Below are 54,602 nucleotides of genomic sequence, written 5' to 3' on the forward strand. Positions count from 1 at the left end.
TGGGATCGTCCAGGCCGTTGATCTGGATCGATTCCGCGACCTTGTTGCGATCGGCGCGGTCCATCAGTTCCAGCCGGTCGTTCAGGATGTCGTAGCAGCCCAGAAAATCGCGGCCCATGCCGATGGGCCAGCTTGCCGGGGCGACGTCAATCGCCAGGTTTTCCTGAATCTCGTCGATGATTTCAAAGGTATCGCGCGATTCGCGGTCCATCTTGTTGCAGAAGGTCAGGATCGGCAGATCGCGCAGCCGGCAGACCTCGAACAGCTTGCGGGTCTGGGATTCGACGCCCTTGGCACCGTCGATGACCATGATCGCCGCGTCCACGGCAGTCAGCGTGCGATAGGTGTCTTCGGAAAAATCGCTGTGACCGGGCGTGTCCACCAGATTAAAGCGATATTCCCGAAAATCGAATGACATGGCCGAGGCCGAGACCGAAATCCCCCGGTCCTGTTCCATCTTGATGAAGTCGGACCGCGTCCGCCGCGCCTCGCCCTTGGCACGCACCTGCCCCGCCATCTGGATCGCGCCGCCGAACAGCAGGAACTTTTCGGTCAGCGTGGTTTTCCCGGCATCCGGGTGCGCGATGATCGCGAAGGTCCGGCGGCGGGCGATTTCGGGCGGGAGTGCGGGTCGGTTGCTCATGGCGCGCATGTATAGGCGGGGGCGGCGCGACTCAATGGGTGTTTAGAGATCGTCACCATCGTTTCCCTGCAAGCAGACCGGATCGCGCTGGTGTTGAGCCCTTGCAAAAGCCAGCCGCCTTCGGGACGTCTGCGTGATCTGCACGGCATTGAATACCGGAACCTTGGCCGCGATTATCTGTCATCCCTGCGCGTCACATCCGTGACGGTAAGATTTACACATTATCGGTCAGAACCTGCCGCCAAGCGCCCGCAAATACTCTGCATGGTGGGGTAACAACGATGATGGCGGAAAAAGGCATTCGGTTGCCTGGCTCAGCGCCGGTTGGCACACCGAAGGTCTTTCGCTGGATCTGGAACAGGTCAGTTTTGCCGAGGGTAACCCCACCGCATGACACTGGCGCGCACGCCACGCGGGTCGCGACCAGCTACTACGCCGATAAAGGCACGGGCTAGACGAACTGTTCCCGGATCAGGCGTTCCTCCAGCCCGTGGCCGGGATCGAACAGCAGGCGGTGGCGCACGGCGTCCTCGGATCTGACCTCGACCCACAGGACCGAACTGACACCGCGCGAATCCGCGTCGGCCATGACCGGGCGCTTGTCGGGTTCCACGACATCGAAACGCACCGTCGCGCCCTTGGGCAGGATCGCGCCCCGCCAGCGGCGCGGGCGAAAGGCCGCGATGGGGGTCAGCGCCAGCACATCCGAGCCGATGGGCAGGATCGGGCCGTTGGCGGAATAGTTATAGGCGGTCGATCCGGCGGGGGTGGACAGGATCACGCCGTCGCAGACCAGATCCTCCATCCGCACGCGGCCGTCGATGCTGATGCGCAATCGCGCGGCCTGCGACCCGGCGCGCAGCATCGCCACCTCGTTGATGGCCAGACCGCGAAAGATTTCGCCCGTGCGGGCCTCGGCGGTCATCGCCAGCGGGTTGATGACGGTTTCCTCGGCCGCGGCGATGCGTTCGGGCAGGTTCACCGCGTCATATTCGTTCATCAGAAAGCCGATGGTGCCCCGGTTCATGCCATAGACCGGCAGGTCATTGCCCCGGTGCATGACGCTGAGCATCAGCCCGTCGCCACCAAGCGCCACGATGACCTCGGCCTGTTCGGGGGGCGTCTGGCCGTAGCGGCTTTCCAGCACGCGCAAGGCCGCGTCCGCGCTGTCCGTCCCGCTTGATATGAAGTGCATTTTCATGGGCGCCATCATGCCCCTGATGCGGACGGTGACAAGCTGTATTCTCGGCAGCCCGCTTTTACTCTGATTGCGTCGCATCCATTCTGGCCCGCACCGCACAAAGCCGCTATGACACGATCAAGCGCGATCCGCCGCCACAGAGAGGACAATATGACCGACAATGGATTCTTCACCGCATCGCTTGAGAGCCGCGACCCTGCGATTTTCGGTGCGATCCGCAATGAGCTTGGCCGTCAGCGCGACGAGATCGAGCTGATCGCCAGCGAGAACATCGTGTCTAAAGCCGTGCTTGAGGCGCAGGGCTCGGTGCTGACCAACAAATATGCCGAGGGCTATCCGGGCAAGCGTTACTACGGCGGCTGCCAGTTCGTCGACGTGGTCGAGGATCTGGCGATCGAGCGCGCCAAGGAACTCTTTGGCTGCCAGTTCGCCAACGTCCAGCCGAATTCCGGCAGCCAGATGAACCAGGCGGTGTTCCTGGCGCTGCTGCAGCCGGGCGACACCTTCATGGGGCTGGACCTGAATTCGGGCGGCCACCTGACCCATGGCTCGCCGGTCAACATGTCGGGGAAATGGTTCAACGTCGTCAGCTATGGCGTGCGCCAGCAGGACCAGCTGCTGGATATGGAGGACGTGCGCGCCAAGGCCCTGGCCAACAAGCCCAAGCTGATCGTCGCCGGCGGCACCGCCTACAGCCGGGTCTGGGACTGGGCCGCCTTCCGCGCCATCGCGGACGAGGTCGGCGCTTATCTGATGGTCGACATGGCCCATATCGCGGGGCTGGTGGCCGGTGGCCAGCACCCCTCGCCGCTGCCGCATGCCCATGTCGTGACCACCACGACCCACAAATCGCTGCGCGGTCCGCGTGGCGGCATGGTGCTGACCAATGACGCCGATATCGCCAAGAAAATCAACTCGGCGGTGTTCCTCGGCCTGCAGGGCGGTCCGCTGATGCATGTGATCGCGGCCAAGGCCGTGGCCTTTGGCGAGGCGCTGGAGCCGGGCTTCAAGGACTACGCCGCGCAGGTCGTGAAGAACGCGCAGGCCATGGCGGATGAGCTGATGAAGGGCGGCATCGACATCGTGTCGGGCGGCACCGACAACCACCTGTGTCTGGCCGACCTGCGCCCGAAAAGCGTGACCGGCAAGGCGACCGAGGCGGCCCTGGGTCGCGCGCATATCACCTGCAACAAGAACGGCGTGCCGTTCGACCCGGAAAACCCTTTGTGACCAGCGGCATCCGTCTTGGCGCCCCGGCGGGCACGACGCGCGGCTTTGGCGAGGAGGAATTCCGCCAGATCGCCCGCTGGATCACCGAGGTCGTCGACGGCCTTGCCGCCAATGGCGAGGACGGCAACGCCGCCGTCGAAGCCAAGGTCAAGGCCGAGGTCGAGGCGCTCTGCAAACGCTTCCCACTCTATCAGGACATGTGAAATGATGGGGGCGGCGCATCACCGCGCCGCCCCACCATCCGCGATCTGCCACCCGCGATCCGTCGCACAATGTCGCGATTCTTCCGACCTTCGCCGCAGGGGCGTTTCAGATCAGCCCGCGCCGGATCATGATCCAGACCGCGACGGCGCCGATAATCAGCAGACCCAGACAAACCGCCGCGGCAATATTCGTCGCGCTGCCCGTCCAGCGGCTGGCCGCGCCAAGCGGCCGCAGATAGCCCACCAGCGCGTGATGGGCCCGTTTCGCACGGGCGATATCGACTTTCCGCGCCAGTTTCGGCGCATCGACCCATTGATCGGCTTCGGCCAGCAGCCGCCCCTCGCGCCGCAATTTTCGCGGCAAGGCCCCGCCCCGCCTGCGCATCATCGTCGCCAGATCCGCCCGCTGCCCACGACGCAGCCCGCCGAAACGCGAAACCATCAATTCGGCGACCTCGTCGGCCATGGTGCGGATGTCGTGGATGGGCATGGGACCCCTTGGCGGTTCTTTCGGGGGCAGATTAGCGACTCTGGTCCCGGCTCGCCAGTGTTGCTAGGTTGATCCAAAAGGACGGGTGGCAAGATGCTGAACTATACGGTTTCGGGCGATGACAACGGGCTTCCGCCGGTGCTGGTCGTGCATGGCCTGTTCGGATCGGGCAAGAATCTGGGCGGCATCGCCCGCAGGCTGACGCCCGCGCGGCAGGTGATTCTGGTCGATATGCGCAATCACGGCGACAGCTTTCACGACCCCGACCAGTCCTATCCCGCCATGGCCGGAGATCTGGCCGAGGTGATCGGGCTGTTCGGCGGACAGGCCGATGTCGTGGGCCATTCGATGGGCGGCAAGACCGCGATGGTGCTGGCACTGACCCGGCCCGGGATGCTGCGCAGGCTGGCGGTTCTGGACATCTCGCCCGTGGCCTACGGCCACGGCCAGAACGGCCTGATCGACGCGATGCAGGGGCTGGACCTGAGCGGGTTGCGCCTGCGTTCGGACGCGGATCGGCGCCTGTCGGAAACGATCCGGGAACCCGGGGTCCGCGCCTTTTTGCTGCAATCGCTGGATCTGAAAAGCGACCCGCCGCAGTGGAAGCTGAATCTGGATATCCTGCGCAAGCATATGGAAAAGCTGACAGGCTGGCCCGAGGGCCTGACGCCCGGCGCCTTCACCGGCCCCGCGCTGTTTCTGGCCGGCGGCAATTCCGATTATTGCGCCCCCACCGCGTAGCCGCGATCTGACGACTATTTCCCGCAGGCCACTGTCGAATTCATCCCCGAAACGGGCCATTGGCTGCATGCGGAACAGCCCGCGCTGGTGGCCGATCGCATCGCGGAATTTCTGGCCTAGGTTTCTGGCCCGGAGTTTCTGGCCCAGAGTTTTTGACCTAGCCGGAACAGTCCAGTTCCACCCGCGCCTCGCCCGTATCGCCGGGTAATCGGCTGCGCAGGCTGTTCGGTATGACCCGGCACCCCGAGGCGATTTCCGCCGCCCGCACCATCAGTTCGGGCACCCGGTCGCGGTCCTTGCGGGTCAGATAACCCATGCGGATCACCTCGGCCTCGGTCGGGTTGGAAAAGACGACGAAACGGATGCCATCCAGCACCAGATCACGCCGTTCCGCCCCCATGAACCGGGGCGCCGGAGAGACGCAGGCAGACAGCAGGAGAATCAGAATTATCACAGGCATCTCACTGATTTATCACCGATTCGTTAATGTGATGTTAACCCGCGCATGCCAGTCTTGCGGAACCGGGACGCGATCCGCCCCGTTACTGACACGAATCTGAAATTTTGCCCTTCAGCCCAGGATGTGATGATGCGCCGCTTGTTGAACCTGACCCCCTTTCTGCTTTTGATGGCGGTTGCCGCCTGCGAAACCGTGCAGGGCGCGGGTCGCGATTTGCAGGGGGCCGGTCAGGCGATCACGCAGGAAAGCCGCGACGTTCAGTCCCGCATGTAGGCCGTGTGTCCGGCGGCTGGCCCGGCCTGCTGTGGCCGCATGACATCAACTCCGGTTCGGGATTTTCGCTCAAATCCGCATGATCTTTCGGAAATTTTATGCCGAGGTTAACCTTTGGCGCATCAACTCGCATCACCGTGACAAGACGGCGCGGCTCAACGCGCCTATGGTGCGAAAAAAGGACAGTGAAAGGACAAGTCATGCGTCGCATTTCCTATCTGGCCCCGCTGGTGGCGCTGGTCGGGCTAACAGCATGCGAAACGATTCAGGGTGCGGGCCGCGACATGCAGACCGCCGGGCAGATGATCACGCAGCAAGGCTATTCGAACTCGCCGCAATCCTATCAGGGAACGCCGCAGCAACCGGTCGTCAGCGACCCCTTTGCCACCGGTGGCGGTTTCTAGGGGCAAATGCCAGACATGGCGCATCGCAGGGTTGGCCCGGTTCAGGGGGAACGCCGCGATGCCGCCCCTGCTGGTGCATCGGATCGATGCACCAGTCGCTTTTCGTCGCTGCCTGAAAACACGGGATTGCACCCCTCGCGCAGCGATTCCGGCCCGACACGCTGAACAAGGCTTGTCCACAGCGCTACGGAAGGCCGCTGCCTGAACCCGGATAATTCATTTTTGAATCAGCCTTCTGAACGACAAATTCAAACCAGATTATAACCCGAATCCGGCATATGGGAAGGCTGGCATCATCCGCGTCCCGCATCGCCGGAAAAAATCGACCGATCACGGAAGTTTTTAGTCCCTCTGCTGGACAAAAGTCGCAGGGGGCACCGTATCTATATACAGGATGTCAGCCACGCGCCCTGACCGCTTTCCCGCCCGCGATACGGCGGGCAAGGCGGGCCAAAGAAGCGACCCGGATCGTGGTTTTCATCTGAAATTCATAATACGTCCGAAAATCGGGCGGAGCGGCGCCTTGCCGGAACAAGGGGCCACGGAAAGGACGATGTGCAGATGACAGATGACAGCCGACGCAAGGGGGCTGCCCCGGCGCCGCAGTCAGGTGGTATGGGTCTTGGCGGGGTCGCGGCCCTGCGGGCAGGTGTAACGATCAGGGTTTGGGGCGCAGATGCCGGATAACGACGACCGCAATCTGATCCAGAACCCGCACAGCCCACAGCAAAATCCCATGTCGGAACCCGGCAACGACGATGATCCCGCCGAGCAGGATCGGCACGCGCGCCGCCGGGATCATGACCCCGAACGCAAGGTCAAGCTGTCCGAGCATCTGGTCGCGATCGCACAGGACGAAAGCCGCGACAGAATTGCCGTCAACGACGCTGATCCCGGCCCTGAAAGGACGGGCGATCGCGGCGCTTCTGCTGCTGTTTTCCTTTCCGAACGTCCTGCCTTCGCCGCCCGGAACCTCGGGCGTGCTGGGCCTGCCGCTGGTCTATCTGTCGCTGCAGATGATGCTGGGGCGCCCGCCCTGGATGCCGGCCTTTATCGGCAACCGCTCGATGCCGAGGAGCAGTTTTTCGGCCATCGTCCACCGCAGCGCCCCCTATCTGGCGCGGGCCGAACGGCTGCTGCGGCCAAGGCTCGGCGCGCTGACCGGGGAAACCGGGGCGCGGGTCGTCGGCGCGATCTGCCTGATCCTGTCGATCGTGCTGTTCCTGCCGATTCCGCTTGGCAATATGCTGCCCGCACTGGCGATCTGCATCCTTGCGCTTGGCACGCTGGAACAGGATGGCGTCTGGATCATCTCAGGCACGGTGCTGGGGCTGTTGTCGCTGCTGATTGTCTGGGGGGTGATCTGGGCCATGATCAAGGCCATCGTCTTCCTGTTCGGCGGCGTCGCCGCCTAGGCGCGGCAAGGCGGCGCAGCGATCCAGCCAGATGCGGATCGCTGCCAGCGCCTCAGGTTCGTCCAGAAAGGGGATATGACCGCGATCTGGGATTTCGGCGCGGATCATGTCGGGACGGCGCGCCTGCATCGCATCGGCGGTCTGGCGCGTCAGCACATCCGAATTCGCCCCGCGCAGCAGGGCCAGCGGCAGGTCGGCACAGGCATCGAACAGCGGCCATGCCTCGGCGAGGGGCGCGGCCATCGCCTTGTCGAAACCGATGCGCAGGGCGGGGTCATAGGTCAGGCCCAGACCATCCGGCTGCTGGATATAGTGGCGGATGGTTTCGTCGGCCCAACGGCTTGCGGGAACATGGTGAAAACCGGGATTGGCGGCGGGGGTGCGGTCTGCCGCTTCCTGCAGTGTCGCGATGGTCGGGCGGATGCCGATATAGCGGCCGATGCGCTGCAGGCCCTGCCGTTCCAGAACCGGGCCGACATCGTTCAGGCAGATCCCCGACAGCCGGTCCCGCGCCGTGGCCGCCAGAGCCATCGCCAGCAGCCCGCCACGGGACGAGCCGATGATCGCGGCCCGCGCGATCCGCAGATGATCCAGCAGCGCCAGCGCATCCTGCGCCTCTTGCGCGACGGTATAGCTGGCCGGATCGGCCCAGTCCAGACCACCGCCCCCGGCTGTCCAGCCGGATCAGCCGGACGCCATGCAGGCGACGCGCCAGATAGTCGAAATCGCGCCCATCCCGCGTCAGCCCGGCCAGGGCCAGCACGACCTGCCCCTGCCCTTCGTCGCGATAGGCCAGCCTTGTGCCGTCGCCCGCGCGGAAACGCCCCTGTCTCATCCCTTATCCTTTGCCGAAGCAATTGCCGGGTGAATGCCGCCCTCCAGGCCGGGTCATTTCGGGCACCTCCTCGGGAATGACCAGATGCGCGGCGGTCGCGGCGCGGATCTGGTCCAGATCGACACCCGGCGCGCGTTCCTGCAAGACCAGCCCCGACGGCGTGGGCGCGATCACGGCAAGATCGGTGATGACCAGATCGACCCGGCGCAAGGCGGTCAGCGGCAGGGTGCATTGCGGCACGATCTTGGGCTCGCCCTTGGCGACATGTTGCATGGCGACGATGACGCGGCCCGCGCCGGTGACCAGATCCATGGCACCGCCCATGCCCGGCACCATCTTGCCCGGCACCTTCCAGTTCGCCAGATGGCCCGCCTCATCGACCTGCAACCCGCCCAGCACGGTCACATCCAGATGCCCGCCCCGGATCAGGCCGAAACTCATGGCGCTGTCGATGCTGGCGGCGCCCGGAACGGCGGTCACGAAACTGCCGCCGGCATCGGTCAGATGCGGATCCTCCATCCCTTCGGGCGGGCGCGCACCCAGACCGATCACGCCGTTTTCGGCCTGAAAGAACACGCCAGAGGTCGCCGGCACGAAACCCGCGACCAGACTGGGCAGTCCGATCCCCAGATTGACCAGCATTCCCGGCTGGATTTCGCGCGCGACGCGACGGGCAATCAGTTCCTTGGCATCCATGTCAGCAACCTTTCCCTAGCAGCGCACGAAGCAGGTGATCGACCAGAATGCCCAGCGTCTTGACCGAGATCGGGGGGATGACGCCGACGGGCACGATGGCTTCGGGTTCGGCGATCACGGTGGCGCCGGCCAGCGCCATCATCGGGTTGAAGTTATGGGCGGTCAGCAGATAGCACAGATTGCCGACATAATCGGCCTGCCGGGCGCCAAGCAGCGAAAAATCGGCCCGTAGCGGGGTTTCCAGCAGATAGGTCCGGCCCTGAACCTCGATTTTCTGCTTGCCGTCCTCGACCTCGGTGCCCAGCCCCGTGGGGGTCAGGACGCCGCCCAGACCGACGCCACCGGCGCGGATGCGTTCGATCAGCGTGCCCTGCGGCACCAGTTCGCAGTCGATTTCGCCCGCGATCATCCCGGCACGGGTTTCCGGGTTCAGCCCGATATGAGAGGCGATGACACGGCTGACAGCCCCGGCCGAAATCAGCTTGCCGATGCCCCGCCCCGGCATGGCCGTGTCATTGGCGATGACCGTCAGGTCGCGCGTCCCGCGCGCCACAATCGCGTCGATCAGCCGCTCGGGGCTGCTGACGCCCATGAAGCCGCCGATCATCAGGCTGGCGCCATCGGGGATCATGGCGGCGGCCGCTTCGGCTTTCAGCGTGGCTTTCATGCGGTTTCCTTTTCGGTGATCCCGGCAGCCAGACGGGCCGCGCGGGCAATGACCAGATCCTCGCGGGTCTTCACGATCATCACCGTGGTCCGCGAAAACTCGGACGAAATCAAGGTGGCACTTTCCGCGTTGCGGCCGTGGTCGATCTCGATCCCCATCCAGCCCAGTCTTTCGCAGACGCGGCGGCGGATGACGCGGGAGTTTTCACCAATTCCCCCGCAGAAAATCAGGCCATCAATGCCCCCCATCACGGCAGCCATCGCCCCCAGTTCGCGCTGGACGCGGAACACGAAATAGTCGATGGCGCGGTGGGCGGCGGCATTGTCGGCCTGTTCCAGCGACCGCATATCGCTGGCAAGCCCGCCCGACAGGCCCAGCAGACCCGATTCATTATACAGGACCTGACGGATCTGCGCGGTATCCAGCTTTTCCTGATCCAGCATATACAGCAGCACGCCGGGGTCGATCTGGCCGCAGCGCGTGCCCATCGGCAGCCCGTCCAGCGCCGAAAACCCCATCGAGGAGGCGACCGAACGCCCCCGGTGGATCGCGCACATCGACGCACCATTGCCCAGATGCGCCACCACCACCCGACCGGCCATCAGATGCGGCGCGATGCGTTCCAGCTCTCCGGTCACATAATCATAGGACAGCCCGTGGAAACCGTAGCGGCGCACGCCCTTTTCGTAATAGCGGAAGGGGATGGCAAAGGTATCGTTCACAAAGGGCTGGCCGCGATGAAAGGCCGTGTCGAAACAGGCGACCTGCGGCACCCCCGGAAAGGCCGCCATGGCCGCCCGGATGCCCGCGATGTTATGCGGCTGATGCAAGGGCGCGAATGACGACAGTTGCCCAAGCCGGTCCAGCACCTCATCGGTGACCAGAACCGGGTCGGTGAAATCCGGGCCGCCGTGGACGACGCGGTGGCCGACGGCGGCCAGTTCCAGCCCCGGATGGGCGGCCTTGATCGTGGCGATGATCGCGGCCAGCGCGCCTGCGTGGCTGGTCAGGTCACCCGGCGCGACGGCCAGCGGCTGGTCCTGCGCATCCTGCAGCGCCAGTTCGCCCTCTGGCCCGATGCGCTCGGCACGGCCGGTAATCAGCGGATCGTCCCCTTCGGTCGGAAACAGCGCGACCTTGAGCGAGGACGACCCCGCATTCAGCGTCAGAAAACCGCTGCTGTGGTCGATATCCTTCATACCCGTCCCTCCTGATGGGCGTGGTGCAGGGCCGCGACGGCGCAGGATGCCAGCCGCGACATCGGACTGTCGGAGCGCGAATTCAGGATGACCGGCACCCGCGCGCCCGGGACCAGCCCGGCGCCTTCGGCATGGCTGACAAAGGACAGTTGCTTGGCCAGCATATTGCCCGCGTCGATCCCCGGCACGACAAGGATATTCGCGTGACCCGCGACACCGCCCTTGATGCCCTTGGTCCGCGCAGCGCCGATATCGACGGCATTGTCCATGGCCAGCGGCCCATCGACCAGCCCGCCCGAAATCTGGCCACGATCCGCCATTTTCGACAGCAGGGCCGCGTCGATCGACGACTGGATCGCCGGGTTCACGGTTTCGACCGCCGACAGGATGCCCGCGCGCGGCTGCATCCCCAGGGCAAGGGCCAGATCAATGGCGTTTTGCGTGATATCGACCTTGGTGGGCAGGTCGGGCGCGATATTGATCGCGGCATCGGTGACCATGACGGGCTCGTCCCGGCCCGGCACATCCATCACGAAAACATGGGTAAAGCGCCGCCCGACGCGCAGCCCGTGCGCCTTGTCCAGCATGGGTTTCAGCAGGTCGTCTGTGTGCAGGTGCCCCTTCATCACCGCGCCCGCGCGGCCCTCATGGACCAGACGGCAGGCCATCGCGGCAGCCGCCTGATCGCCCACGATGTCAATGATTTCAAAGCCCGAAAGATCGGCGGCGACGCTTTCGCCCGCCGTCAGGATCGCGGCGCGGTCGCCGATCAGGATCGGGGTGATGACGCCTTCGCGGGCGGCCAGAACCGCGCCGCCAAGCGCGTTCGGATCATCGGGACAGACCACCGCCACGGGCAGCGGCGGCAGGGCGCCGGCGCGTTCGACCAGCGCCTGAAAATGGCGGTGGCGCTGCACGACCAGCCCCGGAATCTCGATATCGCTGCGGTCGATTTTCTGTGTCGGCGCAATGACTTCGGCGGTTCCGGTCAGGATCACCGCCTGATCGGCCGGTCGCGTCACGCGGGTTTCCAGTGTGACGATGCCATCATCGCGCTTGTCCAGCACGCGGACATGACACAGCAGTTCTTCGCCCGCATGGGCACGGTCCTGAAAGTCGATGACCTGCTTGCGATACAGCGTCCCCGGCCCCGGCAAGAGCGTCCCCAGAACCGCCGAGATCATCGAGGCGACGAACATCCCCGGCGCGACATTTTCCGGCACGCCATCGCCATCGACATCATTGCCCGGCAGGTGCATCGGGTTGGAATTCCCCGATGCGGCGGCAAAGACATACAGATCATCGGGCGTGATCAGACGGCTGAGTTCGGCGGTTTCCCCGGCTGAAGCTCGGTCAGGGTTCGGTTGACCAGACGCATCCTAGGCCTCGCTTTCCGGGGTTGCGGCCGCGCGCGTGGTGCGGGCGCGGGATGTGCCGGCGGCCATGGTGTTTTGCGGCTGCGGGGTGTCGTCCAGCGGGTCGTGGTCGATGTCGCCCGTGAAACGCGGCTGGCCCAGAACCTCGTGGAAACGCTGCAAAAGCTGCATCGTTTCTGGCGACATCTCATCGGCGTTACCGGGGATATAGCGCACGACGCGCAGCGCCAGTTCGCGGTCCGCCGCATCGGGCAGCAAAAGCGGCAGGGCTTCGATCGCGCGCTGCGGTTCATAGGCCACGATCAGGGTCTGTTCGTGAATAATCAGGGCGCGATGTTCGGCGCCAAGCGATTTGAACGGCTCGTCCTGCGTCAGCACCCTGGACGACCGTTCCAGCCGGTCGCGGCGCACCCCCTTGCGGTTTTCGGCCAGCAGAACCAGCATGCGGATCACCGCCTCGGCAAAGCCGCCGCGTTCGATATTGTGCAAGGCGGCGGCGACTTCGGGCAGGCTGCGCAGCTCATCAGTGCTTTTCAGGGTGCGATGCGCCTCGTGGGTGCGGCCGAATGCGCGCGCCAGTGGCGTGGCCCACAGCCCGTAAAAGGCCAGCTCATACATCATGTCGCGGGTGTCGCGGCACAGGTCGATGGCCTGCTCGACACTGTCCACCCATAGCTGTTCCGCCGCCAGGAACGGGTTGTCCGGTGACGCTTTGGCGCGCGTGTCGCGCAGCTTTTCGGCCACCTCGGCAACCTGCGCCATGACCGGGTTACGCGACGAGGCCAGCGCCCGCTCGACCCGTTTCGGATGCAGCGCGCGCGACAGTTCCGCCGTGGTTTCCGTGACCGCCGCCTGCACGAAGGGCCGCACCACCGCGTCATAGATCTGGGCCTGAACCTCGGAGGTGCGGGCAACGGCCGCAAAGGGGCGTTCGTCGTCATGGCCGTCATCCAGCGCGCGGATATCGTCCATGCCGTGTTCGGCGAAACTGACGGTAAAGATCTTTTTGCCGTCGCGTTCCTCGATATCCTCGATGCGCATTTCATAAAGGCCGGGGGCCAGCGCCTCGATGGTTTCCAGCGTCGAGGCGACCTCGGCATGTTCCTTGCGCGCGATCTGAGAGGACACGAAAATCCCCAGATGGCCGACCTGATCATGGACCATATAGACGATGCGCTGGCCGCGGATGCGGATTTCCTGCACATCGGCATAGGTTTCCACGATCCAGTTCAGCGCCTGCTGCGGCGGCGTGATATTGTCGCCGTGGCTGGCGAAAACGATGATCGGCGCGCGGATCGCCTTCAGATCGACCGGGCGGCCGGGTTCGATGCGCGCCTCGTTCTTGGCCAGACGGTTGCCGACGAAAAGCTGTTCGACGATCCAGCGGATTTCCGGCTCGGTCAGCATGAAAAAGCCGCCCCACCATTTTTCGAATTCCAGAAAGCTCTTGTCGCCCTTGTCGATGTCGCGGAACAGATCGGTGTATTTGCGGAAAAGCGTGCGGCCGGGGTTCAGCGCCTCGAAATTCATCACCAGATTGGCGCCGTCAAAGATGCCGCCGCCCAGATCGGACAGGAACATCGGAACCCATGTCCCGCCCAGCAGGCCCGCATTGTAGCGCATCGGGTTTTCGCCGACCTTGCCCGCCCGGGGCGCGACCGGGGCGCCGTTGACGACGATGGGGCCGGTCAGATCGGGGTTCATCGCGGCCAGCAGCAAGGTGGCCCAGCCCCCCTGACAATTGCCGGTGATGACCGGGTTCGGCGCCGCCGGATGGCGCCGCATCACCTCGCGGACAAAGGCGGCTTCGGCGCGGGTGACATAGGCCAGATATTGCCCCGGTTCGGGGCGCGCGCGAAAGGCGACGAAATAGACCGGATGGCCCGCCCGCAGCGCGACACCGACCTGACTGTCGGTCTTGAAGCCGCCGATACCGGGGCCATGGCCCGCGCGCGGGGTCGATGATGATGTAGGGCGCACTGGTGTCGTCGATCACCACGCCTTCGGGCGGCAGGATCCGCAGCAGCATGTAATTGCAGGGATAAAGCATATCCTTGCCATCCATGACCACCTCGTAGTCATAGATCAGCACGGGCGGGCAATCCGCCGCCTCATGTTCCAGAAAGATATCGCCGCGCTTGCGCAGGGTATCGGCGGTCAGGATGGCGCGTTCCGCCGCATCGCGCTGATATTCGACCAGCGCCGCGAAAACCCCGCCCTGCGCCGGTAGATCGCGCAGACGGCCCAGCAGGTCCGAACCCTGCCGCATCAGATCGCGGGTGCGGCTGGAATGGTTTTCCATGATGCGGTGTTCGTGTTTCGCCGCCGCTGTGGTCCTGATGTCCGCCGCGCCCGAAATGGCGCCGATTTCGCCCCGCGCGCGGGACATATGGGCTTGCAGGATGTCGATTGCATCCTCTTGCGGACGCAGGACGCTGCCCTGCTGGCGCGGGTCCAGAATTTCAAACAGGTTTGCCATGGTTTGATCCCTCGGGCAGTAATCGAAAAGCCGCCGTCGATGTCATGGACACCGCCGGTCAGGTTGCGCGCCGCGTCCGAGGCCAGAAAGGCGGCCATCGCCCCCACGTCCTCGATCGTGGCAAGCTGGTGGGTTGGCGCGCGCTGCGCCGCAGTATCCAGCAATTCATCGAAATGGTCGATCCCCGAAGCCGCGCGGGTAGCCAGAGGTCCCGGCGACAGGGCGTGAACGCGGATGCCCTTTTCGCCCAGTTCGGCGGCGGCATAGCGGGTCGCGCTTTCCAGCGCGGCCTTGACCGGGCCCATGATGTTGTAGTGCCGCACGACCCGTTCGGACCCGAAAAACGACACCGACAGGCAGCAACCGCCACGATCCATCAGCGGCTCTGCCTGCTGGATCATGCGCAGAAAGGAATGGACCGAGATATCCATCGCCAGCGCAAAGCCGTCGCTGCTGCTGTCGACGACGCGGCCATGCAGATCGGCCCGGGGGGCAAAGGCGATGGAATGCAGCAACCCGTCCATGCGCCCCCAACGCCCTGAAATTTTGTCGAAAACCGCCTTGATCTGCACGGGGTCCGCGACATCCATCGGCAACAGGATTTCGGCGCCCAGTTCTTCGCCCAGGGGGCGGACATGGGGTTCGGCCTTGCCGTTGGCCCATGTGATCGCCAGATCGGCACCCTGCGCGCGAAAGGCCCGCGCACAGCCCCAGGCGATCAGATCGCGGTTGGCGATACCTGCGACAAGGATCTTGTGACCAGCCAGAGAAAACACGACTCACCTCACCAACTCTTGCCCCCCGAATCTAGGCGTGGACATGAGACGTTAGGATGACGTTTCAGAAAACGACTGCTGAATTTTTCTGCGATGCAGCGACGAATGGCAAGGAGGCGCCGAACCGGGCAGAAGGCCGCAGCCCTAGCGTTTCAGGATCGAGACGATATCCAGCGTCACCCGTTCGCGCGCGCCCAGATCAAGGCTGTTCTGGATATGCTGCAAATGGTCGTGCATCAGCCGCGCCGCGCCATCGGCATCGCGGCTGCGGATCGCGTCGATGATGCGGGCGTGGTCGTGGTCGCGGCAATCGGTCATGTCCTGCGCACCATAAAGGCTGATGATCAGCGAGGTCCGGGTGATCAGTTCGCGCATCATCTTGTGCATGACCGAATTGCCCGCGACCTGCGCCAGCAGCCCGTGGAACTGGCCCGACAGGCAGATCGCCTCGCGGCGCTTGTTGTCGTGATGGGCCTGATGTTCGCGTTCGACATGATCGGCCAACCGGGCCAGATCATCGTCGCTGGCCCGCGTCACGGCCAGCCGGGTGATGATCGGCTCCAGCATCAGCCGTGCCTCGAACACCTCATGCGCCTGTTCGGCACTGGGGCTGGCGACATAGGCGCCGCGGTTGGTGTGCAGATCGACGATCTGCTGGCTGGCCAGCAGCAGCAGCACCCGCCGGATCCGCATGCGGCCGACGCCGAACGCCTCGCACAGGGCTGATTCGGACAGCTTGGTTCCGGGCGGCAGACGCTGTTCCACGACTGCCTCGAAAATGTGCTCGACGATCTCTTCTTCATCAATTTCGACGGTTTCGTCCTGGGCACTTGCTAGGGTCATCGACGGCTTTTTTCCCGAAAATACGCTGAACTCATCGAAAAATAGGGCTCTGCTGGTCTTACAACAAGAATTTTGCGCAGGCCAGATTGTCAACAAAATTGTTGACAATCTTGTTAACAGGTTCACGATCAGGATTGTCGAATGTTGCCATCAGGCATCCACAAACGAACAGATCTGCCCCGCCGGATTCGTCATTCACAGGGAGAACGACCAGATGCTACGCCGCAATTTCCTGAGAACCGTCGCCTTGGCGACGATCACCGGCCTTGCCGCCGCGCCGATGGCGATGGCCGAAAACGCGAAACTCAAGATCGGCTTTGTCGGCGTGACCTCGGGTCCGGCGGCGGCTCGGGCATTTCCAACCAGCGCTCGATGGAGGCGCGGGCCGCATGGCTGAACGAACTGGGCGGCGTCCAGATCGGCGACACCACCTATGACATCCAGATCGTCGCCTTTGACGACCAGAAAGACCCCAAGCGCGCCATCGCGGGCATGGAACGCATGGCGCAAGAGGGCGTGCATTACGTCGTCGGCCCGAATGTCGATGACGGCGCGGCGGCGGTGCGTCCGGTCGCCGAACAGCAGGGCATCATGTATTTCCCCTATTCCTTCCCCAAGGAACTGTTTTCCCCGCCCGCCTCCAACGCCATTCTGGGCATGGTCGCCAATTATCAATCCGGCCCCGCGATCTATGCCTACCTGAAGGAAAACAAGGGCGTGCAAAAGGTGGCCTTTGTCGCCGCCAATGAATCCGACCCGCTCAGCCAGCGCGATTCCGGGGTCGAGGCCGCCAAGGCTCTGGGCCTTGAGGTCGTCTCGGACAAGGTGACCTATCAGGTCGACACCACCGATTTTTCGCCCGTGCTGCTGCCGGTCCTGCAGTCCCGCCCCGACCTGCTGGTGCTGTCGGGCGTGTCGCCCGCCAATGCGCCGCAACTGATCCGTTCCGCCCGCGAACTGGGGTATGAGGGGCTGATTTCGACCGAAACCGGGCAGGATGCCAGCGTTCTGGCCGAAGGCGCGGGCGAATTGGCCAATGGCTTCATCTCGGTCGGCGGTGCATCGACCCCGGAACTGGCCAGCGACACGATGCGCGAATTCGTGGACCGCTACACCAAGATGTTCGGCGAATATAACGACGAGTCGAACACCAAGGTCTATGCGCTGGAATATATCATCGAGACGCTGAAGGCGAACCCGGCCGCCCTGACCGATGTCGAGGAATACAAGAAGACCATCGACACATTCGAGGCCCCGAACCCCTTCATGGTCGGCGATGCCAAGCTGCGTTACGTCGGCAGATCCTCTTTCGGGCAAAAGCGTCAGGTCTCGGTGCCGCTGGTCGTGACCGAATACAAGGATGGCGCGTTCGAGACGCTGTTCGTCGCCGAAGTCGACTGACACCCCGAAACGGGGCCGGCCTGACCGGCCCCGCACATCAAACCAGAGGGTGACATGGAACAAATCCTGGCAAACGGCCTGTATCTGGGCGCGCAATACGCCCTGATCGCATTGGGCCTGACACTGATCTTTTCGCTGATGAACGTGCTGAACTTTGCGCATGGGCAGATGTATGTCTTTAGCGGGTTCGTCTGTTACACGGTCGTCGTCCAGCTTGGGCTGCCGTTCATCGTCGGGCTGGTCGTCGCGGCGGTCGTGCTGGCCGTGATGGGCGGGCTGATCGAGAAATTTCTGTTCCGGCCCGTCATCAGACGGTCGAAACGCGATGAATCGACGATGCTGCTGGCGGCGGGGATCGCTTTCTTTCTGGATGCGCTGATCCTGCTGCTGTTCGGCGAAAAGCAGCGCGGCATCCCCAAGGTCGTCAATGGCGTCTTCAACTGGGATTTCCGGCTGATCATGCCCTATGACCGCATCCTGATCTGCGTTCTGGCGATTGCGATCATCGTGTCCTTCATCCTCTTCATGCAATATTCCAAGGCGGGCCGCGCGATGCGGGCCCTGGCGCAGGACCGCATGGCCGCGCAGCTGATGGGCGTCGATGTCGACCGCTATTCGATGATCGGCTTTGCCATGGGCGCGATGCTGGCGGGGTTGGTCGGCGCGCTCTTGGTGTCGATCACCGGCGTCAATCTGGGCATGGGCGGCCCGACCTCGATCAAGGCGTTTCTGATGATCATGATCGGCGGCGCCGGCGTGATTTCGGGTGCCATCATCGGCGGCTTTATTCTGGGCATGATGGAAAGCGTCGGCCTGTCGGTGCTGTCGTCCTATGGCGATGTCACCTATCTGCTGATCTTTGCCAGCCTGATGATCTTCCTTGCCATCCGGCCGCAGGGCCTGATGGGCAAACCCTGGGGCTGATCCATGAACACGAACACTGAAACCATGGCTGCCAAGGGCAGCGTGACGGCGCGCATCCTGGGCATGGCTGCCTTTCTGGCGCTGGTCTTTGTCGCGGTGCCGATGTTCATCGCCGCGACCGGCCGGTCGGATTTCTATTATACGCTGACCTCGGTCGCGCTGCTGGCGATCGGTGCGGCAGGGGTCTGGCTGACCTTTTACATCGGCCGCATCAACATCGGTCAGGGCGCCTATGCGCTGATGGGGGGTTATGTTTCCGCCATCCTGATCACACAGGCCGGCGTCAGTTTCTGGCTGACCCTGCCGCTGGCGGGCATCTTCTGCGCGGTGATTTCGGTGCTGATCGGCCTGCCCATCCTGCGGCTGCGCGGCGTCTATTTCGCCATGGTCACGCTGGTTCTGACCGAGGTCGCCCGCCTGACCGCGCTGGCCCTGCCGATCACCAACGGCGCCAAGGGCATCACCTCGATCCCGCTGCCGGGCGAGCTGTCGGTCCTGGGCATCACCCTGATCCCCGATTTCTCGACGCTGCAAAACCCGCGCCAGGCCTTTTACATGGTCGCCGTCGCCCTGATGGTGCTGGTCTATCTGGTCCTGTGGCGCATCGTGAACACGCGGCTTGGCCACCTGTGCCGCTCGCTTCAGCAAAACGAGGAACTCTCGGCGTCCATCGGCGTCAACACCACCTGGCTGCGCATCCTGGCCTATGCGATCTCCAGCTTTTTCGGCGGGGTTGCGGGGGCGATGTTCGTCTCGATCTCGCAGTCGATCTATCCGTCGTCCTTCGTGGTGCAAGATAGCGTGAACTTCGTGCTGTACTGCTTCCTTGGGGGCTTGGGTTATGTGTTCGGGCCGATGCTGGGCACCTTGCTGCTGTATTTCGGTTGGGACCTTCTGTCGGTCTTCAAGCAATACCAGCTGCTGATCTATTCGGGGTCGATGATCGCCCTGATGCTGATCCTGCCCAACGGCATTCTCAGCCTGCTTGACAAGAAGGAGGGCGGCAAATGAGCCCGATCCTTGAAATCCGCAATGTCACCAAGAAATTCGGCGGACTGACGGCGAACAACGACATCACCTTCGACGTCGCCGAAAGTGAAATCCTGTCGGTCATCGGCCCGAACGGCGCGGGAAAGTCCACGCTGTTCAAGCAGATCGCCGGGTTCGAGACCCCGACCACGGGCGAGGTGCTGTTTCGCGGCAACCGCATATCCGGCCTGCCCCCGCACAAGGTCGCCCGCATGGGCATCGTGCGGACATTCCAGGAAACCACGATCTTCAAGTCGATGACCGTGCGCGAAAACATCATCGTGTCGCATCACCTGCGGTCCAAGGCGTCCCTGCTGGGCTATTTCCTTGGCAATGCCGCCGCGCGCGAGGACGAGGCCGAATTCTCCCGTTCCGCCGATGATATTCTGGAGTTTCTGGGGCTGCGCGAGATCGGGAATGAACTCGCCTCGAACCTGCCACAGGGGCATTTGCGGGCGCTTGGTATGGCCATCGGTCTGGCCACGCATCCGCAGGTGATCTTGCTGGACGAACCTTTCGCCGGGATGAACCATGACGAAACCATGCGGATGGTGGCGCTGGTCCGGCGTCTGCGCGACGAACGCGGGCTGACCGTCTTGCTGGTCGAACATGACATGCCGGCGGTGATGAAAATTTCCGACCGCATCGTCTGCATCAACTTCGGCGAAAAGATCGCCGAAGGAACGCCCGCAGACATCCAGTCGAACCCCCGCGTCATCGAGGCCTATCTGGGTTCCGAAGACGCCGCCATCGGGATGTAAGCACATGACCAGAATGCTGGATTTCGACAATGTCGAACTTTACTACGATCACGTCTATGCGCTGAAGGGCGTTTCCATCCATCTGGATGAGGGCGAAACCGTGGCGCTGATCGGCGCCAATGGCGCGGGGAAATCGTCGATCCTGCGCGCGATCACGGGGCTGCGGAAAATCAAATCCGGCTCGATTTCCTATCTGGGCGACAGGCTGGACGGGACATCCGCCGCCGATATCGTCCGCCGCGGCATCGCCATGGTTCCCGAAGGGCGGCGCGTCTTTCCCCTGATGAGCGTGAAAGACAACCTGCTGATGGGCGCCTTTACCCGCACCGACAAGCTGGACATCGAACAAACGCTGGAAAGCATCCTGACCCGCTTTCCGCGCCTGCGCGAACGCTTCAACCAGCAGGCCAGCACGCTGTCGGGCGGCGAACAGCAGATGATGGTGATCGGCCGCGCGCTGATGGCCAAGCCGAAGCTGCTGCTGCTCGATGAGCCCAGTCTGGGGATCGCGCCGAAACTGGTGCAGGACATCGCCCGCGCGATTGTCGCGATCAGCCGCGACGAAGGCGTGTCCGTCCTGCTGGTCGAACAGAACAGCCGCATGGCCCTGTCGATTTCCAACCGTGCCTATGCGCTGTCGACGGGTCAGATCGTGCTGTCGGGCAATTCCCGCGAATTGCTGGACGACCCCCGCGTCAAGGCCGCCTATCTGGGAGGAGAGGTTTAATTCATGCGCATTCTTGTGCTTAACCCCAATACCACGGCGTCGATGACCGAAAAAATCAGGGCGGCGGCGCGGCGGATTGCAGCGCCAGGGACAGAGATCGTGGCGGTGAATCCCCCCCATGGCCCGGCGTCCATCGAAGGCTTTTCTCGACGAAGCCATGAGCCTGCCCGGACTGCTGCGGGTCATCCACGACACCCTCGATGTCGATGCCGTCGTCATCGCCTGTTTCGACGACACCGGTCTGGATGCCGCGCGCTGCCTGACCGACAAGCCGGTCGTGGGGATCGGCGAAGCCGCCTATCACATGGCCTCGATGATCGCGAACAAGTTTTCCGTGGTGACGACGCTGGCGCGTTCGGTCCCGGCGCTGGAACACAATCTGCACCGCCACGGGCTGTGGGCACGCTGCGCGCGCGTGCGCTCGTCCGAGGTGGCGGTGCTGGAACTGGAAGAACCGGGCAGCAATGCCTATGCCCGGATCAGCGCCGAAATCGGCCATGCCATCCGCGACGACCGGGCCGAGGCGATCGTTCTGGGCTGCGCCGGCATGACCGATCTGGCCGACAGGCTGGCGGGCGAACATGGCGTGCCGGTGCTGGACGGGGTCAGTTGCGCGGTCAGCCTGTGCGAATCCATGGTGCGGCTGAAGCTGCACACCTCGCGGTTTGGGGGCTATGCACCTGTTCCGCAAAGGAAACTCTGCTTTGCCTGACGAAAGGGCCGCCTGAGCGGGCGGCCCGCTGCCATCAACACGACCGTGCCACGCGCAGCCCGCTTGCGCGAAGGATGCGGCATGTCTTTCACCCAGCAGAACAAAGGTTACCGCCATGAAACCCCTTCGCCCCTTTTCCCTTGGGATCCTGTCCGCCGCCATGATCGCCGCCGCCCCTGCCCTGCCGACCGCCGCGCTGGCCGAAGTGCCGGTCATCGTGCTGATCAACCCGAATTCGAACGCCGATGCGACCAAGGGCATGGCCGATCTGGCGCGTGGCGTCGCGGGTGATCGCGCAACCATCGTCGAACGCACCAACACCGGCGTCCCCGCCCTGCTGACCACGCCCGAGGATATGGTGAACGCGACCGAGGGCGTCGCCGGGATCGGCCAGCAGGTCGCGACAGAACCGGGCGTTGCCGCGATCATCGTTTCGGCCTTCAGCGATCCCGGCCTGCCCCGGAACTGCGCGAATCCGTGTCGAATGTCATGGCATCCAGCATTGGCGAGGCGGCGTTTCACGCAGCCGCCAGGATGCCGCAGCGCTTCCATCGTCACCATCACCCCGGACGAAGGGCTGATCGAATCCTTCCGCCTGCAGGCCGAGGAACTGGGCTATGCCGGTCAATATCGCGGCGTGACCGTAACCGAAGGCGACCCCAAGGAACTCGTCAAGGATGCCGATGCGCTGGACGCCGCCCTGACCGGCGCGGTCGAACGCAGCATCGCGAATGACGGCGTGCAAGCGATCATCATGGGCGGCGGCCCGCTGTCAGGCCCCGCCATGCGCATTCAGGACAAGTTCGAGGTGCCGCTGGTCATCGCCGTCGCCGCAGCCACCCGCGCCGCGCTGGACGGGATCGCGGCCAAGGCGGAATAGGCCGCCGGACACGCCCCGGCGCGGAAACGGTTCGGGACAGCGGGACCGCGCGCGGCGTGACGACCAGACGGTGCAGGCTTGGTACCTGCTCGGCTGGCGGCTGCCAGCCATCGGTCCACAGGCAAAGGCGTGGAATTCGTTGCGCTGCAAACCGGCCGCGGCCAGCAATTCGCGCGCGGCCGCAGCCTCTTCGCGTTCGGCGGCGAAAAAGACGTAACGACCGGCATCGGGAAAGCTGATCTCGCGCAGCGCGGTCAGCATTTCATCCCCTGCCCCGCGCGTGATCCAGCGTAGTTCGACCCCCGCCGGATGTCGGATCGGCTGCGCATCGGCAGCATCGGCCACGATGATCAGGCCACGCCCCGCGCATCCTGCGGCAGACGCTCCAACGCGCGGGCGACGACCGGCAGCGCGGTTTCATCGCCCAGATAGGCGACCCGGGGCGCGCTTTGCGGGGTCTTGCCGCCCGGCCCGCTCAGCGCGACATTGTCGCCGACCTGCGTGCGCGCCAGCCAGTCGGTGACGCGCCCACCGTCATGGATAAAGATATCGACATCGATCCAGTCGCCTTCCGGGTCGATGGCGCGGACCGTATAGGGCGGGCGGTGCCAGACGTCGATGCCGCCGGGCCAGATCGTCGTGCCGGTTTCGTCGCATTGCGGCAGATCGCCGGCGCCCGGCCCGTAAAGCAGGCGGAAATGCATCGCATCGGGCGAAAAGCGGCTGAAATCGCCCGTCAGCCGGATCACTGGAACGACGGAGAGATGCGTTCGCTGCGCAGCGCCTGCGCCACGGTGACATTCGCGGGCAGGCCTGGCGCGCGGGTGCGCGCCCATTGCAGATTGCCCTGAAGCCCGCTGTGTTCAAAGAAATGGGTCAGGATTTCCTGCAACTGCACCAGCCATGCCGGATCATCGGCGCGCAGGGTCAGGCGACAGGCCGCATCGCCGCCCGAAAGCCCGATTTCAGCACCGTGAAATTTCAGCTCGGCACCGTTTTCGGTTTCCTGAACCTGCATTTCATAGACTTCCGCGCCCTGACGCAGAACGGGAATGACATCCTTCAGCGGCAGGTTCAGATCGGCGGAATGGGTATTCATCTTTGGCCCTCTCTGCGCCCGGATCCGGGCGCCCCGGACGCGATGCCGGATTTCTTAGTCAATTACTCGACCAATCTCTGCCACGGCAGGGGCGAAGAGGCAAAGGGGCTGGCGGGGTCCTGCCCGCCAGCCGGGATTTTTTCAGCGGCGCAGCTGATCCAGCAGGATCGAGGTCGGATAGCCATCCGGCGTGACCCCGATCGACCGCTGATAAGCGGACACGGATTCCATCGTGGCAGAACCGAACAGCCCGTCAATCTCGCCCTGATAGAAACCCTTTGCGCCAGACGAGCGCTGGATTTCCTCGCGTTCCGAGGTCGACAGCGGCCGGTCGTTGCGCGGCCACTGGCCCTGAATCCCGGACCGGCCCGCGATGCGTTCGCCCAGGAAGGCCACGCCAAGCGCGTAATTGTCCGAGTTGTTGTAGCGCAGGATCGACCGGAAGTTGTCGGTGATGAAAAAGGCCGGGCCACGCGCGCCCGCCGGCATGATGATCGAACCCGAACCGCCCGGCAGCGCGCCGCCACCGATGCGGCGCACGCCCTGCGCCGACCAGTCGCCGCTGGACCGGCGCGTGCCCTTGCCGATCAGCCCCATGTTGAAATTCGCGGGCAGTTGCACCTCGGCGCCCCATGTCTGGCCACGCTGCCAGCCGTTGCGGGCCAGATAGGCGGCCGTCGATGCCAGCGCGTCGGTCGGGTCTTCGGACCAGATGTCGCGGCGGCCGTCGCCGGTGAAATCGACCGCATATTCCAGATAGGAGGTCGGCATGAACTGGGTATGGCCCATCGCGCCCGCCCAGCTTCCCAGCATATGTTCGGGATCAGTATCGCCCGCCTGCAGGATCTTCAGCGCGGCGATCAGCTGGTTCTGGAACATCTCGCCCCGGCGCCCGTCATAGGCCAGCGTCGCCAGCGAGGGGATGATCTGCATCTTGCCCCGGTTCGCGCCGAAGTTCGATTCCATGCCCCAGACCGCCAGCACGATTTCGCGCGGCACGCCATAACGCTGTTCGATAGCCGCCAGCGTGCGGCCATGCTGCGCCGCTCTTTGCCGCCCGGTCGAGATCCGCGAATCCGACACCGCGCTGTCCAGATACAGCCAGACCGGACGCGAGAATTCGGCCTGACGACGATCCAGGCGGATCACCTCGGGGTTGTAGCGCGCGATGCGCATGGCGCGATCATAGGTCGCGGGCGAAATCCCCGCCGACATGGCGCGCGGGCGGAAGCTCTGGATCCAGCGTTGCAGACCCGCTTCGTCCCCTGCGGACGCCGGCGGGATCGGGGCGGGTGTCACCGGGCCCGAGGGCGCGGCACCGGCGCCGGGCGCCATGTTCATCGGCACGCCGCAGCTTGCCAGCGCGCTGATCAGCGCGGCGGAAACCGCAAGACGGGTCACGGAAAGGGTCATGTCACTGCCTGTTTGTTGGTGTTTTCTGCTGTTTCGCCGGATTCTAACCGATCAACCGCTATATGCCCAGTCATCCTCTGACAGGGTATCGCCACCGAAAAGCGGCTCGGACTGGGCGACGATGACGGCGTTTTCGTCCAGCGCGCGCTGCATCAGGGCGCGTTCCTCGCCGGGGATTTCATGCCCCTCGGCCAGTCGTTCGTCCAGCGATCCGTGGCCCGTGACCTCGATCGGGTTCAGATCGGCCTGTTTCAGGATCGCCACGGTTTCGCGCACCGCCTCGGCCTCGTCCTGACCTGCGGCATAGATCAGCATGGCGCCGCCCGTGGCATCGTCCGGCAGGCCATCGCCATCGCGGCGCCCCAGTTCGACCAGCAGCGTATAGACCTTGATATCCGGCATGATTTCCCCTTCATTTCATCGCGAAAGTGAACGAGCCGGGGAAAGAGGCAATGAGCAAGAGCCTGAAACGTGTCCGCGACGCGCTGGAATCCGCCGGGATCGACACCGAAATCCGCGAGATGACCGAAGGCACCCGCACCGCCGAGGACGCCGCCCGCGCCGTTGGCTGCGAGGTCGATCAGATCGCCAAGTCGATCATCTTTCGCGGCGAGGATACGGGCCATGTCGTGCTGTTCCTGACCGCAGGCGGCAACCGCGTCGATGCGCAAAAGGCGACGGCCGTCGCGGGGCAAAGGCTGGGCAAGGCCGATGCCGGGCTGATCCGCGCGGAAACCGGCTTTGCCATCGGCGGCGTCGCGCCCGTCGGCCATCTGACCCGGATCGAGGCATGGATCGACCCCCGGCTGTCGGATTTCCCCGAGGTCTGGGCAGCGGCGGGCACACCGCGCCATGTCTTTGCCATCGGCCCCGCCGATCTGGTGCGGATCACGGGCGCCGTCATTGCCGATTTCACCGCCTGGGAGCCGCAACCGCATGCAAAAACCCGCAGCCTGCGCCACGGGTTTTCGCTGTTGCTATGGGACATCCGCTGCCTTGGCGGCAGCGTCATCGCGCCACGGCGCGATACAGCCAGATCAGGATGATCGCACCGATCAACCCGGCCACACCCTGCGCAAGCCAACTGCCCGCCTGCGTATAGATGCCGAACATGGACAGCAGCGCATTGGCGACGACCGCGCCGACAATGCCCAGAATGATGTTCAGAAAGATGCCTGTATCGGCCTTCATGATGGTGCTGCCGATCCACCCGGCGAAGCGCCGCCGACAATGATGGCTGCGATCCAACCCAATCCCGCCATGGTCTCATTCTCCCTTGTTTTGCAAAGACCCTGTGCCTCCAACGCGGCAAAAGGCGGAAAGGTTCACGGGATCCTTGCACAAACAGAGGGTGTATCGCGGATCAGTCGCGCAAGAGTTCGTTGATCGAGGTTTTCGAACGGGTCTGCGCATCGACGCGCTTGACGATGACCGCGCAATACAGGTTCACGCCATTCTTCGACGGCAGGGAACCCGCGACGACGACCGAACCGGCCGGGACCTCGCCATACATGACCTCTCCGGTTTCGCGGTCGACGATCTTGGTCGATTTGCCGATGAAAACGCCCATGCCCAGGACCGAGCCTTCGCGCACGATGCAGCCCTCGACCACCTCGGAACGGGCGCCGATGAAGCAGTTGTCCTCGATGATGGTAGGGCCGGCCTGCATCGGTTCCAGCACGCCGCCGATGCCGACGCCGCCCGACAGGTGGACGTTCTTGCCGATCTGCGCGCAACTGCCGACGGTCGCCCAGGTGTCGACCATCGTGCCCTCATCGACATAGGCGCCCAGGTTGACGAAGCTGGGCATCAGCACCACGCCCGTGGCGATATAGGCCGATTGGCGGACGACGCAGTTCGGCACGGCGCGGAAACCGGCCTCGCGCCAGCGGGTTTCGCCCCAGCCCGCGAATTTGCTGTCCACCTTGTCCCACCAGCCGCCATTCTGCGGCCCGCCCTGCTGCATTTCCATGTCTTTCAGGCGGAAACCCAGCAGAACGGCCTTTTTCGCCCATTGGTTCACATGCCAGTCGGCACCACGCTTTTCAGCGACGCGCAGCGCGCCCCGGTCCAGCGCCTCCAATGTCGCCTCGACCGCGTCGCGGGTTTCGCCCCTGGTGTCCGGGGTGATCGAATCGCGGTTTTCCCAAGCGGCTTCGATGGCGGTTTCAAGCTGCGCGACATTGATGTTCGACATGGAGGACCTCTCTCGCCCTGGGTGGAAACTGTTGCACAAGGGCTATAAGCCGGGGGGTGCGGGCGCGCAATCCGCCCGCCAATCATATCAGAGGTTTCGATGATGGAAGAAGACGAGCGCAACAATCCGTTCCGCGACAGCCAGCAGGATGTCGCCGCAACCCGCACGGTTCCCCAGACCCCGCAAACGGCCGCGCCCGCCTATCAGCTTGCCTTCACCGACACCGATTTCCTGCTGCGCGACGAATTGCGCCCGGTCCGGCTGCAACTGGAACTACTGAAACCGCAGATGATCATGGATGCGCGCGGCATCCGTTCGACCATCGTGATGTTCGGCGGCGCCCGCATCCCCGCCCCCGACCGGCGCGACACCGCCCGCACCCCCGAACTGGCCAGCCTGTCGCATTATTATGACGAGGCGCGGATCTTTGCCAAACGCATGACCGAACGCAGCCTGAACAGCTATGGCGCCGAAAACGTCATCTGCACCGGCGGCGGCCCCGGCGTGATGGAGGCCGGGAACAAGGGCGCGACCGAGGCGGGCGGCATCTCGATCGGCCTGTCCATCGTCCTGCCGCATGAACAGGCGCCGAACGGCTATGTGACGCCCGATCTGTGCTTCAACTTCCACTATTTCGCGATCCGCAAGATGCATTTCCTGATGCGCGCCAAGGCGATCACGGTCTTTCCCGGCGGTTTCGGCACACTGGATGAAATGTTCGAGGCGCTGACCCTGATCCAGACCGGGCGGATGCGGCGCGTGCCCTTTATCCTGTTCGGCGTCGAATTCTGGAAAAAGGTCGTGAACTGGCAGGCCCTGTCCGATGCGGGCACGATCAGCCCCGAAGACCTGGAACTGATCAGCTTTGTCGACACCGCGGACGAGGCCGTGGCCATCATCGACAACTGGCCCGAGCCCTGCGCGGACTGACCTGACGCGACCGGCCTATTGCGGCCACCAGGCATAGAACTGGCGCAGACCCAGATGGCCCCTTGTCTGATTGCGGGTCTGCCCAAGCTGTTGATAAAGCCTGTCATTGAAGCCCGCAGGGGAAAACTGACCGGCCCCTTTCTCGACCCCGTCACGATAGACGGAATAGTCGATCAGGGGCTGGAAATTCAGCTCTGGCGTTTCATCCGTGGTCTGGATGACCAGCGTGCCTTGCTGCAGGGCACGGCGAAACGCCTCATCATGGCCGAAGGCGCGCATCAGATGACGGCGCACATCCTGACGAAAGGATTCCTTGTCGGATGGGATGGTCGAGGCCCGGATCGCGGCGGAAACCGCGCGGGAACTGCGCATCTTGCGCGCGAGGGGCGAATCCGCGCCAAAGCTGCGTTCGACGGCATCAAGCCCGAGACGATATTCCACGGCCTCGGCTTCCGGGGCCATGCCGGACAGGGCACGGTCAAGATCGGCCGTCGCGGTGTTCGGCGCCAGCCCGCTACTTGCCGCGATCGAGGCCTGGAGTCGTTGATCGGTCGTGATATCGGGGGCGACGACCACGCCCTGAACAGGATGAACCATGTAAACCACCTGAATAGATTCTTGCCAGGTCAAGGTTCAGCTTACCCCATTCCGCCCGGAAGTGGGGTGTTTTAAGCGGGGTATTTTAATAAAAACATACAGTTACATGAATCCGTCAGTCGCGGTGATAGGGACCGCCCGCCAGAATGGTCGCCGCACGATACAACTGTTCGCTCAGCATCACGCGCGCCAGCATATGCGGCCAGACCATGCGGCTGAAACTGATCGCCAGATCGGCACGGGCGCGCAGCGCGGGGTCGATGCCATCCGCACCGCCGATGACAAAGCAGATATCGCGGGCCTGATCGCGCCAGTCACCGATCTGGCGCGCAAATTCGGGCGAGGTCAGCAGCTTGCCGCGTTCGTCCAGAATGACCAGCGCAGCACCATCGGGAATGGCGCGATCCAGCAATTCGGCCTCGGCCGCCATGCCACCGCCACGCTTGTCCTCGACCTCGGTCAGGGTGGCGGGGGGCAGGCCAAGCGCCCTGCCCGTCCTGGCGAAACGGTCGAGGTAATCGGCGATCAGCGCAGCCTCGGGGCCCTGCCGCAGCCGCCCGACTGCGGCAATGACCAGACGCATGTTCTAACCCTGGCGGGTATCGGCAGCGTGATCGGCGCGCAACTGATCCAGCGTCGGCGAACGCAGCGCGTCGGCGGGCATCCACATCTTTTCCAGCTGATAGAATTCGCGCACCTCGGGACGGAAGACATGGACGATGACGTCATCCGTGTCGATCAGCACCCAGTCACCGGTTTCCTTGCCTTCGACACGCGCGGAACGGCCGGTTTCCTCTTTCAGACGCTCGACCAGTTTTTCGGCGATCGAGGCGACCTGACGCGACGACCGGCCCGAGGCGATGACCATGTGATCGGCCATGGCCGAACGGCCGCGCAGATCAATGGTCACGACATCTTCGGCCTTGTCGTCATCCAGAGAGGCAAGAATGCGATCCAGCAAGACGTCGCTTGACGGCTGCTTGCGCGAATCGGCGGTCGCTGCCGGTTGATCCGCCGGCGAGACGATATTGGACAGAGCTCATCCTCCTGTCATCGCGCCGTTCTGCCCGGCGCCGGGTCCCCCAAAGATAGCACGGAATCCGGCGTTCTCAATCCGGAAGGAAACAGAAACACCGCGAGCCGGGGGCGAAACACCGGAAAAGGGATCAGAACATTTCCGGTCTGGCGAACCGCGTGCCTTCGGGAATCGGCGGGAAATCAGAGCGATAGACCGTATATTCGGTGCATTCCTCAGCCCCCATGATATCCTTGCCGGTTCGGCTGCATTCGGCCTGAACCCGCATGCCGTCCTTGAACCTGAAACCGACATCGGCCAGCGGATCATCCATCTGATACTGCCCCTTGCCGAAATAATTCCGCCCGTCGACGATGACCAGATCGTCAAGCCGGTTGCCGCCCGGATAGAACATCGCCTTGATCTGCCCACCATCGGCCCTGACCCCGGTCAGGTCTGTCGGAAAGCAGCCCGCCAGGAAAAGGCAGGCCAACATCACGGGAACGGCCATGAAAACGCGCTGAAACATCCTGATTTTCCCTTGCAAGACCAAGGCCCTGCCTAGACGCAAAGGATGAATCGCCGGTTAACGCGCCCGGTCTTCTGCCGGATTTTCGTCCGCCGTGGGCAGAATGCGGATTTCGCGTTGCGGATAGGGCAGCGTGATGCCGTTCTTGCTGAACGCATCCCACAGCGCCAGATAGACCTGTCCCCGCACATTGGTGATCCCGCCCGTCGGGTCCGAGATCCAGAAACGCAGCACATATTCCACCGACCGTTCGCCGAAACCCGTGATCCAGCAGACCGGCGTGCGCTGCGCCAGCACCCGTTTCACCGTCAGCGCGGCATTGATCGCGATCTTGCTGACCTGATGGGGGTCATCCGCGTAAGAGGCGCCAAAGGACAGGTCCAGCCGCACGAAATCATTGGTATGCGACCAGTTGACGACCTGCCCCGTGACGAAATCCTCGTTCGGGATCAGGTATTCGCGGCCGTCGCGGGTCACGACGCTGACGTAGCGCGCGCCCAGTTCCTCGATCCAGCCAAAGGTGTCGCCGATGGTGATGACGTCGCCGGGCTTGATCGACTTGTCCATCAGGATGATAACGCCTGACATCAGGTTCGACACGATCTTTTGCAGGCCGAACCCCAGCCCCACGCCAAGCGCGCCGGTGAATACGGTAAAGCCGGTCAGGTCGAAGCCCGTGGCCTTCAGCCCGATCAGGACGGCAAGGCTGATCAGCACGACCTGCAACAGCTTGGCCGTCAGGACCTGCATCGCGGGCGAGATATCGGCATTCTGCGACAGCCGCGCCGTCACCGTCCTGGACAGCCAGCGCGCCACGGCGATCAGCACGACCGTCACGACCGCCGCCTTCAGCACGGTCAGCGCCGACAGCCTGAACGTGCCGAAGGTCACCGAAACGCTGTCCAGAACCGAGGCCGAGGGCGCCAGAAAGCCCAGGAAATACAGCGTCACCCAGACCCAGGCCGCCCATGTCACGATGCGGCGCAGGGTGCGGTTGCGGATCACCCGCACGACGAACCCCACCGCCGCCCATGCCGTGGCGATCGTCGCGGCCAGTGCGATCAACTGGCTGCGCGATGGCCATGTCAGCTCGCGCAGGACCGCGACCAGCCCCCATGCCAGCAGCGCAAACAGGATGACGCGCATCCTTTGCTGGACCAGAATCCCCATGCGCAGCCGCCATTTCGGCCAGCCCTGCTGCTTGCGCAGCCACAGGTTCGCCCAATGCGCCAGCGGTCGGGCCATGAAATGCGCGGTGATGAACAGACCAAGGATCGCGACAAGCTGGTTCAGCCGCCAGGGCAGCAGCATGCCTTTGACGAACAGCTCGACCTGCCGCCACAGCACATTGGCCGCATCGACCAGATCGGGTGCGAATTGCTCCATCCCCCGCCTTTCTCCCGCGCCGTTCTCTCGCGCATCCTTGCGTCATCATGGCCACTATCGGGCGGGTGCCGCAAGTCGATGAGGGGCGAAGGGAACGGAATTATTGCACCAAAGCGCGGAAAGGCTTACATAGGCGGTCATGCGTGGATTCGTCTATTTCGACATTCATGACCGCGCCCGCCTGCCGGGCCGGTTCTACGGCGAAAGCCTGTCCGTCACAGCCCGACTTTGACGGGCTGCGGGCCTGTGCCCGCCCGGTCGCGGCCTGCCAGCCGCAGATGCGACCGCCCAGAACCTCGTTACCAGCTAGTCCTTTCGGAAAGAGACAGCCATGACCGGCACCACCAACGCGGGCACCCCCCGCACACTTTACGATAAAATCTTCGACGCGCATGTGGTCGACCGTCAGGACGACGGCACCTGCATCCTGTATATCGACCGTCATCTGGTCCACGAAGTGACCAGCCCGCAGGCCTTCGAAGGGCTGCGCATGGCGGGTCGCAAGGTCCATTCGCCCGAGCGCACCATCGCCGTGCCGGACCATAACGTGCCCACCACCGCCGACCGCGTGAAGGGCATCGAAAACCCCGAAGGCCGCATCCAGGTCGCCGAACTGGACAAGAATGCCCGCGAATTCGGCCTGAACTATTACCCGATGAGCGATGTCCGTCAGGGCATCGTGCATATCGTCGGCCCGGAACAGGGCTGGACCCTGCCCGGCATGACCGTGGTCTGCGGCGACAGCCACACCGCGACGCATGGCGCATTCGGCGCGCTGGCCCATGGCATCGGCACCTCCGAGGTCGAACATGTTCTGGCGACGCAAACGCTGATCCAGAAGAAATCGAAAAACATGAAGGTCGAAATCACCGGCCATCTGCGCCCCGGCGTCACCGCCAAGGACATCACGCTGGCGGTGATCGGCAAGACCGGCACGGCGGGCGGCACCGGCTATGTCATCGAATATTGCGGCTCGGCGATCCGCGATCTGTCGATGGAAGGCCGCATGACCGTGTGCAACATGGCGATCGAAGGCGGCGCCCGCGCCGGGTTGATCGCGCCGGACGAAAAGACCTTTGAATATTGCATGGGCCGCCTCCACGCGCCCAAGGGCGCCGCATGGGAAGCCGCCGTCAACTGGTGGAAAACGCTCTATACCGACGAAGGCGCGCATTTCGACAAGGTCATCACCATCCGCGGCGAAGATATCGCCCCGGTCGTGACCTAGGGCACATCGCCCGAGGACGTGCTGGCGATCACCGACCGCGTCCCTGGCCCCGAGGATTTCGAGGGCGGCAAGATCGAGGCCGCGCGCCGCAGCCTTGACTATATGGGCCTGCAACCCGGCACGCCGCTGAACGAAATCAGGATCGACGCGGTCTTCATCGGCTCCTGCACCAATGGCCGGATCGAGGACCTGCGCGCCGCCGCCGCCATCCTGAAAGGCCAGAAACTGGCGACGGGCGTGCGCGGCATGGTCGTTCCCGGCTCGGGCCTCGTGCGTCTGCAGGCCGAGGAAGAAGGTCTGGACAAGATCTTTACCGATGCCGGTTTCGAATGGCGTCTGGCGGGCTGTTCGATGTGTCTGGGCATGAACCCCGACCAGTTGGCGCCGGGCGAACGCTGCGCCGCGACCTCGAACCGCAATTTCGAGGGCCGCATGGGCCGGGGTGGCCGCACGCATCTGATGTCCCCGGTGATGGCGGCCGCAGCCGGGATCAAGGGCCACCTGACCGATGTGCGCGAGCTTCTGGCCGAACACGCCTGAGGCCCTGCGCGCCTGAAACCCTGCCTGCCGGAGCCGCGTCAGCGCGCGGCCCGGCGCAGCAGGCCAAAGGCGTTGATCGCGATCAGAATCAGGCCGATATTCTCGAAGATGAAATTCATCGGGATACCGGCAATCCGCACGCCGATCAGGACATCCACGAAATGGAACCCGACCGCACGCATCAGCACAAAGGCGCACAGCACGCCCAGCCCCGCCAGAGCCAGCCGGTTCCGGCGCAGCAGGGCGTGGTTCATCTGCGCGACCACCCGGCGCATCGCCCAGACCATCCCCGCCAGCAGCAGCAGGATAAACCCCAGTTGCACCAGCCTGCGATGTTCCCACCAGCCCTGGGCATGGGAAAGACAGCGGCCAAAGGCGGTCAGCGCGCTTTGCAGGTCAAGCTGTTTGTTCAGCGCCAGAAACAGCATCAGCAGGGCAATCCCGCCCCAGAAGCCGTTGCCCCTTGTGCCGCGACCGCGCCAGGCGACCGCCGCCGCCAGGGCCATGGTCGCCAGATAGACCAGCACCGTCAGCCATCCCGTGATCTCGGGATCGCCGATCTGCGGTCGCCAGTCGCGGGCCATGCAGGCCGGCAGGGACAGATTCCATTCACTCGGTTCCATGGTCTTTCCGGCTGGTCAGCAAGATATCGGCAGGTTTCCCGGACTACGGGCCGCCACGCAATAGCGGGCAAATCCCCGCAAAGTCAAATCAAGAGGGTATAATGGACAAATTCACCACGCTGACCGGGATCGCCGCGCCGATGCCTCTGGTCAATATCGACACGGACATGATCATCCCGAAACAGTTCCTGAAAACCATCCACCGTTCGGGGCTGGGCAAGAACCTGTTCGACGAGATGCGCTATAACCCCGACGGATCGGAAATTGCCGATTTCGTGCTGAACCAGCCCGCCTATCGCGACAGCCAGATCATCGTCGCGGGTGACAATTTCGGCTGCGGCTCGTCGCGCGAACATGCCCCTTGGGCGCTGCTGGATTTCGGGATCCGCGCGGTGATTTCCACCAGCTTTGCCGATATCTTCTATAACAACTGTTTCAAGAACGGCATCCTGCCGATCATCCTGCCGCAAGACGCCGTCGATGCGCTGATGGAGGATGCCCGCAAGGGCGCCAATGCCCGCATCACCGTGGATCTGGAAAACCAGACCGTCACCTCGTCCGACGGGCAAAGCTTTGCGTTCGAGATCGACCCGTTCCGCAAGCATTGCCTGCTGAACGGCCTGGACGATATCGGCCTGACGATGGAAAAATCCGCCAAGATCGACGGATTCGAGGGTCAGATGGCGCAAAGCCGCCCCTAGGTGTGAGGCCCCCTGCAACAGCCCTGTGGGCGGCGCTGCTGGCGCTGCCCACCATCGCCACCGCAGAGCCGCTGCGGATCGCGAGCTATTCGCCCGACCTCTCGCGCAAGGGGCCGGGCCTTTTGCTGCGCGATATCGAAACCGGCAAGGACAGACAGATCGCGGCGGTGGTGCAGGTGATCGCGGCGGCGGATGCCGATGTGATTCTGCTGACCGGCTTTGACTGGGATTACGACAATCGTGCGCTGGCGGGTTTTGCCGGGCTGCTGGCGGATGCGGGCGCACCCTATCCGCATCAATTCGCCGCGCAGCCGAACAGCGGGCTTGCCACCGGCATTGATCTGGACGGCGACGGGCGCCTTGGCACCGGCGACGATGCGCAGGGTTTCGGCATGTTCATGGGTCAGGGCGGCATGGCGCTGCTGTCGCGCCACCCGGTCGAACTGGTCGCGGATCACACCGGTTTCCTGTGGCGCGACCTGCCCGGCCAGATCATGCCGCCCCTGCCCGACGAGGCCGTAGCCGTGCAGCGCCTGTCATCCACCGCGCATTGGCATCTGGCGGTGACGGTCAGGGGCCAGCCGCTGCACCTGCTGGCCTATGCCGCCACCCCTCCGGTCTTTGACGGGCCAGAGGATCGCAACGGCCGCCGCAACCATGATGAAACGATGTTCTGGCTGGACCGCCTGCCCGATGCGCCCTTTGTCGTGCTGGGCGATACCAATCTGGACCCGCATGACAGCGATGGCCGGCATGAGGCGATGCAGGCCCTGCTGGCCCGCGTTCAGGACCCCGAACCCGCCAGCGAAGGCGGCAGGCTGGCGCCGCAGGATGGTGCCAATGCCACCCATCGGGGCAACCCCGCGCTGGATACGGCGGTCTGGCCCGCCGCCGATGGACCGGGCAGTCTGCGGGTCGATTACGTCCTGCCCGCGCCGGGCCTGACGGTGCTGGATGCGGGCGTGTTCTGGCCCGCGCCGGGCGATGCGATGGCGGATGTGGCGGCCGCGGCCTCGCGGCACCGGCTGGTCTGGGTCGATCTCGACTGGCCTTAAAGCATTTTCAGCAAAAGCGGATGCCGGCTTTGCGTCCGAAAATGCGCAAAAACAAAGGTCTACAGAATTTCGGCGCTTCAGCGCCTTGTCGAAATTCTGTAGCGCGGGAAAAAAGCCGCCGCCCGATCCGGTCAAGAGGAAGCCGGATCAAGGCGACGGTAGAGCCAAGATGTCCCGCGCGATCAGGACCTGTTGCGGACAACCCGAAGATATCCGCCCCTTCACCCTTGCCGCGACCGGCTGCGATGGCAAAACCTGCGATGCGTCGCGGCGGCCAAACCGGCGCCATTGCCTGCAATTTCCCCAGAAAGGCAGCGCAGGCACCCGCGTTGACCGCGAAACGGGCGCTTTGCGAACCCCCGCCGCCCCTCTCTGACGCCCCTCTCTGACGCGGTCGTGACAGGGGGATGGCAGGTGCCGATTGATCCGTTCCCCCATCCATGAGACAGTTTTCCCGCCAACGCATGGATGCAGGGCCAAGCGCCCTGCCCGGCATCAGCACGAACCGCAACCACGAACGGAGCTCGATGATGAAAGCCAAGACCATTGCCCTGACCGCCACGATCCTGTCGCTTGCCGCGCTGCCCGCGCTGGCCTGCGGTAGCGCCAAGAATTCCTCGATGCAGCAAAGCTCGGTCAGCACCTCGACCGGCGGGGACAGCGGGATCATCCAGACGATCAAGGGCAACAGCTAAGCCCTGATCGCCACGCAACAGAACAAGAAAGGCGGGCATGTCTGCCCGCCCCTTTTTCAGTTGAATTTATTGTCGCGCGGAAAGCCGCGCGGGGCCATGCGGCCAGCCGTGGCGCGCTTGCCCAGCCATTCGCTCAGATCGGTTTCGGTGCGGGTGCGCCCGGCGGGATCGCGCCATGACAGGCCCTGCGCCAAGGTGATGCAGGCCGCATCGGCCAGCCCGCCGTCCTTGAACTTCTGCAGCCGGACACCCTTGCCGCGCACCATTTCGGGCAGTTCGTCAAGCGGGAAGATCAGCAGCTTGCGGTTGTCGCCGACGACGGCCAGATGGTCGCCGCTGATGACGCGGCACAGCAGCGCCTCGCCGTTCAGGATCTGCTTGCCGCTGCGGGTCTGGGCCAGAATATCGGCGGAATTGACGATGAACCCGTCCCCGGCCCTAGACGCGACCAGATATTTCACGCCGTCGCGCCACGCGAACATGTCGATGACGGCGGCGTCATTCGGCAGATCGACCATCAGGCGCAGCGGTTCGCCCATGCCGCGACCGCCGGGCAGGTTGTTGGCGGGCAAGGTATAGAACCGCCCGTTCGCGCCCAGAATCATCAGCTTGTCGGTGGTTTCCGCGTGGAAGGCCATGAAAGGCCCGTCACCGTCGCGGAATTTCAGTTCCGCATCCAGCGGCTGATGCCCCTTCATCGCGCGGATCCAGCCCATTTTCGACAGGATCACGGTCACCGGCTCGCGTTCGATCATCGAATCCATGTCGATGGGCGCGACTTCTCCGGCTTCGGAAATTTCGGTGCGGCGCTGGCCGCCAGGGGCGGATTTGCCGAATTGCCCGCGCACCTCGCGCAACTGTTCGGCGATGCGCGCCCATTGCGCACCCTCATCGGCCAGCATCGCCTGCAAGGCGGCGCGTTCTTCGGTCAGGGCGGCATGTTCGGCTTTCAATTCGATTTCTTCCAGCCGGCGCAGGGCGCGCAGGCGCATGTTCAGGATCGCTTCGACCTGAACATCGGACAGGCCGAATTCGGCCATCATCACGCCCTTGGGGTCGTCTTCGTAGCGGATGATTTCAATGACGCGATCCAGATTGAGGAAGGCGATCATATAGCCTTCCAGCACCTCCAGCCGGGCGGCGATCTTGTCCAGCCGGTGATTGCTGCGGCGCAGCAACACATCGCGGCGGTGGTCCAGAAAGGCGCGCAGAACCTCTTTCAGGCTGCAGACCTTGGGCACGCGCCCGTCGATCAGCACGTTCATGTTCAGACCGAAACGCACCTCGAGATCGCTGACCCGGAACAGCGCGGCCATCAGCTGATCGGCATCGACCGCGCGGGTCCTTGGTTCCAGAACGATGCGGACATCTTCGGCCGATTCGTCGCGGACATCGGCCAGAATCGGCACCTTTTTCAGCTGGATCAATTCGGCCAGACGTTCGATCAGCTTGGATTTCTGGACCTGATAGGGGATTTCGGTGACGACGATCTGCCACTGGCCGCGACCCAGATCCTCGACCGCCCAACGCGCACGCAGACGCAGGCTGCCGCGCCCGGTGCGATACGCCTCGGCAATGACATCGCGGGTTTCGACCAGCACGCCGCCGGTCGGGAAATCGGGGCCGGGCACGATGGACACCAAGGTTTCATCCCGCGCATCCGGCGATTTGATCAGATGCAGGCAGGCATCGACGATTTCATGCAGGTTGTGGGGCGGGATATTCGTCGCCATCCCGACCGCGATCCCGCTGGCGCCGTTGCACAGCAGGTTCGGGAACGCGGCGGGCAGAACCACGGGTTCCTCCAGCGTGCCGTCATAGTTCGGGCGGAAATCGACCGCGTTTTCGGCCAGCCCCTCCATCAGCGCCTCGGCCGCGGCGGTCAGGCGGGCTTCGGTGTAGCGGCTGGCGGCGGGGTTGTCGCCGTCGATATTGCCGAAGTTCCCCTGACCATCGACCAGCGGGTAGCGCATGACGAAAGGCTGGGCCAGACGCGCCATGGCGTCATAGATCGCCCCGTCGCCATGGGGGTGATAGTTGCCCATCACATCGCCCGAGATCTTGGCCGACTTCCGGAACGCCCCGCCCGAAGACAGCCGCAATTCCCGCATCGCAAACAGGATGCGGCGATGCACCGGCTTCAACCCGTCGCGGGCATCGGGCAGCGCGCGGTTCATGATCGTCGACAGCGCATAGGTCAGGTAGCGTTCGCCGATCGCGCGCGAAAGCTGTTCGGTCACGTTCTGCCCGTCTTCGGGCTGGTCGTCTTTGGGGCGGTTCGTATCGTCTGACATGTCGCTGTGAATAGGGCCGCGCCGGGCATCGGTCCAGCGCGAAATTCGGGCCGGTGGCGCGATCCGGCCACCCATGGGCCGCGCATGACGGGTTGCGGCGACGGGTCACGGTTGACGCCGCCATGCGCATTCGCTCTATTCGCGCGGGTTCCGTCAGGATTGGGATGGCCTCATGCAGGGCACGGGAAACGCGGATGGGGGGAAAACGGTCCTGATCACGGGCTGCTCGTCCGGCATTGGCCATGATGCCGCGCATTATCTGGCGGGGCGCGGCTGGCGCGTGCTGGCAACCTGCCGCCAGCAACCCGATGTCGAACGCCTGCGGGCCGAGGGGCTGGACAGCTTTCGCCTTGATCTGGCGGACAGATCCAGCGTGACCGAGGCCGTGGCCCATGCCCTGACGCTTGGTCCCGTCCATGCGGTCGTCAATAACGGCGCCTTTGCCATTCCCGGCGCGGCCGAGGATCTGCCGCGCGGCGCATTGCGCGAGATATTTGAAACCAACCTGTTCGGCACCCATGACCTGACCCGCCAGTTGATCCCGCATTTCCGTGAAATGGGTCAGGGGCGGATCGTCAACATCAGTTCGGTTCTGGGGCTGGTCGGCATTCCGTGGCGCGGCGCCTATGTCGCGACGAAATTCGCGCTGGAGGGGCTGACCGACGTGCTGCGCGTCGAAATGGCCGACACGCCGATCAAGGTCACCCTGATCGAACCCGGCCCCATCGGCACCATGATCCGCCTGAAATCCATCCCGCATTTCGAGCGCTGGATCGACTGGAAAAACAGCCCCCGCATCGACCAATATCAGGCGACCCTGCTGAAACGCCTGTATCAACCCGAGGCGAAAAAGGACAAATGGGAACTGCCCCCGCGCGCGGTCAGCGAAAAAATCGCCCATGCGCTGGAAAGCCCGCGCCCCGATCCGCGCTATTATGTCACCCGACCGACCCGAATCGCGAGAATCGGCCGCCGTCTTCTTTCAACGCGCGCGCTGGACTGGTTCGCGCAACGCAGTTAGGCATGTCAGATGCATGACAAGACGCTTTTCATCCTCGCCGCCGTCCTTTGCCTGATCGTCACGGTCATCCTTGCGGTGGGCATCGGCGGCTTTGCCAAGGGTGGCGAATTCAACCGACGCCACGGAAATCGCATGATGCGCTGGCGTCTGATCGCCCAATTCGTCACCATCGTCGTCATTCTGGGCTATCTCTGGATAAGGAGCCGCTGATGGTCGTCCTGAACAAGATCTATACCCGCACCGGCGACAAGGGCGAAACCGCCCTGTCGAACGGCGAACGTGTCGCCAAACACTCGGCGCGCGTCGATGCCTATGGCACGGTCGATGAACTGAACGCGACGCTTGGTCTGGCGCGGCTGCATGCCGAAGGCCCGATTGCCGACCGTATCGCGGTGATCCAGAACGATCTTTTCGATCTGGGCGCCGATCTGTCCCGACCCCGCATGGAAGAAGACAGCGAGGCCCCCTACCCCGTTCTGCGCATCATCGACGCGCAGGTCGAACGGCTGGAATCGGAAATCGACCAGATGAACGCGGCCCTGACGCCGCTGCGCAGCTTCATCCTGCCGGGCGGCTCGGTCCTGTCGGCGCATCTGCACCTGTGCCGCACCGTCGCACGACGCGCCGAACGTGCCGCGACGGCCCTGGCCGCGACCGAAGGCGCCAATCCGGCCGCCGTCAAATATCTCAACCGCCTGTCCGACTGGATGTTTGTCGCGGGACGGGTCGCCAACAATCAGGGCAAGGACGATATTCTCTGGGTTCCAGGGGCCAGCCGATAGGCGCAGACATGACGATAGGCCAATAGCGACCTCGACTGTTCGCTTTTGCCCTGTGCAAGCCCAGATCGGCCAGCTAACAAATTCCACCAACAGATGACGCAATAGAATAGGAGGTTGAACCGATGAAGGTTCTTGTCCCGGTGAAACGGGTGATCGACTACAACGTGAAGGCGCGTGTGAAGGCTGACGGTTCGGGTGTCGATCTTGCGAACGTCAAGATGTCGATGAACCCTTTCGACGAGATTGCCGTGGAAGAGGCGATCCGGCTGAAGGAAGCCGGCAAGGCCGATGAGGTCGTCGTGGTCTCGATCGGCGTCAAACAGGCGGCCGAGACCCTGCGCACGGCGCTGGCCATGGGCGCGGACCGGGCCATTCTGGTCACTGCCACCGATGACGTGCAAACCGATATCGAACCGCTCGCTGTCGCAAAGATCCTGCAGGCCGTGGTCGATCAGGAACAGCCCCGGCTGGTCATCGCGGGCAAGCAGGCCATCGACAATGACATGAACGCGACCGGCCAGATGCTGGCGGCGCTGCTCGGTTGGGGTCAGGCGACCTTTGCATCCAAACTGGACATCGACGGCGACAAGGCGAAAGTCACCCGCGAGGTCGACGGCGGCCTGCAAACCATCGAGGTGGCGCTGCCCGCCATCGTCACCGCCGACCTGCGCCTGAACGAACCGCGCTATGCCAGCCTGCCCAACATCATGAAGGCAAAGAAAAACCGCTGGACGAAAAGACCGCGGCGGATTTCGGCATCGACGTTTCGCCGCGCCTGACGGTGGTCTCGACCCGCGAACCGGCGGGCCGCAGCGCGGGGATCAAGGTGGGTTCGGTGGACGAACTGGTCGGCAAACTGAAAGAAGCGGGGGTGATCTGATGGCTGTTCTGCTGCTTGGAGAAGTGACGAATGGCGAGCTGAACCGCGATGCCACCGCCAAGGCGGTCGGCGCGGTCGGCGCCTTGGGCGATGTGACCGTGCTCTGTGCGGGGGCCTCGGCCAGGGCTGCGGCGGCGGAAGCGGCCAAGATCGCCGGTGTCGCAAAAGTTCTGGTCGCCGAGGATGCGATCTACGGCCATCGCCTGGCTGAACCGACCGCCGCGCTGATCGTGGCGCTGGCGCCGGGCTACAGCCATATCGCGGCGCCGGCGACGACGGATGCGAAAAACATCCTGCCCCGCGTCGCCGCGCTCTTGGATGCGATGGTGATCTCGGACGTCTCGGCGGTGATCGACGCGGATACGTTCGAACGCCCGATCTATGCCGGAAACGCGATCCAGACGGTGAAATCGGCGGATGCGACCAAGGTCTTCACGATCCGCACCGCCAGCTTCGACGCGGCGGGCGACGGCGGCGCGGCGGCGGTCGAGACCCGCCGCGACCATCGCCGATCCGGGGCTGTCGAACTGGGTCGCCGACGAGGTCGCGGTCAGCGACCGCCCGGAACTGACCTCGGCGAAACGCGTGGTTTCCGGCGGTCGCGGGGTGGGGTCGAAAGACAGCTTCGCGGTGATCGAGGCGCTGGCCGACAAGCTCGGCGCGGCGGTGGGCGCGTCGCGGGCTGCGGTCGATTCGGGCTATGCGCCGAACGACTGGCAGGTCGGCCAGACCGGCAAGGTCGTAGCGCCGGACCTCTATGTCGCGGTCGGGATTTCCGGTGCGATTCAACACCTTGCCGGGATGAAGGACAGCAAGGTCATCGTCGCGATCAACAAGGACGAAGAAGCCCCGATCTTCCAGATCGCGGATTACGGCCTGGTCGGCGACCTCTTCACCACCGTCCCCGAACTGACCGAAAAACTCTGACCCCACCCCCGGGGAACTTTCTTCATCACAGAAATACCCCGGGGGACCCCTGACGGGTGTCAAAAGGTTTGAGACTCGGCGATTTTTCGGGCGTGTGAAATCAATAGGTTACAGAGGCGAGTGCCAAAAGGCTTGAGCCTTTCGGCACGAAAGTCGCCATTTTTGCGGAATTTTCGGAATTCTGGCAACAAAAAATCAATGGGTTATCGGATAAGGTGCGCGTGGTTTTGCGCACACCTCAAGACGAAAGGATTCTTGAGGCTTTATCCTGCGTGATTTCGACCAGCCGTTCCGTGCGGCTTTGCTTCCAAAGCTCTAGGTCTTCTCTGGTCACACCGCGCTCAAGGTAAGCGATGGGGTGGGCGTTGTTGCAGCAGTCAGGGTGTTAGCGCAGGTGCCCCTTTCCCCGTTTGCTTCATGCCACGCGTTCGATCTCGGCGGAGCCGAGGGCATTGGATCGGTTCATCAGAGCGACGCGGATATGGATCTCGGCGGTCTGGCGGTCCGGGGCTCTGGATGCGATGCGTTCACCGAATGCCTTGAGACACCGCATCCTGGCTTCGATCCTGATTCGGGCGTGATAAACCGACCAGCGCCTCCATATGGCCCTGCCCGGGCGTTGGGTTGCCCGGAGGATCTCGTTGCGGGCTTTTGCGGCAGGGCAGTCCTGCCGCCATCGTCGTCCGTTCTTGCATATGGGTATGACCGCCGTGCCACCGCGCTCGAGGATCGCAGTGTGGCAGCGTCTTGTGTCGAAGGCGCCGTCGCCGGTCACGGTGCCAATCTGCTCATCAGGTGGGATCTGATCGAGCAGGTGAGGCAGAATGGGGCTATCGCCCTTGTCGCTGGAGGTGAACTCCACCGCCCGGATGTCACCGGTGACAGTGCCCATCGCCAGATGGACCTTGCGATACTGGCGTCGGCGGCGGGTGCCATGCTTGCGCGCCAGCCATTCCCCATCGCCGAGGAACCTGATCCCTGTGCTGTCCACCAGCAGGTTCAGCGGCCCCGGTGCACGGCGGCTCGATATCTGCACTTCGATGCTCCTCTGCCTGCGGCTCAGGGTCGAAAAATCCGGAACCGGCCAGTCGAGCCCGGCCATCGACAGGATGCTCGCCACCATCCCAGCTGTTTGCCGAAGCGGAAGCCCGAACAGGACCTTCACCATCAGGCAGAACTGGATCGCGGCATCAGAGAACACCGGCGGCCGACCATTACGACCAGCCCTGGGCGCCAGCCACACCATGTCCTTGTCCAGCCAGATCAGCAACGACCCCCGACGCCTCAAGGCATCCTTGTAGGATGTCCAGTTCGTCCTGCGGTAGCGGCTGCGCTCAGGCTTACTCATCCCAGGGGCGTAGCCCACTGGATTCACGATGGGAACCCCTCAGGGAAGAGAGTTCTGCAACAACGCCTCGTCAATTCCGAAACCCTCGCCCTTGCTTTCAAGGGATTCAAGACCGTCTATTCCGAAGCCTGGCTTGATGCCCCGTCGCATGGCGAGAAAATCGCCATGACGATTCCCAGTGCCAGCCGGGATGAAACCTATGGCTGGCTCGGCATGTTCCCGCAATTGCGCGAATGGATCGGGCAGCGGCAGGTGAACAGCCTCAAGGCGCACGGCTTCACCATCACCAACCGCAAATTCGAAAGCACCGTTTCCGTCAAGCGCGATGATGTTTCGGATGATCGGTTGGGCGTGTTCAAACCGTTTGTTTCCGAAATGGGTGTTTCGGCCAAACGGCACCCCGACGAGTTGATTTTTGGTCTGCTGAAAGCCGGATTCGATACCCCGTGTTTCGACGGCACCAGCTTCTTTTCGGGTAATCACCCTGTCGAAATCGACGGGAAGCGGCAGGCGACCAGCAATTTTCAGGCTGGCACTGACCCGGCATGGTTCCTGCTGGATACCAGCCGCGCCGTTCGCCCGATTATCTTTCAGAAGCGCGAGGATTATGAGTTCCAGTCGCTTGACGACTCGAATTCGCCCCATGTGTTTTTGAACGACGAATATCTCTATGGCGTTCGGGCGCGTGTGAATGCCGGGTTCGGTCTGTGGCAACCTGGCTTTGGCGCGAAAGCTCCGCTCAACGAAGAGAACTATGCTGCCGCGCGGGCGGCAATGATGGGCTTCAAGAGCGATGGCGGGCGCTTGCTGGGCGTCAGCCCCAGCGTCCTGATCGTTCCGCCCCAGCTGGAAAGCGCGAGGCTGCACCTGCTGAACACCGAAATCAAGGATGGCGGCGGGTCCAACCCGTGGAAGGGCACGGCCGAGCTGATCGTTACGCCCTATGTCGCCGCATGATCCGGGAAAGGAAAGACCATGGTTGCCTTGACTTCTGATCGAAATGCCCCGGAACGTGTGGGCGATCTGCGGGCCGGCCTTGTCGCCGCGAATGTTCGCATCTTCGCCGGGGCGCTGTTGATGCGCACTGCCGACGGCTATCTTACGCCGGGCGCCACCGCGACCGGGGCGATTGGTGCCGGTCGCGCCAACATTGCCGCCGACAATCGCGGCGGCGCGGCCAGTGCCATCGGTGTGGACTGGCGCAAGGGGGACTTCCGCTTTGAAAACTCCGCCGCGACCGATCTCATCACCATCGCCAATATCGGCAAGCTCTGCTTCATCGTCGATGATTGCACCGTTGCCAAAACTGATGACAGTGCCAGCCGCGCGTCCGCTGGTGTGGTCGAGGATGTCGATGGCATTGGCGTCTGGGTTCGCATGGATGAAGCTCTGACGAGGGCGCTGGCATGAGCGATCGCATCGACTTCGCCACTGATCTGGCGCTGACCGCCGAAGGTCAGGCTCCCGAATGGGTGCATCTCCTGCCACTCGGGCGCTTCGTGGCGCGCGACGGGCGGGTGTTCGACAATTCGGACCCCGATGGGCTTTCGGCGCACGGTCGCTCGATCTGCCGATTGACTATGAGCATCAGAACGACCGGCCCGAGGCCCGGCTGAATGGCCCGGTTCCGGCGGCTGGCTGGATCAAGGAGCTGATGCGCCAGGCGAACGGTATCTGGGGCCGGGTCGAATGGACCGCCCGCGCCCGCGACATGATTGCGAACCGGGAATATCGCTATCTCAGCCCGGCGATCAGATACCTCATGGCCGGAGGCAAGGTGACGATGATCAAGGGCGCGGGCCTGGTGCATTCGCCTGCGCTGCATCTGACTGCGCTGGCCGAGGAAGGTGAGGGCGACAAGCCGACGATTGCCGCCCAGGTCGTGGCCGAGGCGCTGGGGCTGTCGCCCGATGCCAGCGAGGCCGATATTCTCGACCTGCTGCGCGGCAGAGCGAGGCCGGGTGACGGGGCGACAGGCGCGGTCGCGCAGCTGGCCGAACTCGACCACATTGCGCGCGAGTTCGGCCAGCGTGACCGTCCCGCGCGCCATGCGGCGGGCAAACCGGACCCGGCCCGCTTCGTCCCGGCCGAGCCCCTGCAAGCGGTCCTGACCGAACGCAACGAGGCGCAGGCCGTCTTGCGTGAACAGAATGTCAGGGCGCGGGTCGATGATGCTTTCGCGCGGGGCTGGCTCTCGCCCGCCATGCGGGGCTGGGCCAGGGCGCTCTGCATGTCCGAACCCGACAGTTTCGATCTGTTCATCGAAAAGGCGATCCCGCCATTCGCGCATCTGTTCAGGCCTGCGACCACATCGGCCGCCCCGCCGGACCTTGCGCGCGGCAACCACGCGGGCGGCGCGGCCGAGGAAATCGCGATCTGCGCGCAACTCGGCCTGAAACCCCGCGCGCTTCGGGACTGACCGGATCGGGCCGTGCCTTCGGCGGTGTGCCTGATGCGCCGTCGAAACCCTGCGCGCCGGCCGTCCGGGGAGCCGCGACCGGCGCGCAGACCCACCACAAAAGAACGGACATGACGCGAAACGCCGGTTCAACGCCCTGATGAAACCCTGTTGCAGCATGTGGCGGCGCATCGTCCCGGCCGACCCGGAAAGATCGCGCTCGACCCGGAATTGCGCGCCTTCGTCGAGGCACGGCTTGCGCGTATGGCATTCGCCGGGATCGAGATCGAGGTGGCCGCGCATTTCCCGCCCGACCGCCCTCAGCGCAATTCATCGCTGGTGGCAGCGAATGCAGCGGGGCGAAACGTGAGCCAACACAACCGCCCGCCTGCACCGCGCCCAACCGCGCAGGTCGCGCCTTTCGTCCAGGTCCTCGGGCGTGGGGGCGCGATTCGCCTCATCCTCGCCTTCGGTGGTGCCGAGCTTTCCATCGGCAAGAACCCTCGCGACACAAACGAGCCGGTCGCAGATGTTCGGGCGCAGATCCGTCGAGGCGCTGGCAAACCTCGCCACATTGCCCCGCCGCATTCCCCTGGCAAAGCCATGGCGCGCCGCCAATTGCCACCCGCAGGACCTGCCCATCGCCCAAATCGCCCGCAAACTGCGGGTGTCGGGTGTGGCGGTCCGCACCTACCTGCGCCGCGAGGCCGAGAACCGCGAAAGGCTGCGGACCGACGCGGAACGCCGCGCCAGAAAGAGGACGTGAATCATGATTGAAGTCGAGTTCAACGACGCTTCCCGTTGTTGACTTTGCGCGTCATCAGGCTGCATCCTTCAGGTCGGAAGCCGTGTAACCCCGATGGGCAAGGGGATGCGCCGCGCAAGCGGCGGATTGATGTTGGTTCGAGTCCAACCCGGCTTCCGCATCCACCAGCCAATCAGCCCATGGCACCGGCAATCATCTGTAATCGGCTATTCCCATTTGTTCCCACGAAAAACAGGCGCAGACCTTTTGACACCGTAGCTCAAAGGTTTTGACACATTACAACCCCATCGAGGGGTCGCAGGGGCGGGGGGCAGAGCCCCCATAACCGCGCATTGTCATGGTTTTGTTATTCATCATCAAAGAGTTGACACAATAAAGCCAACAACCCGCACCAAACGAATTCCCATTGAAGAGCACCCCCTCTTGTGCCTATCGTCCCCGCGACCGACGAAAGGATGAGACGATGACAATTCAATCGGTGGGCGTAATCGGTGCGGGTCAGATGGGCAACGGCATCGCGCATGTCTTTGCGCTGGCTGGCTATGATGTCGTCCTCAATGACATCTCGCAGGATTCTCTCGACAAGGCATTGGTGCTGATCGCACGCAATCTGGATCGTCAGGTCAGCCGCGACAAGATCAGTCAGGCTGACAAGGACAGCGCCTTGCAGCGCATCAAGACCACCTTGCAACTGGCAGATATCGGGCAGACCGATCTGGTCATCGAGGCCGCCGCCGAGCGCAGATCGATCAAACAGGCGATCTTTGAAGATCTGGTTCCGCATCTGAAGCCTGAAACGATCCTGACCTCGAACACCTCGTCGATCTCGATCACCCGTCTGGCAAGCCGCACGGATCGACCTGAAAAGTTCATGGGCTTTCACTTCATGAACCCGGTTCCGGTCATGCAACTGGTCGAACTGATCCGCGGCATTGCCACGGACGAACCGACCTACCTTACGCTGGTCGATGTCGTCGAGAAGATTGGCAAGACATCCGCCAGCGCCGAAGACTTCCCGGCCTTCATCGTCAACCGCATTCTGATGCCGATGATCAACGAGGCGGTTTATACGCTTTATGAAGGCGTCGGCTCGGTCATGTCGATCGACTCGGCCATGAAGCTTGGCGCGAACCATCCGATGGGGCCGCTGGAGTTGGCCGATTTCATTGGGCTGGACACCTGCCTGGCCATCATGAACGTGCTGCATGAGGGTCTGGCCGACACGAAATACCGCCCCTGCCCGCTTTTGACCAAATATGTCGAAGCCGGTTGGCTGGGCCGCAAGACCGGACGTGGCTTTTACGATTATTCGGGCGAAACACCCGTCCCCACTCGCTAATCACGCGACCACATCGCCAATTGCCCGGGGGGCTCTGCCCCCGCGCCTTTCCGGCCCCTCGATGGGGTCGGAAAGGCGTCCCCCGGGGTATTTCGGTGATGAAGAAATCAGCCTTTGCGGCCAATTCGGGGTTCTGTTCCAGCCATCAGCCGCGAGATATTGGTCCGATGCCGGATAAAGATCAGCGCGGCCATGAAAATCGAAACGGCGGCGATTTTCGGGCCGTCGAGCAGCCAGCCGATCACCGGGGAAAGGCCTGCGGCGATCAGCGCGGAGAGCGATGAGATGCGGCTCAGGGCTGCTGCGATCAGCCAGATGACGCAGGCCGCCAGCCCCAATCTGAAATCAAGGGCGATCAGTGTGCCAAGGAATGTTGCGACGCCCTTGCCGCCCTTGAACCCCAGCCAGATCGGGAAGACATGGCCGAGAAAGGCCGCAGCACCCGCCAGCAGTGCCGCGTCGTCACCGGCAAAGCTGCGGGCCAGCAGCACCGCCGCCGCGCCCTTGCCGGAATCGAGCAGCAGCGTTGCCAAGGCCGCGCCCTTGTTTCCCGTGCGCAGCACATTCGTCGCGCCGATATTCCCCGATCCGATCTGGCGCAGGTCACCCAGCCCCAGCAGGCGGGTGATGACCAATCCGAAGGGGATTGAGCCCAGCAGGTAGCCGACGACCGTCCAGAGCAGCAGATTCATCATTTCTCTCCGGCAAAGACGCGCTTGCCCCGGACCCAGGTTCCGATCACCCGGCCCTGCATCAGCGCACCGTCAAAGGGGGTGTTCTTGGATTTCGACAGCAGTTTGAAGCGGTCCATGACAAAGGGCGCCTCGGGATCGAAAAGGACCAGATCGGCGGAGGCGCCCGGCGCCAGCCGTCCCGCATCAAGTCCAAGCCGCCGGGCCGGGTTCAGCGACATGGCCCGCCACAGTTGCGGCAGGGTCAGCCCGCCCTGATGGAACAGGCGCATCGCGGCGGGCAGCAGGGTCTGCAGGCCGACCGCGCCGGGGGCAGCCTCGGCGAAGGGCAGGCGTTTCGATTCCTCGTCCTGCGGGGTGTGGAAGCTGGCGATCACGTCGATCACGCCTTCGGCCACCGCCTCGATCATGGCAACGCGGTCGTCTTCGGAACGCAGCGGTGGGGTAAAGCGGAAGAAGGTGCGGTAATCGCCCAGGTCGAATTCGTTCAGCGTCAGGTGGTGGATCGAGGTGCCCGCAGTGATATCCAGACCTTCGTCCTTGGCGCGGCGCAGCGCGGGCAGGCTGGCGGCCACGGTGATCTGGTCGGCGTGCCAGCGCGCCCGCGTCATCCGGACCAGCCCCAGATCGCGGTCCAGCCCCATCACCTCGGCCATGGGCGACACCGCAGGCAGCCCGTAAAGCGAGGCGAACTTGCCCGAGGTCGCGACCGCCCCCGCCGACAGCCCGGCATCCTGCGGGTGGCCGACAATCAGCGCATCCAGCCCGCGCGCATAGGTCATGCAGCGCGACAACAGCCGCGTGTCGGTGACCGGGCGCACGCCATCGGAAAAGGCAACGGCGCCCGCGTCCTGCAAAAAGCCCATCTCGACCATTTCACGGCCCTGACGGCCTTTGGTCAGGGCGGCCATGTGGCGGATATGGACGGGCGCATCGGCGGCGCGGCGGGCCACGAATTCCAGCGCCTCGGGGTCGTCCAGTGGCGGCAGGGTGTCGGGGCGGGCGATGATGGTGGTGACGCCACCCGCCGCCGCAGCCAGACCGGCCGAGCGGAAGCTTTCCTTGTGCCGTTCGCCCGGCTCGCCGATTTTCACGCCCCAATCGACGATGCCGGGGGCCGTGCATTTGCCAGCGGCGTCGATGATTTCGGCCCCTTCGGGGGCGGCGGCGCCCACCGCCTCGATCAGGCCGTCGCGGATGGTCAGGCTGCCGATGCCATCGGTCAGGCCCTCGGGGTCGATCAGACGGGCGTTCTGGACATGCAGGATCATGGGTGTTCCTCTTGCGCGCGATTGATCAGGCCAAAGACCCGCGCGGCGTCAGGGATGAATTCAAAGCCGATGCGACGGATGGGGCGGGTGTTGCTCCAGCTGTGGCGGCTGGCGAACCAGATGGTGCCGGGAGTGCCGTCTTTCAGTGACAGTTCGGTCATATTCCGCAGCGGATAGATGTCGGTTTTCCGGCCAAACAGCGGCAGTTCGCTGACGATGAACGCGCGCCGGTCGGTCAGGACATAAGAGCTGCGCGCCCGCACAAAGGGCTGCCAGATCAGAGGCGTGGCAATGAGCGCGATACCGACGATGAAATGGATCAGGCCGAACTGCCAGAAGCTGCCGCCCTGAGCGCGCGCGACGATGATCCAGAACAGCGCGAAACCGGCAAAGAACAGGCCAAACAGGATCATCAGCAGGTCATAGGGGCGCAGATGCACCCGCACCGAAGGTCGTCCCTGCCAGACGATCCTTTCGCCCTTGTGCAGCATCCCCGACAGGGACTGCGCCGGGTTCAAGCCATAATCCGCCACATCAGACCTCGACCGCGCGGGAAAGCTGGGCGCCGCGTTCGGCGCGCAGATTGCGGGCCAGCAGGTCCATTGCGGCCATGCGGACGGCCACGCCCATTTCGACCTGATCGCGGATCACCGAATGGTTGATGTCATCGGCGATGGTGCCGTCGATTTCGACGCCCCGGTTCATCGGGCCGGGGTGCATGACGATGGCGTCGGGTTTTGCCAGCGCCAGCTTTTCGGCATCCAGCCCCCAACGGTGGTAATATTCGCGCTCGGACGGGATGAAACCGCCGTCCATCCGTTCCCTTTGCAGACGCAGCATCATGACGACATCGGCGTCCTGCAGCCCCGCGCGCATGTCCTCATGGACCTCGCAGCCGAATTCGGCGACCCCTGCGGGCATCAGGGTCGCGGGGCCGACCAGACGGATGCGGTTTTCCATCTTGCCCAGCAGGATCAGGTTCGAGCGCGCGACCCGGCTATGGGCGATATCGCCGCAGATCGCGATGGTCAGGCGGTGCAGCCGCCCCTTGGCGCGGCGGATGGTCAGCGCGTCCAGCAGCGCCTGCGTCGGATGTTCATGCCGCCCGTCGCCCGCGTTCAGGACGGCGCAATTCACCTTTTCCGCCAGCAGGTTGACCGCGCCGGACTGGTTGTGGCGCACGACCAGCAGATCGGGGTGCATGGCGTTCAGGGTCAGCGCCGTGTCGATCAGGGTTTCGCCCTTTTTCACGCTGGACTGCGCCACTGCCATGTTCATCACATCGGCCCCAAGCCGCTTTCCGGCCAGTTCGAAACTGGATTGCGTGCGGGTCGAGTTTTCAAAGAACAGGTTGATCTGGGTCATGCCTTCCAGCGCATCCGACCGTTTGATCGTGCGGCGGTTCAGGTCGACATAGCTGTCGGCCAGATCCAGAACCGTGGTGATTTCGGCCGGGGCGAGCGGTTCGATCCCCAGAAGATGACGGGCGCGGAACATGTCGGGATCCCTCTTGGATGCAACCCTCTATCGCAAATGCCACGGGTGACGACAAGTCGCTGAAAAGGACGGGTCCGCGCATCATCCGGGGCTTGCATTGCAGGCGGTTTCGCGCCACGGGTGAGCCCATGAACAACCCTGCCAAAGCCACTGGTTTCGTTTCCTTCGTCTCATCCGGTCCGGGCGACCCCGAGCTTTTGACCATGCGCGCGGTCAAGCGCCTGCAGGCGGCCGAGGTGGTCCTGTATGACGCGCTGGCCGCCGGTCCGATCCTGGATCTGGCCAGCGATGGCGCGCAGCTGATCAGCGTCGGAAAACGCGCGCGCCGGCCTTCGGCCAAGCAGGAAAGCGTCAATGCGCTGCTGGTCGAACATGCGCGGGCGGGGCGTCGCGTCGTGCGGCTGAAATCAGGCGATTCCGGTATTTTCGGGCGACTGGAGGAGGAAATCACCGCGCTGGTTCACGATGATATCGCGTTTGAAATCGTGCCCGGCGTGCCCTCGGCGCTGGCGGCGGCGGCGGCGGCGGGGATACCGCTGACCCGGCGGCAGACCGCGCGACGGATGCAGTTCATCACCGGCGCCGATGTGACGGGCGGGCTGCCCGATCACCTGAATTTCGACGCGATCGCCGATCCCGATGCCACGACCGTCGTGTTCATGGGGCAAAAGAATTTCGCCGAACTCTCGGCCCGGCTGGTCGCGCATGGCATGTCGCCCCAGACCCCTGCCCTGCTGGCCGAGGCGGTGGGCCATCCCGAACAGCGCATGGTGCGTTCGACCATCGCCGATCTGGCCGCGATGCTGGTCGCCGAAGGGCCAAGCACCCATCCCGCGCTGATCTTTTACGGGCCGCTGGCGGCGTCGCCCGATCAATTGCGCAGGTTGCCTTTGCCCGGCTGAACGATATTCTGGGCAGGTCATCACATGAGGCCCGACATGCTTGGCTATATTTCAACGACCGAGACCCCCGGCGCGGCGGATCTGCTGCTGCAGGATCTGGCGGCGATGCTGGCCGGGCGCGGGGTCAGGCTGGCGGGCGCGGTGCAGATCAACACCGACACCGGCGCGGGCTGCACCTGCGACATGGATATCCGCATCCTGGGCGATGACGGACCCGCCGTGCGCATCACGCAGGCGCTTGGCTCTGGTTCGACAGGCTGCCGTCTGGATGCGGGCGCGCTGGAACTGGCCGTGGCGCGGGTCGAAAAGGTGCTGGATCAGGGCGCCGATCTGGTGATCCTGAACAAATTCGCCAAGCAGGAAGCCATCGGCAAGGGGTTCCGCGACCTGATCGCCGAGGCTCTGGCGCGGGGCGTTCCGGTCCTGACCTGCGTGCCGCCGGAATATCTGGACCAGTTCCGCGACTTTGCCGGCGATATTGCGCAGCCGGTGGGGCATGGCACCGTCTCTGACTGGTGCCTTGCCGCGCTGCACGACGCCGCCGCATGACCACCATCGACGCGCGCGGCCTGCTGTGCCCGCTGCCGGTGCTGCGCCTGCGCAAGGTGCTGAACGGGCTGGAGCCGGGGGCCGAGGTCACGCTGATCGCCACCGACCCCGCCGCCGAAATCGACGTGCCGCATTTCTGCCATCAATCCGGCCATGAATGGCTGGGCGCGGGCGCGGGCGACGGCAACAGCCGGGCCTATCGTGTGCGCCGCGGACCGGACAGAACACCCCTGCCAGATGATTGATATCTTTCTGAAAACGCTGCCATTCTTTGCCCTGATCGCGACCGGATGGCTGGCCGGGAAATGGCGTTTCTTCAACGCAGAGGCGACCGCCTGGCTGACGAAATTCGTGTTCTATTTCGCGCTGTCGGCGATGCTGTTCCGCTTTGCCGGGACGCTGCGACTGGACCAGCTTTTCGATCCGCGATTCTTGCTGGCCTATGTCACCGGCTCTCTGGCGGTGTGGGTCCTGGCCCTGATCGTCGCGCGCAGCCGCAAGCTGCCCCTGACCGATTGCGCGATGGAGGCCCATGTCGCCATGACCGGCAACACCGGCTTTCTGGGCGTACCGATGCTGGTCGTCTTGCTGGGCGAGCGTGCCATCGGGCCGGTGCTGATGGTGCTGACCGTGGACATGATCCTGTTTTCGACGCTGTTCACCCTGATCGTCACCGGCGCGCGGCAGGGGCGGCTGTCCATGGCCATGGTCTGGCCGCTGATCCGGGGGGTCGCGGCCAATCCGATGATCGTGTCGATGGTTCTGGGGCTGGCGTGGTCCGGCGCGGGCATCCCGATGTGGGGGCCGCTGGACGATTACCTGACCCTGCTGGGCGCGGCCGCGACGCCCGGCGCGCTGTTCGCCATCGGCGCCAGCCTAGCCCTGCACCGGGCCGAGCGTCCCGGCCCCGCGATCTGGCTGAGCCTGTGCAAGCTGATCCTGCACCCCACGGCCGTCGGCATCGCCGCGCTGGCGGTCTTTGCGGTCGAACCCTTTGCCGCCGGGGTGATGATCTGCGCCGCTGCCCTGCCCGTGGCCGGAAATGTCTATATCCTCGCGCAGCATTTCGGTATCGCGGTTCAGCGCGTCTCCAGCGCGATCCTGATTTCGACGGCGGCCAGCATCCTTACCGTCCCGCTGGTCATCCACTGGCTGATGCAAGGAAGATGACGATGGTCGATCTTGATTCAATCCCGCTGGAACATCTGGCCCTGCGGGTCGATGATGACGGCATCGCGACGGTCACGCTGAACCGCGCGGCGAAACGCAACGCCCTGAACGCCGCCACCGTCGAGGAACTGATTGCCCTGTTTTCCGCCTTCCCCCGCGCCGGTATCCGCGCCGTCGTCCTGCGGGCGATGGGCGAACATTTCTGCGCCGGGCTGGATCTGGTCGAACATTTCCATCAGGACCGCCGCCCCGAGGATTTCATGCATCTGTGCCTGCGCTGGCACGAGGCGTTCAACAAGATGGAATATGGTGGCGTCCCGATCTTTGCCGCGCTGAAGGGCGCGGTGGTGGGCTGCGGGCTGGAGCTCGCCTCGGCCGCCCATGTCCGCATCA

The 54,602-nt window shown here is 64.0% G+C and carries 58 protein-coding genes, 1 tRNA gene and 11 pseudogenes (2 of these 70 only partly in view); 37 read left to right on the plus strand and 33 right to left on the minus strand.

The window, feature by feature from the left end; all coding sequences use genetic code 11:
• A protein-coding gene (locus PE067_RS18500) for a peptide chain release factor 3 (RefSeq protein ID WP_276191171.1) crosses the window boundary here: on the minus strand, nt 1-652 show its 5' end (the start). It extends 953 nt beyond the left edge of the window; only the first 652 of its 1,605 coding nucleotides appear in the window; it begins with the start codon at nt 650-652; its stop codon lies beyond the left edge, outside the window.
• A 442-nt stretch (nt 653-1,094) separates the two neighbouring features.
• Nucleotides 1,095-1,844: an NAD kinase gene (locus tag PE067_RS18505; RefSeq protein WP_276191173.1), complete on the minus strand. Its 750-nt coding sequence runs from the start codon at nt 1,842-1,844 to the stop codon at nt 1,095-1,097.
• A gap of 150 nt (nt 1,845-1,994) precedes the next feature.
• Between PE067_RS18505 and glyA the strand changes: the two are divergent.
• Nucleotides 1,995-3,277 (plus strand): annotated as a pseudogene (glyA, locus tag PE067_RS18510) (serine hydroxymethyltransferase).
• Between the two features lie 106 nt (nt 3,278-3,383).
• On the opposite strand, the gene PE067_RS18515 reads toward glyA, so the two are convergent.
• Nucleotides 3,384-3,767, minus strand: a complete 384-nt coding sequence (locus PE067_RS18515; protein ID WP_276191174.1) for a hypothetical protein — start codon at nt 3,765-3,767, stop codon at nt 3,384-3,386.
• Between the two features lie 93 nt (nt 3,768-3,860).
• On the opposite strand from PE067_RS18515, the gene PE067_RS18520 reads away from it, so the two are divergent.
• On the plus strand, nt 3,861-4,508 hold the full coding sequence (locus PE067_RS18520; protein ID WP_346429732.1) for an alpha/beta fold hydrolase: 648 nt from the start codon (nt 3,861-3,863) through the stop codon (nt 4,506-4,508).
• A gap of 157 nt (nt 4,509-4,665) precedes the next feature.
• On the opposite strand, the gene PE067_RS18525 is transcribed toward PE067_RS18520, so the two are convergent.
• Nucleotides 4,666-4,968, minus strand: coding sequence for a hypothetical protein (locus tag PE067_RS18525; protein ID WP_276191175.1), 303 nt, complete (start codon nt 4,966-4,968; stop codon nt 4,666-4,668).
• Between the two features lie 129 nt (nt 4,969-5,097).
• Between PE067_RS18525 and PE067_RS18530 the strand changes: the two genes are divergently transcribed.
• Nucleotides 5,098-5,241 (plus strand): entericidin A/B family lipoprotein, encoded by a 144-nt coding sequence (locus PE067_RS18530; RefSeq protein WP_276191176.1) that lies wholly within the window; start codon nt 5,098-5,100, stop codon nt 5,239-5,241.
• A 200-nt stretch (nt 5,242-5,441) separates the two neighbouring features.
• Entirely contained in the window at nt 5,442-5,645 is a 204-nt protein-coding gene (locus PE067_RS22015; protein WP_346429733.1) for a hypothetical protein, read from the plus strand.
• Nucleotides 5,646-6,303: 658 nt separating this feature from the next.
• Here PE067_RS22015 and PE067_RS18540 read toward each other — a convergent pair.
• Complete coding sequence (locus PE067_RS18540; RefSeq protein WP_276191178.1) at nt 6,304-6,447, minus strand: hypothetical protein; 144 nt, start codon at nt 6,445-6,447, stop codon at nt 6,304-6,306.
• Nucleotides 6,448-6,517: 70 nt separating this feature from the next.
• Here PE067_RS18540 and PE067_RS18545 point away from each other — a divergent pair, with 70 nt between their 5' ends.
• Complete coding sequence (locus tag PE067_RS18545; protein WP_276191179.1) at nt 6,518-7,060, plus strand: exopolysaccharide biosynthesis protein; 543 nt, start codon at nt 6,518-6,520, stop codon at nt 7,058-7,060.
• Between the two features lie 12 nt (nt 7,061-7,072).
• Here PE067_RS18545 and PE067_RS18550 read toward each other — a convergent pair.
• From PE067_RS18550 to PE067_RS18590, 9 genes and pseudogenes are all read right to left on the minus strand, one after another.
• Nucleotides 7,073-7,895 (minus strand): annotated as a pseudogene (locus tag PE067_RS18550) (alpha/beta hydrolase); the annotation flags it as partial.
• A 3-nt stretch (nt 7,896-7,898) separates the two neighbouring features.
• Nucleotides 7,899-8,591 carry a 3-oxoacid CoA-transferase subunit B gene (locus tag PE067_RS18555; RefSeq protein ID WP_276191180.1) on the minus strand — a complete coding sequence of 231 codons (693 nt, stop codon included), beginning with the start codon at nt 8,589-8,591 and terminating at the stop codon, nt 7,899-7,901.
• Between the two features lies 1 nt (nt 8,592).
• On the minus strand, nt 8,593-9,258 hold the full coding sequence (locus PE067_RS18560; RefSeq protein WP_276191181.1) for a 3-oxoacid CoA-transferase subunit A: 666 nt from the start codon (nt 9,256-9,258) through the stop codon (nt 8,593-8,595).
• The gene (locus PE067_RS18565) at nt 9,255-10,457 is read right to left on the minus strand and encodes an acetate/propionate family kinase (RefSeq protein ID WP_276191182.1); all 1,203 of its coding nucleotides are present in this window, start codon (nt 10,455-10,457) and stop codon (nt 9,255-9,257) included. Before PE067_RS18565 ends, PE067_RS18560 begins: the two co-directional genes overlap by 4 nt.
• The gene (locus PE067_RS18570; protein WP_346429741.1) at nt 10,454-11,773 is read right to left on the minus strand and encodes a bifunctional enoyl-CoA hydratase/phosphate acetyltransferase; all 1,320 of its coding nucleotides are present in this window, start codon (nt 11,771-11,773) and stop codon (nt 10,454-10,456) included. Before PE067_RS18570 ends, PE067_RS18565 begins: the two co-directional genes overlap by 4 nt.
• Nucleotides 11,774-11,836: 63 nt before the next feature.
• The gene (locus PE067_RS18575) at nt 11,837-13,813 is read right to left on the minus strand and encodes a DUF3141 domain-containing protein (RefSeq protein ID WP_276191183.1); all 1,977 of its coding nucleotides are present in this window, start codon (nt 13,811-13,813) and stop codon (nt 11,837-11,839) included.
• A 22-nt stretch (nt 13,814-13,835) separates the two neighbouring features.
• A pseudogene (locus PE067_RS18580) lies at nt 13,836-13,997 on the minus strand (DUF3141 domain-containing protein); the annotation flags it as partial.
• A gap of 104 nt (nt 13,998-14,101) precedes the next feature.
• On the minus strand, nt 14,102-15,088 hold the full coding sequence (fabI, locus tag PE067_RS18585; RefSeq protein ID WP_276191184.1) for an enoyl-ACP reductase FabI: 987 nt from the start codon (nt 15,086-15,088) through the stop codon (nt 14,102-14,104).
• A 144-nt stretch (nt 15,089-15,232) separates the two neighbouring features.
• Entirely contained in the window at nt 15,233-15,853 is a 621-nt protein-coding gene (locus PE067_RS18590) for a GntR family transcriptional regulator (RefSeq protein ID WP_276191599.1), read from the minus strand.
• Between the two features lie 292 nt (nt 15,854-16,145).
• On the opposite strand from PE067_RS18590, the pseudogene PE067_RS18595 reads away from it, so the two are divergent.
• From PE067_RS18595 to PE067_RS18630, 9 genes and pseudogenes are all read left to right on the plus strand, one after another.
• Nucleotides 16,146-17,332 (plus strand): annotated as a pseudogene (locus PE067_RS18595) (ABC transporter substrate-binding protein).
• 54 nt (nt 17,333-17,386) lie between these two features.
• Nucleotides 17,387-18,256 carry a branched-chain amino acid ABC transporter permease gene (locus PE067_RS18600; RefSeq protein WP_276191185.1) on the plus strand — a complete coding sequence of 290 codons (870 nt, stop codon included), beginning with the start codon at nt 17,387-17,389 and terminating at the stop codon, nt 18,254-18,256.
• A 3-nt stretch (nt 18,257-18,259) separates the two neighbouring features.
• Nucleotides 18,260-19,267 carry a branched-chain amino acid ABC transporter permease gene (locus tag PE067_RS18605; RefSeq protein ID WP_276191186.1) on the plus strand — a complete coding sequence of 336 codons (1,008 nt, stop codon included), beginning with the start codon at nt 18,260-18,262 and terminating at the stop codon, nt 19,265-19,267.
• Nucleotides 19,264-20,046 carry an ABC transporter ATP-binding protein gene (locus PE067_RS18610; protein ID WP_276191187.1) on the plus strand — a complete coding sequence of 261 codons (783 nt, stop codon included), beginning with the start codon at nt 19,264-19,266 and terminating at the stop codon, nt 20,044-20,046. The genes PE067_RS18605 and PE067_RS18610 overlap by 4 nt, the downstream gene beginning before the upstream one ends.
• Nucleotides 20,047-20,059: 13 nt before the next feature.
• Nucleotides 20,060-20,773, plus strand: a complete 714-nt coding sequence (locus PE067_RS18615; RefSeq protein WP_346429742.1) for an ABC transporter ATP-binding protein — start codon at nt 20,060-20,062, stop codon at nt 20,771-20,773.
• Between the two features lie 42 nt (nt 20,774-20,815).
• Nucleotides 20,816-20,860 (plus strand): annotated as a pseudogene (locus PE067_RS22020) (hypothetical protein); the annotation flags it as partial.
• Nucleotides 20,861-20,930: 70 nt separating this feature from the next.
• On the plus strand, nt 20,931-21,485 hold the full coding sequence (locus PE067_RS18620) for an aspartate/glutamate racemase family protein (RefSeq protein WP_346429734.1): 555 nt from the start codon (nt 20,931-20,933) through the stop codon (nt 21,483-21,485).
• Nucleotides 21,486-21,600: 115 nt separating this feature from the next.
• Nucleotides 21,601-22,365: an aspartate/glutamate racemase family protein gene (locus PE067_RS18625; protein WP_276191190.1), complete on the plus strand. Its 765-nt coding sequence runs from the start codon at nt 21,601-21,603 to the stop codon at nt 22,363-22,365.
• Nucleotides 22,366-22,494: 129 nt separating this feature from the next.
• On the plus strand, nt 22,495-22,659 hold the full coding sequence (locus PE067_RS18630) for a hypothetical protein (RefSeq protein WP_276191192.1): 165 nt from the start codon (nt 22,495-22,497) through the stop codon (nt 22,657-22,659).
• A 56-nt stretch (nt 22,660-22,715) separates the two neighbouring features.
• Here the strand turns inward: PE067_RS18630 and PE067_RS18635 are convergent, their stop codons facing one another.
• From PE067_RS18635 to PE067_RS18650, 4 genes are all read right to left on the minus strand, one after another.
• On the minus strand, nt 22,716-23,114 hold the full coding sequence (locus PE067_RS18635) for a siderophore-interacting protein (protein WP_276191193.1): 399 nt from the start codon (nt 23,112-23,114) through the stop codon (nt 22,716-22,718).
• Nucleotides 23,111-23,464 carry a hypothetical protein gene (locus PE067_RS18640; RefSeq protein ID WP_276191194.1) on the minus strand — a complete coding sequence of 118 codons (354 nt, stop codon included), beginning with the start codon at nt 23,462-23,464 and terminating at the stop codon, nt 23,111-23,113. Before PE067_RS18640 ends, PE067_RS18635 begins: the two co-directional genes overlap by 4 nt.
• A gap of 141 nt (nt 23,465-23,605) precedes the next feature.
• Nucleotides 23,606-24,877 carry a lytic murein transglycosylase gene (locus PE067_RS18645; RefSeq protein WP_276191195.1) on the minus strand — a complete coding sequence of 424 codons (1,272 nt, stop codon included), beginning with the start codon at nt 24,875-24,877 and terminating at the stop codon, nt 23,606-23,608.
• 51 nt (nt 24,878-24,928) lie between these two features.
• The gene (locus tag PE067_RS18650) at nt 24,929-25,279 is read right to left on the minus strand and encodes a hypothetical protein (protein WP_276191196.1); all 351 of its coding nucleotides are present in this window, start codon (nt 25,277-25,279) and stop codon (nt 24,929-24,931) included.
• Nucleotides 25,280-25,329: 50 nt separating this feature from the next.
• On the opposite strand from PE067_RS18650, the pseudogene PE067_RS18655 reads away from it, so the two are divergent.
• Nucleotides 25,330-25,797, plus strand: a pseudogene (locus PE067_RS18655) (YbaK/EbsC family protein); the annotation flags it as partial.
• Nucleotides 25,798-25,885: 88 nt separating this feature from the next.
• On the opposite strand, the pseudogene PE067_RS18660 reads toward PE067_RS18655, so the two are convergent.
• Nucleotides 25,886-26,139 (minus strand): annotated as a pseudogene (locus tag PE067_RS18660) (GlsB/YeaQ/YmgE family stress response membrane protein).
• A gap of 101 nt (nt 26,140-26,240) precedes the next feature.
• Nucleotides 26,241-27,074: a 2,3,4,5-tetrahydropyridine-2,6-dicarboxylate N-succinyltransferase gene (dapD, locus tag PE067_RS18665; protein ID WP_276191197.1), complete on the minus strand. Its 834-nt coding sequence runs from the start codon at nt 27,072-27,074 to the stop codon at nt 26,241-26,243.
• A 99-nt stretch (nt 27,075-27,173) separates the two neighbouring features.
• Here dapD and PE067_RS18670 point away from each other — a divergent pair, with 99 nt between their 5' ends.
• The gene (locus PE067_RS18670) at nt 27,174-28,004 is read left to right on the plus strand and encodes a TIGR00730 family Rossman fold protein (protein WP_276191198.1); all 831 of its coding nucleotides are present in this window, start codon (nt 27,174-27,176) and stop codon (nt 28,002-28,004) included.
• A 15-nt stretch (nt 28,005-28,019) separates the two neighbouring features.
• On the opposite strand, the gene PE067_RS18675 is transcribed toward PE067_RS18670, so the two are convergent.
• The 5 genes from PE067_RS18675 to PE067_RS18695 form a co-directional block, all read right to left on the minus strand.
• Nucleotides 28,020-28,601 (minus strand): hypothetical protein, encoded by a 582-nt coding sequence (locus PE067_RS18675; protein WP_276191200.1) that lies wholly within the window; start codon nt 28,599-28,601, stop codon nt 28,020-28,022.
• Between the two features lie 115 nt (nt 28,602-28,716).
• Nucleotides 28,717-29,184, minus strand: coding sequence for a 23S rRNA (pseudouridine(1915)-N(3))-methyltransferase RlmH (gene rlmH / locus PE067_RS18680; protein ID WP_276191201.1), 468 nt, complete (start codon nt 29,182-29,184; stop codon nt 28,717-28,719).
• A 3-nt stretch (nt 29,185-29,187) separates the two neighbouring features.
• Nucleotides 29,188-29,628: a ribosome silencing factor gene (rsfS, locus tag PE067_RS18685; RefSeq protein WP_276191600.1), complete on the minus strand. Its 441-nt coding sequence runs from the start codon at nt 29,626-29,628 to the stop codon at nt 29,188-29,190.
• A gap of 139 nt (nt 29,629-29,767) precedes the next feature.
• Nucleotides 29,768-30,145, minus strand: coding sequence for a hypothetical protein (locus PE067_RS18690; RefSeq protein WP_276191202.1), 378 nt, complete (start codon nt 30,143-30,145; stop codon nt 29,768-29,770).
• A gap of 57 nt (nt 30,146-30,202) precedes the next feature.
• A complete protein-coding gene (locus tag PE067_RS18695) occupies nt 30,203-31,531 on the minus strand; it encodes a mechanosensitive ion channel domain-containing protein (RefSeq protein ID WP_276191203.1) in 1,329 nt (442 codons plus the stop codon).
• 331 nt (nt 31,532-31,862) lie between these two features.
• On the opposite strand from PE067_RS18695, the pseudogene leuC reads away from it, so the two are divergent.
• A pseudogene (gene leuC, locus PE067_RS18700) lies at nt 31,863-33,299 on the plus strand (3-isopropylmalate dehydratase large subunit).
• 38 nt (nt 33,300-33,337) lie between these two features.
• Here leuC and PE067_RS18705 read toward each other — a convergent pair.
• Nucleotides 33,338-33,922: a hypothetical protein gene (locus PE067_RS18705; protein WP_276191204.1), complete on the minus strand. Its 585-nt coding sequence runs from the start codon at nt 33,920-33,922 to the stop codon at nt 33,338-33,340.
• A 101-nt stretch (nt 33,923-34,023) separates the two neighbouring features.
• Between PE067_RS18705 and leuD the strand changes: the two genes are divergently transcribed.
• Nucleotides 34,024-34,623 carry a 3-isopropylmalate dehydratase small subunit gene (leuD, locus tag PE067_RS18710; protein WP_276191205.1) on the plus strand — a complete coding sequence of 200 codons (600 nt, stop codon included), beginning with the start codon at nt 34,024-34,026 and terminating at the stop codon, nt 34,621-34,623.
• A 2-nt stretch (nt 34,624-34,625) separates the two neighbouring features.
• Nucleotides 34,626-35,678: an endonuclease/exonuclease/phosphatase family protein gene (locus tag PE067_RS18715; protein WP_276191206.1), complete on the plus strand. Its 1,053-nt coding sequence runs from the start codon at nt 34,626-34,628 to the stop codon at nt 35,676-35,678.
• Between the two features lie 7 nt (nt 35,679-35,685).
• On the opposite strand, the gene PE067_RS18720 is transcribed toward PE067_RS18715, so the two are convergent.
• On the minus strand, nt 35,686-36,219 hold the full coding sequence (locus tag PE067_RS18720; RefSeq protein ID WP_276191207.1) for a hypothetical protein: 534 nt from the start codon (nt 36,217-36,219) through the stop codon (nt 35,686-35,688).
• On the opposite strand from PE067_RS18720, the gene PE067_RS18725 reads away from it, so the two are divergent.
• Nucleotides 36,209-36,373: a hypothetical protein gene (locus PE067_RS18725; protein ID WP_276191208.1), complete on the plus strand. Its 165-nt coding sequence runs from the start codon at nt 36,209-36,211 to the stop codon at nt 36,371-36,373. The genes PE067_RS18720 and PE067_RS18725 overlap by 11 nt on opposite strands.
• Before the next feature lie 56 nt (nt 36,374-36,429).
• Here PE067_RS18725 and parC read toward each other — a convergent pair whose 3' ends face one another.
• Nucleotides 36,430-38,667 (minus strand): DNA topoisomerase IV subunit A, encoded by a 2,238-nt coding sequence (gene parC / locus PE067_RS18730; protein WP_276191209.1) that lies wholly within the window; start codon nt 38,665-38,667, stop codon nt 36,430-36,432.
• A 172-nt stretch (nt 38,668-38,839) separates the two neighbouring features.
• Between parC and PE067_RS18735 the strand changes: the two genes are divergently transcribed.
• The 5 genes and pseudogenes from PE067_RS18735 (at nt 38,840) to PE067_RS18755 (ending at nt 42,277) form a co-directional block, all read left to right on the plus strand.
• Nucleotides 38,840-39,688 (plus strand): SDR family NAD(P)-dependent oxidoreductase, encoded by an 849-nt coding sequence (locus PE067_RS18735; protein WP_276191210.1) that lies wholly within the window; start codon nt 38,840-38,842, stop codon nt 39,686-39,688.
• Between the two features lie 9 nt (nt 39,689-39,697).
• On the plus strand, nt 39,698-39,898 hold the full coding sequence (locus PE067_RS18740; protein WP_276191211.1) for a twin transmembrane helix small protein: 201 nt from the start codon (nt 39,698-39,700) through the stop codon (nt 39,896-39,898).
• A complete protein-coding gene (locus tag PE067_RS18745; RefSeq protein WP_276191212.1) occupies nt 39,898-40,470 on the plus strand; it encodes a cob(I)yrinic acid a,c-diamide adenosyltransferase in 573 nt (190 codons plus the stop codon). The genes PE067_RS18740 and PE067_RS18745 overlap by 1 nt, the downstream gene beginning before the upstream one ends.
• Before the next feature lie 122 nt (nt 40,471-40,592).
• A pseudogene (locus PE067_RS18750) lies at nt 40,593-41,350 on the plus strand (electron transfer flavoprotein subunit beta/FixA family protein).
• Nucleotides 41,350-42,277, plus strand: a pseudogene (locus tag PE067_RS18755) (electron transfer flavoprotein subunit alpha/FixB family protein). The pseudogenes PE067_RS18750 and PE067_RS18755 overlap by 1 nt, the downstream one beginning before the upstream one ends.
• 415 nt (nt 42,278-42,692) lie before the next feature.
• Here the strand turns inward: PE067_RS18755 and PE067_RS18760 are convergent.
• Nucleotides 42,693-43,625: an IS5 family transposase gene (locus PE067_RS18760; protein ID WP_276191213.1), complete on the minus strand. Its 933-nt coding sequence runs from the start codon at nt 43,623-43,625 to the stop codon at nt 42,693-42,695.
• Here PE067_RS18760 and PE067_RS18765 point away from each other — a divergent pair.
• From PE067_RS18765 to PE067_RS18795, 7 genes are all read left to right on the plus strand, one after another.
• Nucleotides 43,569-44,582, plus strand: coding sequence for a Mu-like prophage major head subunit gpT family protein (locus PE067_RS18765; protein ID WP_276191601.1), 1,014 nt, complete (start codon nt 43,569-43,571; stop codon nt 44,580-44,582). The genes PE067_RS18760 and PE067_RS18765 overlap by 57 nt on opposite strands.
• 57 nt (nt 44,583-44,639) lie before the next feature.
• Complete coding sequence (locus PE067_RS18770; RefSeq protein ID WP_276191214.1) at nt 44,640-45,035, plus strand: hypothetical protein; 396 nt, start codon at nt 44,640-44,642, stop codon at nt 45,033-45,035.
• Nucleotides 45,032-45,241, plus strand: a complete 210-nt coding sequence (locus PE067_RS18775) for a hypothetical protein (RefSeq protein ID WP_276191611.1) — start codon at nt 45,032-45,034, stop codon at nt 45,239-45,241. The genes PE067_RS18770 and PE067_RS18775 overlap by 4 nt, the downstream gene beginning before the upstream one ends.
• Nucleotides 45,199-46,044, plus strand: a complete 846-nt coding sequence (locus PE067_RS18780) for a phage protease (protein WP_276191602.1) — start codon at nt 45,199-45,201, stop codon at nt 46,042-46,044. The genes PE067_RS18775 and PE067_RS18780 overlap by 43 nt, the downstream gene beginning before the upstream one ends.
• A 508-nt stretch (nt 46,045-46,552) precedes the next feature.
• Entirely contained in the window at nt 46,553-46,789 is a 237-nt protein-coding gene (locus PE067_RS18785; RefSeq protein WP_276191215.1) for a hypothetical protein, read from the plus strand.
• Between the two features lie 76 nt (nt 46,790-46,865).
• Nucleotides 46,866-46,946 (plus strand) — tRNA-Ala (locus PE067_RS18790).
• A gap of 306 nt (nt 46,947-47,252) precedes the next feature.
• Nucleotides 47,253-48,128, plus strand: a complete 876-nt coding sequence (locus PE067_RS18795; protein WP_276191216.1) for a 3-hydroxybutyryl-CoA dehydrogenase — start codon at nt 47,253-47,255, stop codon at nt 48,126-48,128.
• A 107-nt stretch (nt 48,129-48,235) separates the two neighbouring features.
• Here the strand turns inward: PE067_RS18795 and plsY are convergent, their stop codons facing one another.
• The 4 genes from plsY to PE067_RS18815 are packed head-to-tail and all read right to left on the minus strand — an operon-like array spanning nt 48,236 to nt 51,588.
• The gene (gene plsY / locus PE067_RS18800; protein ID WP_276191217.1) at nt 48,236-48,820 is read right to left on the minus strand and encodes a glycerol-3-phosphate 1-O-acyltransferase PlsY; all 585 of its coding nucleotides are present in this window, start codon (nt 48,818-48,820) and stop codon (nt 48,236-48,238) included.
• Nucleotides 48,820-50,091, minus strand: a complete 1,272-nt coding sequence (gene pyrC, locus PE067_RS18805; RefSeq protein WP_276191218.1) for a dihydroorotase — start codon at nt 50,089-50,091, stop codon at nt 48,820-48,822. The genes plsY and pyrC overlap by 1 nt, the downstream gene beginning before the upstream one ends.
• Nucleotides 50,088-50,609, minus strand: a complete 522-nt coding sequence (locus PE067_RS18810) for an aspartate carbamoyltransferase catalytic subunit (protein ID WP_276191219.1) — start codon at nt 50,607-50,609, stop codon at nt 50,088-50,090. Before PE067_RS18810 ends, pyrC begins: the two co-directional genes overlap by 4 nt.
• Before the next feature lie 16 nt (nt 50,610-50,625).
• Nucleotides 50,626-51,588, minus strand: a complete 963-nt coding sequence (locus PE067_RS18815; RefSeq protein ID WP_276191220.1) for an aspartate carbamoyltransferase catalytic subunit — start codon at nt 51,586-51,588, stop codon at nt 50,626-50,628.
• Between the two features lie 128 nt (nt 51,589-51,716).
• On the opposite strand from PE067_RS18815, the gene cobA reads away from it, so the two are divergent.
• The 5 genes and pseudogenes from cobA to PE067_RS18840 all read left to right on the plus strand — a co-directional run.
• Nucleotides 51,717-52,490, plus strand: coding sequence for a uroporphyrinogen-III C-methyltransferase (cobA, locus tag PE067_RS18820; RefSeq protein WP_276191222.1), 774 nt, complete (start codon nt 51,717-51,719; stop codon nt 52,488-52,490).
• A gap of 24 nt (nt 52,491-52,514) precedes the next feature.
• Entirely contained in the window at nt 52,515-53,039 is a 525-nt protein-coding gene (locus PE067_RS18825) for a DUF2478 domain-containing protein (protein WP_276191223.1), read from the plus strand.
• A complete protein-coding gene (locus tag PE067_RS18830; protein WP_276191225.1) occupies nt 53,036-53,284 on the plus strand; it encodes a sulfurtransferase TusA family protein in 249 nt (82 codons plus the stop codon). Before PE067_RS18825 ends, PE067_RS18830 begins: the two co-directional genes overlap by 4 nt.
• Entirely contained in the window at nt 53,277-54,209 is a 933-nt protein-coding gene (locus tag PE067_RS18835; RefSeq protein WP_276191226.1) for an AEC family transporter, read from the plus strand. The genes PE067_RS18830 and PE067_RS18835 overlap by 8 nt, the downstream gene beginning before the upstream one ends.
• Nucleotides 54,210-54,211: 2 nt before the next feature.
• Nucleotides 54,212-54,602 (plus strand): annotated as a pseudogene (locus PE067_RS18840) (crotonase/enoyl-CoA hydratase family protein) (it continues 407 nt past the right edge of the window).

Source organism: Paracoccus sp. DMF-8 (genome assembly GCF_029309835.1).
GTDB lineage: Bacteria > Pseudomonadota > Alphaproteobacteria > Rhodobacterales > Rhodobacteraceae > Paracoccus.

Bases quoted from the DNA above. Each gene is read 5' to 3' on its own strand.
- PE067_RS18645 (WP_276191195.1), bottom strand. From the start codon at position 24,877: ATGACCCTTTCCGTGACCCGTCTTGCGGTTTCCGCCGCGCTGATCAGC.
- PE067_RS18640 (WP_276191194.1), bottom strand. From the start codon at position 23,464: ATGAATACCCATTCCGCCGATCTGAACCTGCCGCTGAAGGATGTCATT.
- PE067_RS18600 (WP_276191185.1), top strand. From the start codon at position 17,387: ATGGAACAAATCCTGGCAAACGGCCTGTATCTGGGCGCGCAATACGCC.
- pyrC (WP_276191218.1), bottom strand. From the start codon at position 50,091: ATGATCCTGCATGTCCAGAACGCCCGTCTGATCGACCCCGAGGGCCTG.
- cobA (WP_276191222.1), top strand. From the start codon at position 51,717: ATGAACAACCCTGCCAAAGCCACTGGTTTCGTTTCCTTCGTCTCATCC.
- PE067_RS18795 (WP_276191216.1), top strand. From the start codon at position 47,253: ATGACAATTCAATCGGTGGGCGTAATCGGTGCGGGTCAGATGGGCAAC.
- PE067_RS18610 (WP_276191187.1), top strand. From the start codon at position 19,264: ATGAGCCCGATCCTTGAAATCCGCAATGTCACCAAGAAATTCGGCGGA.
- leuD (WP_276191205.1), top strand. From the start codon at position 34,024: ATGGACAAATTCACCACGCTGACCGGGATCGCCGCGCCGATGCCTCTG.
- parC (WP_276191209.1), bottom strand. From the start codon at position 38,667: ATGTCAGACGATACGAACCGCCCCAAAGACGACCAGCCCGAAGACGGG.
- PE067_RS18690 (WP_276191202.1), bottom strand. From the start codon at position 30,145: ATGTTTCAGCGCGTTTTCATGGCCGTTCCCGTGATGTTGGCCTGCCTT.
- PE067_RS18615 (WP_346429742.1), top strand. From the start codon at position 20,060: ATGCTGGATTTCGACAATGTCGAACTTTACTACGATCACGTCTATGCG.
- PE067_RS18785 (WP_276191215.1), top strand. From the start codon at position 46,553: ATGTTCGGGCGCAGATCCGTCGAGGCGCTGGCAAACCTCGCCACATTG.
- PE067_RS18825 (WP_276191223.1), top strand. From the start codon at position 52,515: ATGAGGCCCGACATGCTTGGCTATATTTCAACGACCGAGACCCCCGGC.
- PE067_RS18775 (WP_276191611.1), top strand. From the start codon at position 45,032: ATGAGCGATCGCATCGACTTCGCCACTGATCTGGCGCTGACCGCCGAA.
- dapD (WP_276191197.1), bottom strand. From the start codon at position 27,074: ATGTCGAACATCAATGTCGCGCAGCTTGAAACCGCCATCGAAGCCGCT.
- PE067_RS18605 (WP_276191186.1), top strand. From the start codon at position 18,260: ATGAACACGAACACTGAAACCATGGCTGCCAAGGGCAGCGTGACGGCG.
- PE067_RS18675 (WP_276191200.1), bottom strand. From the start codon at position 28,601: ATGGTTCATCCTGTTCAGGGCGTGGTCGTCGCCCCCGATATCACGACC.
- PE067_RS18815 (WP_276191220.1), bottom strand. From the start codon at position 51,588: ATGTTCCGCGCCCGTCATCTTCTGGGGATCGAACCGCTCGCCCCGGCC.
- PE067_RS18525 (WP_276191175.1), bottom strand. From the start codon at position 4,968: ATGCCTGTGATAATTCTGATTCTCCTGCTGTCTGCCTGCGTCTCTCCG.
- PE067_RS18670 (WP_276191198.1), top strand. From the start codon at position 27,174: ATGATGGAAGAAGACGAGCGCAACAATCCGTTCCGCGACAGCCAGCAG.
- PE067_RS18515 (WP_276191174.1), bottom strand. From the start codon at position 3,767: ATGCCCATCCACGACATCCGCACCATGGCCGACGAGGTCGCCGAATTG.
- PE067_RS18530 (WP_276191176.1), top strand. From the start codon at position 5,098: ATGCGCCGCTTGTTGAACCTGACCCCCTTTCTGCTTTTGATGGCGGTT.
- PE067_RS18695 (WP_276191203.1), bottom strand. From the start codon at position 31,531: ATGGAGCAATTCGCACCCGATCTGGTCGATGCGGCCAATGTGCTGTGG.
- PE067_RS22015 (WP_346429733.1), top strand. From the start codon at position 5,442: ATGCGTCGCATTTCCTATCTGGCCCCGCTGGTGGCGCTGGTCGGGCTA.
- PE067_RS18505 (WP_276191173.1), bottom strand. From the start codon at position 1,844: ATGAAAATGCACTTCATATCAAGCGGGACGGACAGCGCGGACGCGGCC.
- PE067_RS18745 (WP_276191212.1), top strand. From the start codon at position 39,898: ATGGTCGTCCTGAACAAGATCTATACCCGCACCGGCGACAAGGGCGAA.
- PE067_RS18520 (WP_346429732.1), top strand. From the start codon at position 3,861: ATGCTGAACTATACGGTTTCGGGCGATGACAACGGGCTTCCGCCGGTG.
- plsY (WP_276191217.1), bottom strand. From the start codon at position 48,820: ATGAATCTGCTGCTCTGGACGGTCGTCGGCTACCTGCTGGGCTCAATC.
- PE067_RS18705 (WP_276191204.1), bottom strand. From the start codon at position 33,922: ATGGAACCGAGTGAATGGAATCTGTCCCTGCCGGCCTGCATGGCCCGC.
- PE067_RS18735 (WP_276191210.1), top strand. From the start codon at position 38,840: ATGCAGGGCACGGGAAACGCGGATGGGGGGAAAACGGTCCTGATCACG.
- PE067_RS18565 (WP_276191182.1), bottom strand. From the start codon at position 10,457: ATGAAGGATATCGACCACAGCAGCGGTTTTCTGACGCTGAATGCGGGG.
- PE067_RS18760 (WP_276191213.1), bottom strand. From the start codon at position 43,625: ATGAGTAAGCCTGAGCGCAGCCGCTACCGCAGGACGAACTGGACATCC.
- PE067_RS18740 (WP_276191211.1), top strand. From the start codon at position 39,698: ATGCATGACAAGACGCTTTTCATCCTCGCCGCCGTCCTTTGCCTGATC.
- PE067_RS18620 (WP_346429734.1), top strand. From the start codon at position 20,931: ATGAGCCTGCCCGGACTGCTGCGGGTCATCCACGACACCCTCGATGTC.
- PE067_RS18560 (WP_276191181.1), bottom strand. From the start codon at position 9,258: ATGAAAGCCACGCTGAAAGCCGAAGCGGCCGCCGCCATGATCCCCGAT.
- PE067_RS18835 (WP_276191226.1), top strand. From the start codon at position 53,277: ATGATTGATATCTTTCTGAAAACGCTGCCATTCTTTGCCCTGATCGCG.
- PE067_RS18650 (WP_276191196.1), bottom strand. From the start codon at position 25,279: ATGCCGGATATCAAGGTCTATACGCTGCTGGTCGAACTGGGGCGCCGC.
- rlmH (WP_276191201.1), bottom strand. From the start codon at position 29,184: ATGCGTCTGGTCATTGCCGCAGTCGGGCGGCTGCGGCAGGGCCCCGAG.
- PE067_RS18540 (WP_276191178.1), bottom strand. From the start codon at position 6,447: ATGATCCCGGCGGCGCGCGTGCCGATCCTGCTCGGCGGGATCATCGTC.
- PE067_RS18725 (WP_276191208.1), top strand. From the start codon at position 36,209: ATGAAAGCCAAGACCATTGCCCTGACCGCCACGATCCTGTCGCTTGCC.
- PE067_RS18830 (WP_276191225.1), top strand. From the start codon at position 53,036: ATGACCACCATCGACGCGCGCGGCCTGCTGTGCCCGCTGCCGGTGCTG.
- PE067_RS18625 (WP_276191190.1), top strand. From the start codon at position 21,601: ATGAAACCCCTTCGCCCCTTTTCCCTTGGGATCCTGTCCGCCGCCATG.
- PE067_RS18555 (WP_276191180.1), bottom strand. From the start codon at position 8,591: ATGGATGCCAAGGAACTGATTGCCCGTCGCGTCGCGCGCGAAATCCAG.